Consider the following 57671-nt stretch of genomic DNA (forward strand, 5'->3'; position numbering starts at 1 on the left):
AATTCTATATTCTCATAGACATTAAGCTCGTCTATTAAATTAAAGTTCTGAAAAATGAAACCGATGTTTTCTTTCCGTACTTGGGCTCTGTCTTTTTCTTTTAGGCCATGCATTTCTTGTCCTAAAAATTGATAACTGCCGCTATCAAAAGAATCTAACAAGCCTATAACATTAAGTAAAGTAGATTTACCGCACCCAGACGGTCCCATAATGGCCATAAAATCGCCTTGGTTTACCTGTAAAGAAATTTGGTTCAAAGCAGTAGTTTCTACTTCTTCAGTACTATAGGTTTTTAAAAGTTGCTGTATAGTAATCATGCTAAAACGTTTAAAATTAGATTGATGATGAATTTTATTAACTGTATCATGGTTTTAATCTTCTAAGTATAGAATGTCTTTGTCTTTGTAATCGTTGTAAGAAGATGTTATTACCCTGTCTCCTGCTTGTAGGCCGTCTAAAACCTCATAAAAGTGTGCATTGACTTTACCAATGGTAATACTGCGTTTTACGGCTTTACTATCACTGGTAAGTACAAAAACAAATTGGCCGCCGCTCGAGGTATAAAAAGTGCCTTTAGGTAATAATAAAGCCGATTTTTCCTCTTTTGAAAGGTATAGTTTAACAGGAACTGTCATTCCTTGGTTTATACTCTTGGGCGCTTTTTCTTTAAAATTCAATTCTACTTGAAATTTGCCATTGACCACCTCTGCCACTACATTTTTTATGAATAAAGGGTATAGACTGTCGTTCAATTCCAAATGTGCCTCTTGCCCTTTGGCTACGTCATTAAAATAATACTCATCTGCTGCTAAAACTAACTTATAGCCATCTTGCATGTCTAATTTGCCAATAAGCTCACTTTTGTTATACGATTTTCCAAGGATGGGATTAAAAGAAGAAAGCAGCCCAGATGCCGGTGCCTTAACAATGAAATTTTCTTTGTTCTGTCTTAATTGTTCTAGACTTTCTTCCATTTTGGTAATGGATGCGTTTATCAAATGCAACTGATTGGCCCGGTCCTGTTGCTCCTTTTTAACATGGACCTTAATATTTTGCTGTTGTTTGGATTGAAAGCTATAGGTTTCTTGCGATTTTAAGTAGTCATTTTTACTAATAACACCTTTTCTATATAATGTGGTATCCATGCTATATTGGCGTTCTGCATTGTTGTAATTGTAGGTCATTTCTATTAAATCCCGATCCAATAGCATTTGCTGATTTTTTATGGCGATTCTGGTATTTCTTAGGTTGTTTATTTGTTCTATTATGGCTGTTTCTTGGGTAAGGTAGCCCAATTCTGCATTAGGGTTGTATAGCTCTAAAAGTAATTGCCCTTCTGTAACTATATCGCCATTTTGTGCATAGATTTTTTTTACAGAACCGCTTTCTATGGTATTTATTTGTAAGGTATTTAGTGGATGCACTTGTGCGTTAAATAAAGCCATATCTTCAAATAGACCTTTGGTTACCGTTTTAATACGTAACCGCTCTTTTTTAATCCTAACTTTTTGGTTAGCATCAAAAGCAGACCATAATGCAAAACCCAATAGCAAAAGAGGTAAGGCTATTAGGGCAATCTTTTTAGTAGGATTCTTCTTTTTTTCTATTTTTTGGTCCATGCTATTCATTTTCAGTGGTATGTAAGCTTATATCGTGCCATTAAAATATATATATGTAAGTAGCTGATAATCAATGAAAAATAATATTGAATAAATTTTAAACTGTTCATTATCGAACACTTACTTGTTCATTATCGTACAACTTGCTAACATTGGGTATGGCAAAGCAAGAGGCAACCGTACTAATTCTAGATGATGATAAAGACATTCTTTTTTCCATGGAGGTGTTTTTAAAAAGACATTTTAGCAAAGTACTTACAACAACCAATCCTAAAGAATTGGTAACAATGCTTAACAAAACAGTCTTGCATTTGGTGGTAATGGATATGAATTTTAGGGCAGGAGACCAAAGTGGTAAAGAAGGTTTGTATTGGCTTAAGTTAATAAAAGAACGTTCTCAAGAAACCATGGTGGTGTTAATGACAGCATATGCCAATGTAGATTTAGCGGTGGAAAGTTTAAAAAAAGGCGCCTTCGATTTTGTTTTAAAACCTTGGGACAATGATAAGCTTTTGGCAACCTTGCAAAAGGGACTTTCTATGGTTAGGTCCAACACGCAGCAAAGCAAACTACAAAGCTTATCTAAAAACGGGTTACTACCACAAGAGCATGTTTTGGGTAAGTCCCAACCATTTAAAGAGGTGTTGCATTTGGTAGAAAAAGTGGCAGATACGCAAGCCAATGTACTCTTATTGGGAGAAAATGGTACTGGTAAATATGTAATAGCTAAAATGCTACATCAAAATTCTGCCAGAAAAGACAACATATTTGTACATGTAGATTTGGGTTCGTTAAATGAAAACTTGTTTGAGAGCGAATTGTTCGGCCATGCAAAAGGAGCGTTTACAGATGCTAAAGAAGATAGTTTAGGACGATTTGAGTTAGCAGATGAGGGAACTTTGTTTTTGGATGAAATAGGAAACTTGCCATTGCATTTGCAGAGCAAATTGTTAACGGTGCTGCAAACCAAAAAAGTTGTTCGTCTTGGCGAATCAAAAGAAAGAACGGTGAATGTTAGGATTATATGTGCTACCAATATGGATTTGCATCTGATGGTTGCAGAGCAACGATTTAGACAAGATCTACTGTATCGTATCAATACCATGGAAATTGTATTGCCTGCATTACGGGAGCGTACTGGCGATGTAGCGCTATTGGCACATCATTTTTTAGAAAAGAACAAACGCAAATATCAAAAAGGCCGCTTGCAATTTTCTATGGAAGCGTTAAACGCTATGAAAAAGTATCATTGGCCCGGAAATATTAGAGAATTAGAACACATTGTAGAGCGCGCGGTTATTTTAAGTGAAGAAAATGAAATTCAAGAATCCGATTTACGATTTGGTCCAGCGGTTACCCCAAAAGAAACGGTTAAAAATTTAAATTTAGAGGCTACCGAAAAACATTTGATACAATTGGCTTTAAAGAAGCATACGGGTAATGTAAGTAAGGCCGCAAAGGAATTGGGTATTACAAGAGCCGCTTTGTATAGGCGGATGGAAAAACATAATTTGTGAGTATAACATGCGCTACTTTAATACTTTCTTTTGGTTTTGTCTTGTGCTGATTGCCATAGGTATTTCTGCCGCCGTCTATTATGGTTTGCAGGGTTTTCTCTTTCTACCACTTTTTTTAATCGTGCTTTGCATTAGTATAGGGGGCTTGCTTTTGTGGCGTATTAAAAATGGCTATTTAAGAACCACGCAAGTAATACAAGCATTAGTACAAGAAGACTATGCGTTTAAAGTGCCAGAAAATCAATTACCAGCTGCATTAGCTTCGCCCTTGCAAATATTATATGGTAACTTAAAATCGGCCAAAAAGAATGCAGATGCCCAAAAAATAGTGTATGAAGGTATTATAGAAGCTATGGATACGGGTATCCTTATTTTAAGAAAAGGGGATGACAAGCTTTTTTTTGCTAACGGAGCGTTTTTTCAACTTTTACAAATGCCTAGGTATAACAAATGGCAAAATGCTTCACGCGAATTAAAAGCCTTTGATGCGTATTTTCAGGAAGAAAATTGGAAGAATATAAAGGATGTAATAACCCTGAATATTAATGGTAAAGAAAGTGATTTTTCTTTGCGAACCTTTATTTCTTACATCCATAATCAGGCTTATTTGGTAGTAAATTTAGATGCCATACAGAGTTTAATAGAAAAAAAAGAGAAAGAAGCTTGGTTCAATTTGATGAAGGTGATGAGTCATGAAATAATCAATACCATGGCGCCCATACAGCCATTAGCTAATAATTTAGAATTTCTATTAGCAGAACATAAATCTGGCTTAGGCGATAGTTACACCGATGTTAAACAAAGTGTAGAAACCATTCAAAAGCGCTCCAAACATTTATTGGATTTTATAGATACCTACCGCATGTTGGCAGAATTGCCTACGCCTAAGTTAGAGTGGGTTACGGTTACTAATTTATTAGAAGGTAGTCTGTCTTTGTTAAGGGGTTTGTTGCAAGAAAAAGGTATTGAGGTCAACGTAACTATACCTAATGATAAATTGCGGGTATACGTAGATGCTAAACAGATAGAACAGGTACTCATAAACCTGCTTACTAATTGTGTGTATGCATTAGATGGCATAAGCAACCCTAAAATTGACTTTACTGCGGAACAACAGGAGCAAAAAGTGGTTTTTACCATTGCGGACAATGGTAAAGGCATAGCCGCTAGTTTAAAGCGAGATGTATTTGTTCCCTTCTTTACAACCCGTAAAAACGGTTCGGGAATTGGATTAAGTTTAAGTAGAAATATAATGAATGCCCACAACGGTAGTATACATTTTACAAGTAAAGCTGGTACTACCCAATTTTACCTTGGTTTTAAGATGCCAAATCATTGATTTTCTCGTAAATAAGGTGGCTTTCCCAACCCCTATACAACAAATAATCTAACAGTTTTTTTTTACGTTTCTGAGGCGGTAAACCTTGGGTTTGTTCCCATTTTTTGTCTGCCAATTCATGAAAAACAGTGTGGTAATCTGCTTCTATTTCTTTTAAGGCCGTTTTTATATTGTAGTGCGATATTTGCCTTAGCTTAAGTTCTGTCGTGATACGATTTCTACCCCATTTTTTGTACTTGAATTTTCCTCTAGCATAGCTTTGGGCAAAACGTTCCTCATTTAGATAATTTTCTTGAATCAAGTGGGCAATTATATGGTCAATAGCCTGCGGAATCATGCGCATACCTTTTAATTTGACTACCACTTCTTTGTGGCAGCGATCTTGGTAAGCGCAATATGATTCTAATTTTCTTGTGGCTTCTTCTACCGTAAAACTTGGGGTGTTTTGCATGCTATAAATGTATAAAAACAAAAAAAGCGACTCCAAATAAATGAAGTCGCTTTTTTTAACTAAGAGTTTTCCCTTCCTTATCCTTAAAACGATATTCTAAGTATGTGTATGCATCCCTGGGCTGAATTTTTACCCATTTCTTATGTTCTAAAAACCATTTAGAACGTATAGATGGGAAACCTTTGGTTAGGTAAGCCGCAATAAAGGGATGTATATTAAGGGTAATACTTTTGTCCTTGGCCGCACCCTTTAAGATGCGTTCTAGGTGAGCGTTAATCTTATCTATCAAAACTATAGGGGCTTCTACCTCCTGGCCATTACCGCTAGGGTTAGCTTCACTAGTTTTGATATTCATTTCTGGACGCACACGTTGCCTAGTAATCTGTACTAGACCAAATTTACTCGGAGGTAAAATTTTATGTTTTGCCCTGTCGTCTTTCATTTCATCTCTTAGGTGATCAAAAAGTTTTCTTCTATGTTCACCTTTGGTCATGTCAATGAAGTCTACAACAATGATACCGCCCATATCTCTTAAACGTAATTGTCTTGCAATTTCTGTAGCAGCCAGTAAATTCACTTCTAATGCAGTGTCTTCTTGGTTTTTGGCTTTATTAGATCTATTGCCACTATTTACGTCTATTACGTGTAATGCTTCGGTATGCTCAATTACCAAATAAGCACCACGGCTCATGGATGCGGTACGTCCAAATGAAGTTTTAATCTGTCGTTCTATTCCAAATTTTTCAAAAATTGGAGCAGAACCGGAATATAATTTTACAATGGATTCCTTGTCAGGAGCTATTTCGTGCAGATAATCCTTGATGTTGTCATGAAGCTCTTCATCATCAACATGTATACCAGTAAAGGTATCGTTAAATACATCCCTAAGTATAGAAGAAGCTCTATTGAGTTCTATTAGTACCTTGGATGGATGATTGGCCTTATGCAAGGTTTTGCACATTGCTGTCCATTTATTCAGCAAATTTTGAAGGTCTTTATCTAATTCCGCGACTTTCTTGCCTTTGGCAACGGTGCGTATGATTACACCGAAACCTTTTGGTTTAATACTGGTTACCAATCTTTTTAAGCGCTCTTTTTCTTCCCTACTTTCAATTTTTTGGGATACAGATACGCGTTCTGAAAATGGGACCATAACTAAATAACGCCCAGCAATGGATAATTCCGAGCTTATTCTTGGTCCTTTGGTAGAAATTGGTTCTTTAACAATTTGTACCAGAATAGATTGGTTGGCCTTGACAACATCGTTGATGGTGCCATTTTTATCAATGTCTTTTTCAAACGGAAAATTCTTTAGAGAAAAATCTTTTAGCCTACCGCTTCTGGCTTGTTTCACAAACTTTAACATGGTAGAAAGTTGTGGGCCTAGATCGTGGTAGTGCAGAAATGCGTCTTTCTCGTACCCTACATTTACAAAGGCGGCGTTTAAACCGGTTACAGGTTTTCTGATTTTGGCTAGAAAAATATCGCCAACAGAAAAGCTGTTGTTGTCCTCTTCTTTATGTAGCTCGGTAAGTTTTCCATCTTTAAGTAAGGCAAAATCTACGGCGTCAGAACTAGATCTTACGATTAATTCTCTATTCACCTTTTTAAATTTGTACCTACGCCCTGTATAAGGGTATAGATGATTAAACAATTATGTTTGTCGATTAGCTAATCGAAATTCAAATTATTGTTGGACCCGTAATGTCAATGAACGTATTCTTTTAAAAAGAAAAAAGTAGTCTATCGACTACTTTTTCTTGTGTCGGTTGGCTCTTCTACGCTTTTTTCTTTTGTGCGTTGCCACCTTATGTCTTTTTCTTTTTTTACCACTCGGCATACAGCGTTGCTTTTATATTATTACTTAACTTGAACATTACTCTTAACTCCCTCTACAAACACTTTAGCAGGTTTAAATGCTGGTATGTTGTGTGCAGGAATTTTAATCGTCGTATTTTTTGAAATATTTCTTCCGGTTTTCTCGGCTCTAGTTTTGATAATGAAACTTCCAAAACCTCTAAGGTAAACATTATCACCATTCTCCAAGGATGTCTTAACCTCTTCCATAAAGGACTCTACAGTCGCTTGTACATCACCTTTCTCAATACCCAGCTTCTCTGAGATTTTAGAAACAATATCCGCTTTCGTCATTTTCCGTTATAATTATTAATAGGTTTTTTAAATTGGCTTGCAAATATATAAATGTTTTATATAACGCCCTAAAATTTAAGTATATAAACTGTTTCATCCTTTAGATAGTATTTTCCTACATGAATTTTTCTCAAAAAATATTGCGCTGGTACCAAGAAAACAAGCGGGATTTGCCGTGGCGAATCACCATAAATGCCTACAACATTTGGCTTTCAGAAATTATGCTGCAACAGACAAGAGTAGCTCAAGGAATACCTTATTATGAAAAATTTATAAGGCATTACCCTACTGTTTTTGACATGGCAAAAGCAGATGAAGAAGAAATTTTAAAACTTTGGCAGGGTTTAGGTTATTATTCCAGGGCCAGGAACATGCATGCTACAGCTAAATATATAGTGCAACATTATAATGGTAAGTTTCCAAGTACGTATAAAGAACTAATAGAACTAAAAGGCATTGGTGATTATACGGCTAGCGCAATTGCATCTATATCTTTTGGTCAAAAAGAAGCGGTCTTAGACGGTAATGTGTTTAGGGTGCTGGCACGCTATTTTGGTATAGCGTTGCCTATTAACGAAACGGAAGGAAAAAAATATTTTAAAGAACTTGCCATAAGTTTACTTCCCAAAACAGATTTAAGAGATTACAACCAAGGTATTATGGAGTTCGGGGCCATACAGTGTGCGCCCAGAAACCCAGATTGTTCTAAATGTCCATTAAAAGATAGTTGTAAGGCTTTACAAGATAACAATGTTTCTCAACTACCGGTAAAAATCAAAAAGGGAAAGATAAAAAACAGGTACTTTAATTATTTGGTTTTTTTGGACCAAAAGAATAATACATTAATGGAGCAAAGAACAGGTAAGGGTATCTGGCAAAACCTGTATCAATTTCCGTTATTGGAAAGCAATAATAAAATAACTTTAGACGAGGTTGAAACATATGTTTTGAATCGGTTTGGAGAAATGGAAAAGATTCATCTTTACAATTCTGAAGCCGTGGTTCATAAATTATCCCATCAGCATTTAATAACTCACTTTTGGATTGTAGAAAAGACCAATTTAGGAGATACTGCGGTGTCTATAGAAGATGCAAGACAATTTCCAGTGCCAGTTTTAATCGCACAATTCATGGAGCGCTTTAAATTTTAGTATTTTTGACCATTATGAGCGGAACATTAAACAAAGTAATGCTAATAGGGCATTTAGGAGACGAGGTTAAAGTACATTATTTTGAAGGTGGCGGATGTATTGGTAGGTTTCCGTTGGCAACAAATGAAACATATACAAATAGAACCACTGGAGAACGAGTAACCAATACGGATTGGCACAATATTGTTGTACGAAACAAAGCGGCAGAAGTTTGCGAAAAATACCTTAAAAAGGGCGATAAGGTCTATGTAGAAGGTCGTCTTAAGAATAGGCAATGGCAAGGTGAAGATGGTAATACAAGGTATGCAACAGAAGTGCACGTACAAGATTTTACTTTCTTGACCAATAAAAATGATAGTGGGTCACAAGGAGGTTCTAGCCAAAGTTCTGCAGCTACTTCTAGTGGGAGTAGTAACCAGGGTTATACAATGCCAGAGCAAAAAACTCCACTTCAAGAAACTGAAGAAGACGATTTACCGTTTTAATAGACCTAAATTTATATAATTGGACCCAGAACCCTGTTGTTTAATAGCTTTAGCTGCAACCTACAATGGTGTTTTCATTGTTCAGGTAATATTTCTTTTTGTATTGTTGTTATGTTCAGCAATGATTTCTGGCGCAGAGGTAGCATTGTTCGGTCTATCTGCAACAGAATTAAATGCAATAGAAGAACAGAACACTACAAAAGGTAAGTTAATTGTTAAACTACTTGGCAAGCCTAAAAAATTATTGGCAACCATACTTATTGCCAATAATGCCATTAATATTGGTATTGTATTGCTTTTTAGTGTAATTGGGGATACAATCTTTGCTTCTATGAACCAATTGCTGTTCGGTTTTGTATCGGTACGGTTTATTCTAGAAGTGGTTTTGGCTACTTTCTTAATATTAATGTTTGGAGAGATTCTTCCTAAAATTTATGCCAATCGAAACAAAGTGCAGTTTTCTCACTTTATGTCAAGACCGGTAAAGTTGTTAGATACCTTGTTTACACCATTTAGTATGCCCATGCGATCCGCTACTATTTTTTTACAAGATAAATTAGGTAAGCAAAAATCTAGTTTTAGTGTAGACCATTTGTCACAGGCTTTGGAATTAACACAGGAAGGAGACACCACAAAAGAGGAACAAAAAATATTAGAGGGCATAGTAAATTTTGGAAATACGGATACCAAGCAGGTTATGAGGCCTAGAATAGACATTTTTGCATTGAATGCAGAAATGAAGTTTCCAGAAGTTCTAGAAGAGATTATGAAGAACGGCTATTCTAGAATACCCGTTTTTGAGGAGCATATGGATAATGTATGTGGTGTGCTGTATGTAAAAGATCTCTTGCCTTATTTAGATAGAAAGAATTTTAATTGGATGTCTTTGATACGAGAACCATATTTTGTGCCTGAGAATAAAAAACTAGACGATTTGTTGTTAGAGTTTCAGGAACAAAAAAAGCATTTAGCGGTTGTGGTAGATGAATATGGAGGAACTTCTGGTATAGTTACTTTAGAGGATATTATAGAAGAAATTGTTGGCGATATCAGTGACGAGTTTGATGATGAAGATTTGATTTTTTCTAAACTGGACGATTATACCTTTGTCTTTGAGGGTAAAACCAATCTAAAGGATTTTTATCGTGTGGTAAAAACTACAGATGAACAAGAAGAGCAGTTTGAACAGAACAAAGGAGAATCTGAGACCATAGCTGGTTTTGTGTTGGAGATTTCGGGTGGTTTTCCAAGAAAAGGAGAAAGCATTCAATTTAATGGATATAAATTTACTGTTGAAAGTCTAGATATTAAAAGGTTAAAACAAATAAAGGTAAACTTGCCCAATGATAAGTAGAGTTCTAATCTTATTTTTTGCCATTGTAGTCTTGGTTTCTTGTAAAGAAGAAGTAATGCCAAAACCAAAAGCAATGTTGCGTTTGCAATACCCAGAGGGGAATTACAATACATTTAATACCCAAAAATTTGAATTTTTAAAAAATGAGATTGCAACGGTAAAACAAGAAAAACAAAGCGGACTAGTCTTGGACTATCCTATGATGAAAGGCTCTTTGTACCTAACATATAAACCTATAAACGGTAATTTAAACCAATTACTAACAGATGCACAACGTTTATCTTATGAACACGTGGTTAAAGCAGATAACATAGTTGAGCAGCCTTTTTTAAATCCAGAAGATGGTGTTTATGGTATGTTCTATGAAGTTACTGGAAACGCTGCTTCACAATCCCAATTTTACGTAACGGATAGTACCAATCATTTTTTAACAGGATCGCTATATTTTTATGCTAAACCCAATTATGATTCTATTTATCCGGCAGCTATCTATTTACAGAAAGATATTAGAAGGGTTATGGAGTCTTTAAAATGGAAATAAGTTATTCTTGCCCTAATAGTGTTTCTGCGCGTGCAATACTGCTATTTATTTGCTCTTTAAGCTCCTTAACTTTTACCTCCTCTTCGTTAAGCCATTCTTGTTTTTGTGGGCTTAGTTCTTTGCCGTTCAAAATTTCATCAGAATCAAATCGATCACCAAAACCTTTCATCCAATCCATCATAGCCATGTTTGCCTCTTGTAAATCTTTCATGGCTTCTTGGTAAACCATACTTTGGGCGGTAGTGTCCACTTTTTCTTTTAACTGCCCTACCAATCTACCAAGTTTGCCCATTTTAGGCATTACCTCATCGTGGATGGCCATTACCGTCTGCATTTGCGTAGGTTTTGTGTTCGTTTCTTCCTTTTTTTCATTACAGGCAAAAAAAACTAGGCTAATAAATAGAAATACTATTTTTTTCATGGAGATAATTTGAACGTAAAGGTAAGAAGTTTAAGTGGGTACTTTTTAAAAAAAAAGGCCGGTTTTCACCGGCCTTCTTTTTTTGTAGAAAACGGATTATTCAAAATCTGCTGGAGTAACTCCTTCGTTTACTTTAATTTCTTTTACGATAAAATCAAATTTCTGCGGGCCCATGGATTGGCTCATCTTAAACGGAAATTTAACTCCAGATACTTCTTTGTAATCATCCAAGATAAGTGTTTGGCTTATTTGCTGGCCTTGCATTTCTTGTACGTTCACTTCTTGAATCTTTAATCCGGTTTCCAGGTCATAGTAAACGGTCTTATTGTCCGTAACTTTAATTTTGTAGGCTTTTTTGCCATTAACTACTTCTACGCCCTCTAAAGTTAAGCCACCTGCTGCCAAATAATTTAATTCTGGAAATGGTGCAGATTCTTCTTTAATTTTATTAACCTCATCTTCGGTAAGGTCTTTGCGTTGACCTTGCATGGTCATATATCCTTTATTCCCGTCTAGCACCTGTTTGCTCATAGAGTTTCCCATAACTTTTACGTCTTGCATAAATTGGTTGTTAGCGGTTTTTTTCATTTCCAACTCCAACTTCATGCCTTGCATTTCTGCTTCTGCCACCAAAGCATAGGATGCTACATTTTCTAAAGCCTGTTTACCGCCAATAGCAGCTACGTATTTTTCTATAATGGCGTTAGCATCAACACCTTCTGGTATAGTAACCTCATAGTTTGGTTTTTCTACCTTATTGGCGTTTTTATCAAAGTACCTAACCGGTACGGTTTTTCCATTAAAACTAACTTTTTCCAAATTTTCTAGAACATCACTTCCTTTGCCTACCACAACTATACGGGCATTATCTATGGAGAAATATTTATTTGCTGCGGCTTGCACTTCTTCTATTGTTATGGCGTTTATGCGTTCCAAGTAAGTTTCATAAAAATCTTTTGGTAAGCCTTCTTTTTCTACGTTAAGAGCATAAGCTGCAACGGTTTCTGGATTTTCTAGCGCCATTACAAACCTACCCGCATATTTGGCCTTGGTATTATCTAGCTCTTCTTTTGTAATAGGTTCTTTTCGTATACGTTCTATTTCTTTAAGTATTTCTACTACAGAGCTATCTGTTACTTGATTTCTAACTTGTGCTTCTGCAATAAATCTAGATTTAGAGTTTTTATTGCTGCCTAAAGAAGAATAAGACCCATACGTGTATCCTTTGTCTTCACGTAAGTTCAAGAATAATCTGCCTTCTCCGCCTCCACCAAGAATTTGGTTGGCAATTAATGCGGCCAGATAGTCTTCATCTTTCTTCTTTAAGTCTACCAAATTCTCTACAACTACTTGAGATTGTACGGCATTGGGTACATCTACAAAGTTTATTTGCGTATACTGAACGTCTTTGGGTTCAGAATAACTAAAAGATGGTGGCACGGCTTTTGTCCAAGGTGTAAAGGCTTCCGTAATCAATTTTTTGGCCTCTTTAAATTCTATATCTCCAACCACAATCAAATATGCATTGGCTGGTACAAAATAGGAGCGGTAAAATTCTTCAACATCTGCAAGGGTAACGTTGTTCACGGTTTCCTCTGTAGTCATTTCACCATATGGATGTCCTTTTCCATAAGCTAGTGCGGCCTGTACATTGGCAGCAATGGTAGAGGCGTCTTTTTCAGCAGATTTTAACCCTGTAATTATTTTGGCCTTTTCCTTGTCAAACTCTTCTTGTGTAAAATTAGGATTAATGGCTGCATCTGCCATTAGCTCTATGATTCTTGGAAAATACTTAGACAAAGAACTGGCAAAGGCACTTTGGGACCCAAATGAGATACGAGCTCCCATAAAGTCTACTTCTTCGTTATAGGCGTCTTTAGAAATATTCTTGGTGCCATTGCCCAAAAGGCTAGACAGTAGGCTAGATACGCCTGCTTTATTACCTTCAGCTATAGGAGGATTGTCAATGTCTAATTGAATGCGAACACGGGGTAATTTATGGTTTTCTACCACCATTACCTTTAAACCGTTCTTTAATTGAAAGGTATTGGGTTCTGATAGGTTAATCTTGGGAGCGGGTCCTGCTTGGGGTTGTTTGCTCCTGTCTATTTGGGCGGTCATGGTAGCCGTAAAGAAAACCAAGGCCAATAGTGTTATAATATTTTTCATGTCTTTTTCTTAGAATTCTGTTTTTTCTCCAGGTAAATAGTTAATGAGTACACTTTGATTTGGCTTTAAATACTTGTTGGCCACTTCTTTAATTTCCTCTCTGGTTATAGAGCGATAAATGTCTATCTCTTTATTGATAAGACTGGTATCTCCATATAGTAAATAATTGGTAGCAAGCGAACTTGCTATACCTTCTACGCTAGAGTTGGAATTCACAAAGTTGTTTTCAAACTTGTTTTGAAGCTTCTGATAATCGTTCTCTGAAATTAATTCGTTTCTTACTTTGGCCACTTCTTCTTCAATTCCAGATTGTAGGCTTTCTAAGGATGTTTCGCCAACCGGTAACGCAAAAACCAAATACATGCCATAGTCTTCTTGCGGAATGTTAAAAGCGCCAACTTGTAGGGCTTTTTTTTCTTCGTCTACTAGTTTCTTGTATAGTTTAGAACTTTTACCATCACTTAGATAAGTAGAAATCATATCCAATACATAGGCATCTCTTTCTTTAAAACCAGGTATGCGGTAAGCGGTACCCGTAGCAGGTATCTGGATGTTGGCGTCGTATGCCGTAGCAACCTTTTGTTCTGTAATTGGGTCCTCTAGAGGGTAATTACGTACAACAGCTGCCCCTTTTGGAATAGGACCAAAATAATCTTTAATCATTTTTTTGGTCTCGTTTATTTCAATGTCGCCAGCAACTACAAGAACCGCGTTATTTGGCACGTAGTATTTTTCATTATAAGCAACTACGTCTTCTAAAGTTCCTGCATCCAAATCTTCCATATAGCCAATATTAGGGTCTTTGTATGGGTGCTTTTCAAACAAATTCTTTCCCAAAACCATCAAAAAGGAACCATAAGGTGAATTGTCATAGCGCAGGCGCTTTTCTTCCTTAACAACTTCTTTTTGGGTATCTATACCGGTTTGGTCTATAACTGGGTGTAGCATGCGCTCCGATTCTAACCATAGCCCTAACTCTAAATTGTTTGAAGGGAAAACCTCGTAATAGTAAGTTCTATCTTGAGAGGTATTTGCATTGTTCTTTCCTCCGTTAGAAGATACAATTTGAAACCACTTACCTCTTTCTATATTCTTGGTACCTTCAAACAATAAATGTTCAAAAAAATGGGCAAATCCGGTTCTGCCCTCTGTGCGGTCTTTACCACCTACATGGTACATTACAGATGTTGTTACCACAGGGGCACTGTTGTCTTGGTGCAAGATTACGTGTAGTCCGTTGTCTAGATCATACTCTTCAAACGTAACTTCTTGAGCTTGCACACTTAAAGCCATGGCTATAGATGCCAAAGCCGTTAGTGAGAATTTCTTCATTTTCTATAGTTTAATTGATTAACCAAAAGGTTTGTCTAATATACATGCTATTTGTTACAACTTATAGATTGTTTAGCTATTAGAATTTTTAAAAGCTTGAGTTGCATTATTTTATTCTGTATCTTAAGAAGAAAACTAAACATATGAGCATTAGAACGTTACCTATAAGATTTGGGTTGGTTACAGCTGCAGTTTTAATCGCCTATTTTTTAATATTGTCTTTAATGGGCAAGCACACGAACATATTTTACAGTCTATTTAATGGTGTAATTACTGGTTTTGGAATACATGAGACCATCAAATACACTAAAATTAGAGAAGGCAATAACTTTAGCTATGGAGATGGTTTTAAATCTGGATTGATCACGGGTTTTGTAGCCACCCTTTTGTTTACTGTGTTTTTTGCATTTTATGCAACCGAACTTAATACGGTTTTTCTAGAAAAGCTTTCAGATGTTTGGGCCAAGGATTATGGTAATTTTAAGGCAATCGTGTTTTTTACGGTGGCCATAATGGGTATGGCAACTACTGTAGTTTTAACCTTAGCTTTTATGCAGTTGTACAAAACCACGAACAACAACCGTAAATAATTGATTAAAAATCTATCGCAGGGGTTGTAGATTAAGGAATTAGCAGTATATTTGCACCCGCTATTTAAGAAAATAGCCAATTAATCTATTTATAAAATATTTGATTATGTACGCAATCGTAGAGATGGCAGGGCAGCAATTTAAAGTTGCGAAAGACCAAAAAGTGTACGTACACCGTTTACAAACAGAAGAAGGTGAAAAGGTTACTTTTGACCGTGTTCTTTTGTTAGATGACGCGGGTACGGTTACTGTTGGCGCCCCAGTCATAGATGGTGCAGCTGTAGAAGCTAAAGTTGTAAAACATCTAAAAGGCGATAAAGTAATTGTCTTTAAAAAGAAAAGAAGAAAAGGGTACCGCAAGAAAAATGGCCACAGACAATATCTTACAGAGATTGTTGTTGAGAACATTTTAACTAGTGGTGCTAAGAAAGCTGCCCCTGCTAAAAAGAAGGAAGCTGCTCCTAAAAAAGAAGAAGCGCCAAAAGCTGCTCCAGCAAAAGCAAAAGCTTCTAAAGGAGACGATTTGAAAAAAGTTGAAGGTATTGGACCAAAAATCGCTCAGACATTGAACGAGGCTGGTATTACTACTTTTGCTGAATTAGCAAAGACAGATGCAGCTAAGATTGCAGAAATCATTGCAGATGTACGTGGTAACCACGTTACAGATACTTGGCCAAAACAAGCAGAACTTGCTGCCGAAGGTAAGTGGGACGAGCTTAAGAAATGGCAAGATGAATTAGACGGTGGTAAAGCTTAAGCTTACTGCTACAAATAATAGTAAAGACAAAACCTAGAAAACATGGCACACAAAAAAGGTGTAGGTAGTTCTAAGAACGGTAGAGAATCAGAATCGAAACGATTAGGCGTAAAGATTTTTGGTGGCCAAGCTGCAGTAGCTGGTAACATCATTGTTCGCCAACGTGGAACAAAACACAATGCTGGTGATAATGTATATCTTGGTAAAGATCACACATTGCACGCAAAAGTAGATGGTTTAGTAAAGTTTGAGAAAAAAGCAGGAGGTAAATCTTTTGTTTCTATTGAGCCTTTTGAAGCTTAATTAATACTCAACTTACAGTATATAGAGCCCTTACGAAGTAATTCGTAAAGGGCTTTTTTAATTTATACCTAACTTTAAGCTAACCTTAGCTTTATTTCAAAAGTATAGTTTCACCAGTTTGTATTCATTTTCAAACTGCTTTAAAGTGAAATCATTCACTATCACTTTTTTTTTAATTCTTGTAATGGTGCAAGCCGTGGTTGGCCAAGAGCATGTAGCGCCTAGAAGTGAACTTCAATTTCCTGACTTTGAATCCAAAGAAGAAAAAACTTCTCATTCCTATTATCTTCAATTAGGAGACTATTTATATAAGGCTGGGGTTTATAACGAGGCTATTCTCAATTATCAAAAGGCTTTGCAATATAGCTTGGCACAGGTCAATAAAAATACAACTACTACCTTATTACGGTTTAAAATTGGAGAAGCGCACTTGGCTTTACGCAACTACAATTTTGCATTAAATTCTTTGAATCAGACCTTAAAAAGTGTAGAAGGTACCGAAGATGAAGTCAACGTTAGAATACTTATTGGTACTTGCCATGAAAAATTGGGCCAATTGCCTTTGGCTTTAAAAGAGCAAATGGCCGCATTAGAACTTGCTAAAACCTACAATAACAAGCTTGCAACAGCAAAGGCATTGGAAAGTATTGGTAGCGTTTATGAAGACATGAACTTGTTTAAAGAAGCTAAAAACTATTTTAACATGGCATTAATCTCCATGCCTAAAAATAATTTGGCTTTAGAAGCAAATATTTTAAATAATCTTGCAGACGCTTATAGAAAAAGTGGTGCAATCCAAGAGGCGTTGCCGTTTACCATTAAAGCTTTGCAACTTGCTAAACGTGTAAATGATAAACACCAAATAGAAAGCGCTCACAAAGATTTGGCTATAGCGTATAAGGAATTGGGTAATTATAAGTTGGCCTACCAACATTTAAATGCATCCGATTCTTTGAACGCCAAAATATTTTATGCCCAAAATACCGAACAAATAAATGCCTTACAATCCTTGCATGAGGCCAATAAAAAAGAAGCAGAGATTTCTAGTTTAAAACAAGAGAATAAACTAGTACGAGCTAAACAAGCAGTTTTTTTGGTGCTTTTAATTGCTATAGTTCTTTTGGCTGTTGGTTTTGTTTTTTATTGGAATAAGAAACGTAGGCAAAATGCGAAATTAGTTCAATACAAGCAACGCATGTTAAAGGCAGAATTGGATAAGAAAATTGCGGAAGAAGAAAACATGCAAAAAGAAATTAAACTTAAGGCCATGGCATTGTCTAGATATAGCTTGCACCTTTCTCAAAAAAATAAAATTTTAGCCACTGTTTCTACCAAATTGAGCCATATTTCGGAGCGTAAAAACATCAACGCTTCGGCTAAACTAAAAGAACTGGTAAGTGAAATTGATTTTAATCTAAAACAAGAAGAGGAATGGAACCAATTTCAGATTTATTTTAATGATATCCATCCTGGTTTTACTTCAGAATTAATTAAAAAAGCAGCTTCTAAACTAAGTGCTTCAGAATTACGGTTGGCTATGTTGGTACGCTTAAACCTATCTTCAAAAGAAATAGCTACTATTTTAAGAGTTACCCCAGATAGTATACGTGTAGCCAGATATCGGTTAAGAAAAAAACTGCCTATTGCACCAGAACAAGATTTAATCCATCATTTGTTGCAGTACTAGGACCGTTATGTTTTTGGTTTGTAAGGCTAATGTTAAAAAATAGTAATTGTTGCCTTGTTGTTTACGGTATTCTGGGCAGTGATTTACATATTGTTATTTTTCAATTAACATGCTTAGCCCTTTATCTATCTAGTTTTGCTAGAAATCAAATACTTTAAGTAAACTAGAATGACCACACTATTAAAAAACTATTATGTAACGCTTGTAATGCTCTTTTTTGTTGCCTGGGGTATGGCCCAAACGGGTAATATCAAAGGGGTAATTACAGATGAAAACGGAATCTATGTACCAGGGGCTTCCGTATTTTTAGAAGGCACCCAAAAAGGTGCAATTTCTGACTTTGATGGAAAATTTACCCTGGTAAACGTTACACCTGCTACTTATACCTTAAAAGTTTCCTTTTTGGGATATAATGACGCTTCTAAGGAAGTGGTAGTTACGGCAGAAGAAACAACTATAATAAATCTCTCGCTAAATCCTAAAAACATGGAATTAGATGAGGTGCAGGTAACGGCATATGGGCTAGGCGGAACTGCCAAAGCACTAAATGCCCAAAAGAACAATTTAAATATTACCAATGTGGTTTCTACAGACCAAATTGGTAAGTTTCCAGATGCCAATATTGGAGATGCCGTTAAACGTATTCCTGGTATAACCATGCAGGTAGACCAAGGGGAGGCAAGAAATATTATTGTACGTGGTTTATCACCACAATTAAACTCAGTTACTTTAAATGGTAGCCGTATACCTTCTGCTGAGGGTGATAACCGTAACGTACAGATGGATTTGATTCCTTCAGACATGATACAGACTATAGAGGTAAACAAGGCCGTTACACCAGATATGGATGCAGATGCCATGGGTGGTTCTGTTAACTTGATTACTAGAACAGCTCCTCAAGGTTTTAGGTTGTCTGCAACGGCTGGTTCTGGTGTAAACTTTATTACGGACAAACCCATATGGAATGGTTCTGTTTTGGTGGGTGATCGTAGCCAAGATGGTAAGTTTGGTTGGATGGTTTCTGCTACTATCAATGACAATGATTTTGGTTCTGATAATATAGAGGCAGAGTGGACAGATGAATTTGAGTACAACACCGGCGTACAAGATGTAGAAGGAGAAGATATTCTAGAAGAAGTAGCGGTAGATCCTTATCCTAATGTTTTTGAAAATAGAACTTATTTGGTGCAACGTGTACGTAGAAGTTTTGCCGCAAATTTGGATTATCAAATAAATGCGAACAATAACATCTATTTAAAGTCTATGTATAATTGGCGAGATGATAGAGAGAACCGTTTTCGTTTAGAACACGAGATTTTGGATGGCGAAGATATTGGTTCAGATGACTTTACTATTACTAATGGTTATCCTACACGTTTTCCGGTTGAGGTAAAAAGGCAATCTAAAGGTGGTGTAAACAATAGCCGAAATAAAAACAGAAGATTGGAAGACCAGCGTATGCAAAATTACAGCTTGGGTGGCGATCATTTATTTGGAAGTTTAAAAGTGGATTGGATGGCTTCTTACGCCAAAGCTTCAGAAGAGCGTTTAGACGAGCGTTATGCAGAATTTGAATCTGAGTATATTATTAGCAATGGTACAGATTCTGAGTTTCCAGTATTTACGCCTATAGATGCTGCTGATACTGCCCCTGCTAATTTTGACTATGGAGAAATTAGCAACGAAAATCAATATACGGAAGAAGAGGATGTTAACTTCTTTGTGAATTTTGAACTACCGGCAGATTTCTTTGGTAAGGGTGATGGTAATGTAAAATTTGGGGCTAGAGGAAGATTTAAATCAAAAAATAGAGATAATAACTATTTTGAATACGATTTTGAAGATGATTTTCCTACCCTAGATGTGGTACCAACCAGAGATATTACCGACCCAGATTTCTTAGCTGGTAGCCAATACGCGGCTGGGATGTTTGCAACAGAAGAATGGTTGGGGAATTTAAATTTAGATCCCACACAAGGTGAAGATAAGCCTGAAGAATATGCACCGGGTAATTTTGATGTTAACGAAGATGTATTTGCTGCCTATGTCATGGTTAATCAAAAATTAGCGGACAATTTTAGTATTCTGGCAGGTTTGCGTTTAGAAAATACGAAGTTAGAATCTAAGGGTAATCGTGTAAATTATATTGAGGAAGATGAAGATGCCGGAATAGAAGAAGCTATAGAAATAGAGGCAGTAGCAGAAAATAATACGTACACCAACATTTTACCGGGTATCCATCTTAAATATGACGTTTCTCGTAGTACTGTATTACGTTTTGCATGGACCAATACCTTGGCAAGGCCAAACTATGTAGATTTAATACCCCGTGCAGAATACGTAAACGAGGATGATGAAATATATTTAGGCAACCCAGATTTAAATCCTACTAAGTCAATGAATTTTGATTTAATGGCAGAGCATTACTTTCAAAGTGTAGGTATTTTGTCTGGCGGTTTGTTCTATAAGAAGATAAATGATTTTATCTACACCTACCAAACAGAAACCACTACAGATATTTATGGACCGGGAACTGAGGGGTATGAAGTATACCAACCATTAAATGGTGATGATGCGTCCATTTTTGGGGCAGAAGTTTCCTTACAACGTCAATTGGATTTCTTGCCAGGTTTTTTAAGAAATATGAGCATCTATTTAAACTATACCTATTTAACTTCTAGCGCGGATGGTATAAGAAATGAGGACGGGGATGAAAGAGATGATTTGGATTTGCCAAATACCGCACCAAACATGTTCAATGGCTCTTTGGGTTATTCAGATAAAAAATTTAGCGCACGTTTATCGGCAAACTTTTCAGATGCCTATATAGATGAAATTGGCGGTAATGCTTTTGAAGATAGGTATTATGACAAACAGTTTTTCCTAGATTTAAACGCTAGTTATGCTATAAACCAAAATCTTAGGGTTTATGCAGATTTAAATAACATTACAAATCAACCCTTACGCTATTATCAAGGTGTTAGTAACCGTACCATGCAAGCAGAATACTACAGCTTAAGATGCACTTTTGGTATTAAGTATGATTTGTTCAAGAAATAAAAGAAGCACATAGGTAGTGTATATTTTTAAAACTGCCGTGCCATAAACGGGCGGCAGTTTTATCACAATTAAAAGAAAAAAATGAAAAAAAGCATATTGGGCATGGTCATGATTATGACCGTATTGAGCTGCCAAAGAAAAAGTTCATTACCAGCTATTGCTCCAGATATTATTACCGAAAAAACAATTAACGATACAGACGATCCTGCAATTTGGGTTAACCCAGAAAACCCGGCCAACAGTATTGTATTTGGTACGGACAAGAAAACAAACGGTGGGGTTTATGCGTTCGATTTAGCGGGCAAAATCATCAAAGAAAAATCAATAACGGGTATAAAAAGACCTAATAACGTAGACTTAGAATATGGTTTTAAGTTAACAGATTCTACCCAGACAGATATTATCATGTTCACGGAAAGAGAAAGGCAGCAAGTACGCTTGTTCAGCGTTCCAGATATGCGACCTTTGGATAATGGTGGTTTTAAGGTCTTTGAAGATGCTACCGGGGTAGAGCATAATTTACCAATGGGTATTGCAATTTATAAATCGCCAAAAGATAGTACGGTTTATGCTATTGTAGGGCGTAAATCGGGACCAAAAACTGATTATTTATATCAATATAAATTAGTCTCCTCAGGTGGTGAGGTAACTATGGAGTTGGTACGTAAGTTTGGGGCATTTAGTGGTCAAAAAGAAATAGAAGCCATTGCGGTAGATGATGAAAATGGATTGGTTTATTTTTCAGACGAAGGCGTGTGTATACGTAAATACTATGCTGAGCCAACTATGGGGAACAAAGAAATTTCTTGTTTTGGAGGTGAACGTTTTCTAGAAGATATTGAAGGTATTGCTATTGCGACATACCCTAACGGAGAGGGATATATCATAGTTTCTAACCAACAACAAGGGGAATTTAATATATTCTCTAGAACGGATAATACTTTTGTTAAAGCCGTGAATTTAACAACCACGGAGACAGATGGTTGTGATGTGGTTACCGTACCCTTGAACAATACTTTTAAAAGTGGTCTGTTTGTGGCAATGAACGATGCTAAGGACTTTTATTTTTATGATTTGGACAGACTTTTAAAATAGATGTTTGTTCAACGCTGATAAAAGCCCCAAACAGTGCAAGTTTGGGGCTTTTATTTTAAAATAAAAATAAGAGCTTAAAGAAAATTTATATTCTGATGGTAGTGCCATCAAATTTGCAAAGTGTCATAGAAAAATTTTCCGTGTAAGTTAGTTTTTGTTCTTCAAGGATACCAATGGCAATTTGTTCGCCCATCAAAATAGATTCATAATAATCTGTAAAGTAGTGCACGCCTGCCCAATCTCTGCCTATTGCAATATTAGAAGCTAATTTGTTAAGTTCTCCTTCTACCGTTAGATGGGTAAGGTTACATTCATTATCTAAAACGGGAACTATGTCCAGTTTTTGTCCATTTTTAGTAGAAACATATGCTAGATTAGAAGCGCAATAATCTCCGTCTGGTTTTAACTTTTTAAGTAAGTCCTTGGTTTCTTGTTGTAAGTCTTCTAAATCTTCGGGTACAATACTTAAATGATGTTTATGATCAAAGAAGGCCTTTAAAATGGTGACACATGCCCCTGCAACTGTGGCATGACCTGCACCATATGCAGGATGCATGGGAGAGCCTTCACAAAAAGCCATTGGTAAAAGATAATTATTTGCACCATTCTTAGCTTCAACTTTATTTAATATACATTCAATGTTGTTAAACATTTTTTCTAGCTCAGGTGCGGTATGTTTTAAATTGTCCAATTTGTGAAGCCTTGCTGCTAAAACCTCTGGTCTACACCTTCTATGTACGTTATATTTTTGAAAGCGAACCGCTTTTAAAGCTCTCGTGGCAACTTCTGTTACTAAAGATAAAATATGTGGGCCTCCAAAATGAGCAAAACCCTGTTGGTGGTCTCTATTATCCGCTTCTTGAAAAGGAATACCAGGGTCAAATGGCACACCCTTTGCTAATAGCATTAAGCAGGCATTTAAATATGCTTCATAAAGAGCATCATGGTGTACGTAGGTTGCTAAATCTCTTGGAGTATGTATAAATCTTTTTAGAGGACTGCTTAGATAATCTTCAAAACCTCTAAAATCAGCTCCATTTTGAGCATCGAGCCATTCATCCCAATCCGTTAAGAAATCTTTTCCCGGTTCTGCAATGGCAACGCGTTGATCTATTTCAATAGAACCATATTGAATAAAGCCTGCAGCTGGCGAATTTTGACCATGTAATCCTTTATTTCCTGCCAAAAGAAATTGAGAAATATATGGGCCAACATCGTCACCACAAGTTATACCTCTAAAAGCAGTTGCAGGGGTCTGTAAAAAATCTCTCCTACGCTGTGCTTGCTGTTGGTTTAGCTTAAGGTTCACGGTAGGATCAAACCAAGCTAATGTATTAAGGCAATCTGTATATTCCTTAATTTGTTCTACATGGTTTTTTTGGGCATCTAAGGCATCTAAGGTAGTGTTGGTAGATATGTCTTCCTTAGATTTACCACTGCCTATGCCCATTACCCCAACTGTAAAGGCATTAAAAGGAACGTCTCTTAAAAGTGCTTGTGCATATACTTCGGCCATTTCGGCATCCAATTCTGCTGAACCCAATTCTGGATGGGGAGGCATGGTTACGGCTTGTGCATCCGGGCCCTCTAAATCATAGGATAAACCAGCACTTTGACTTTCCCAAGCTCTTACGGATACCGCTTTACCGTTTTTTCCATTATTCGCCTTGTCCGATTTCCATTTGAATTCATGATTGCAGTAATGTTCTCCCAAACTGTTTTTTACATGGCCCAGCGGCGTATCTCTAAAATCTCTAAAGTCCCCACTATCAATTCCCCGTATCAACAATTGAAAATGGTCTGGATTATCTACTAGCCCCGTGTCTTCGCAGTGCGGCAACCCTTTGGTAAAATTCATTAAATAAGAGGCTTTGTTTTCGTGTGGGTCCTTACTTTTAACCTTTTTTCTCCTAAACTTATGTTCGTCCCCATTGCTGTAATGGTATGGGTGAATTCTGTTTTTAGCTGTGCTTGAGGCTAAATTTCTTGCATTTGCAGCTCCTTCTCTACGTTTGCTCATAGTACTATAATTTTTAAAGTTAATAGGCGGCTTTATTAGCGGGGAACTATGAGCGGAGGATTTTTAGGCAAAGTAAATTATAGATTGAAATCCAATACTTTTAAATTGTGTAGAGAGCTAATTATAATGTGTAACTAGTATATAATCAGTGTGTTAATTCGTTTTTATTGTGGTCTTGTATGCGAAAAGTGCATGAAATTGTATAACCTATAGCTTACCACCGTTGGTTTCGAAACTTTTGGTCAATGGCGTATTCTATATTCGCTTTTAAATATTCTTCTGGATTATAGTTAGGTAGTGGTAAAATAGATTCAAGTAGTTGTGTGTCCCATTTTTGAGGTTTTCCAGTCAAATACGGGGTAAGGTGAACGCCAATGGTTTCATAATAGAATTTTTCCAAAGTAGTTTCGAAACCTCCAACGCTATCTACAATTTCTTGTGTAAGTTGGTAATTTTTAAAATTAACCGCCTCTAGAATTTTTGATATTCCAGTAAGTATATGGGTGCCTATAGGATTTACTATATTGAGTTGTTCTACAGGTTGGTCTAGTACCTTACAAATTACTTTGGCGGCATAATCTGTTGGTATAATATTTAAGTTGCTATCATTACCAGCTTGTATACGTACGCTACCCTGTTCTGTTTTATGCTGAAAAAATTTAGCGAACAAATAAAACACCATGTATTTGGAGATAAAAAAACGGGGTTTCTCCAAAGCGTTACCACCTAGAACACTAGGTCTCAAAATTTGAATTTCAATGCCGCTTTCGCCACATTGTTGTGCCACATATTTTTCTGCGGCATGTTTAGAGGCTTCGTAGTAATTTCTATATTCCGCATTAGTATTATTCAGGTAATCATTGCCAATAACCCCATCTTGTTTGCCAGCGGCAAAAGCAGTACTTATGTAGACAAACTTTTTTAAGTATGGTTTAAAGGCATTGAATAGCTGTTTGGTAAAGCTAAGATTCTCTTCAAAAATCTGCGTTTCGTCTTTTGGGTTAACAGATAGATTAACAAAGCCCGCAGAATGCACCATGTAATAACGTTGGTTCAAGTCTAGGTAGTATTCTGGCTGTAATGCCTCACTTGCTTCTATTATCCTTAATTTGTCTTGAATTGCTTGTAAATTCTGCGCTACAAATTTGGGAGCCATAGCGCTAGTAAGCATATTTTGTATTCTTTCAGCGGCATTAACAGACTTTTTATTCCGTACCAAAAGCCAAATACAATTAAGTTCGTTAAACCGCTCTTCTAACAACCTAAATAATAGTTGCGAGCCTAAAGTTCCTGTTGCTCCAGTTAAAATAATATGCATACCAAGCTATTGTTCACTTAAAAAACAAACCCCTGCTTTTGCAAGGGTTTATAAAAGATTAACAAAGGTAAAAATTAATACCTGTAATATTCTGGCTTAAAAGGACCTTCTACCGTTACGCCAATGTAGGCCGCTTGGTCTTCTTTTAAAGTAGTTAACTCTGCGCCCAATCTCGATAAGTGTAGTTCTGCAACTTTCTCATCTAAATGTTTTGGTAACATATAAACCTCATTATTGTAGTTTTCGCTATTTTTCCAAAGCTCTATTTGAGCTAAAGTTTGGTTAGTAAAACTATTACTCATTACAAAACTTGGGTGTCCTGTAGCACATCCAAGGTTTACCAATCTACCTTCTGCTAAAACAATAATGTCTTTACCGTTAACGGTGTATTTATCTACTTGTGGTTTAATTTCGTCCTTGGTACTGCCAAAGTTTTCATTTAACCATGCCATGTCTATTTCATTGTCAAAGTGGCCAATGTTACATACAATAGCCTTGTCTTTCATGGCCTCAAAATGTTCCCCACGTACAATGTCCTTGTTACCTGTAGTGGTAATAACAATATCAGAATTACCAACAACGGTTTCTAATTTTTTTACTTCATAACCATCCATGCATGCTTGTAGTGCACAAATAGGATCTATCTCTGTTACGGTAACAATAGCTCCTGCACCACGAAAAGAAGCAGCGGTACCTTTACCTACATCACCATAACCACAAACGGTTACGCGTTTACCGGCCAACATGGTATCTGTTGCTCTACGGATAGCATCCACTGCACTTTCTTTACATCCGTATTTATTATCAAACTTAGACTTGGTAACAGAATCGTTTACGTTTATAGCGGGCATAGGTAAAGTTCCGTTTTTTACACGCTCGTACAAACGGTGTACTCCTGTAGTGGTTTCTTCTGATAAACCCTTTACACCTGCAGCTAGTTCTGGGTATTTATCCAAGACCATGTTGGTAAGATCACCACCATCATCTAAAATCATATTTAAGGGCTGTCTATCCTCTCCAAAGAATAAGGTTTGTTCAATACACCAATCAAACTCCTCTTCGTTCATACCCTTCCAGGCATAAACCGGAATACCTGCAGCGGCTATGGCAGCAGCGGCGTGGTCTTGGGTAGAGAATATATTACAAGAACTCCAAGTAACATCTGCTCCAAGCGCTACTAAAGTTTCTATAAGTACAGCTGTTTGTATGGTCATGTGCAAACAACCAGCAATACGTGCGCCTTTCAAGGGTTGTTCTTCTTTATATTCTTCCCTTAAAGCCATTAAACCGGGCATCTCTGCTTCTGCTAATTCTATCTCTTTTCTACCCCAATCGGCAAGGGCAATATCCTTCACCTTAAAAGGAACGTAAGCAATTGTTTTTGTGCTCATACTATTTTTAATTTATTTTGATAGCAATTTTAGCCGCAAAGGTACAAATTACTTATCTTTTACAAGTGCCCGTTTATAAAACCATAACAGTATCGCCTACCACTAAAGTGTTGCTTTGGAAGGTAGAAGAACCCGAAGCAGTATTAGCCAAAGATGTATTGCTAACCCCACATTGCCAAAACCGCATGGATGGGATGAAATCTGAAAGCCACCGAAGGGCCTTTCTAAGTATTAGACATTTAATGGCTTTAGAGGGGTATGCAGATAGTGATTTATATTACGATGAAAATGGAAAACCCCATTTAAAGGATGGAAAGCATATTAGCATAACCCACTCTTATAATTTTACCGCAATAATATTAAGTGCTGCACATGAGGTGGGTATAGACATAGAAAAGCAACGCGATAAGATTATGAAAATAGCGTATAAATTTACGCCTATTGAAGAGTACCATACCTTGGCCAATGCCGAAGCCATTATTCGTAAACTAACCATTGTCTGGGGTGCCAAAGAATCGCTCTACAAAATCTACGCCCAACCGGGTCTTAGTTTTTTAAAACATATAGATGTACAAGACTTTGCCATGGATACTGGAAAAACAACTGCACAAATAGTTTATGGCGATAAAAAATCGGTTTACGAAATAGATTTTTTTGAATTTGAAGGTTTTACCTGTGTTTATGCCCAAGCCAACCTTGGTTGTTGAAGCATTTAACTGTAGATTTATAGCCCTAAACCCAATAGATGAAAATTTCTGTAGAACTAACCCTAACCCCACTGCATGATGATTTTGAACCCGTTATCATCAATTTTATAAAACAATTAAGGGCTTCTGGTTTAAAAACCATTGAAACTCCCTTAAGTACCCAAATTTATGGGGATTATGACAAGGTAATGGCTTTGTTAACAGTGGAAATTAAGGAAGCTATGGAACTTATGGAACACGGTTTACTTTGGATGAAAATTGTTAAGTCAGATTTGAGCGATTATGAGCCAAATTTTTGATTTTTTCTTCTATGCCTATGAGGGTAGGTCGCTTTCTCTTATAATTTTAGAAGCAACGGCTTTCTTTTTTGGAATTGCATCTGTGATTTACGCCAAAAGAGAAAATATTTTGGTATACCCTACCGGTTTAGTTGCCACCGCAATAACGGTTTACCTTTTTTTTATAGACAGTTTGTATGGCGATATGATGATGAATTTCTACTACTCCGTAATGAGTATTTATGGCTGGTGGAACTGGTCTAGGACTAAAGAAAAACAGCAAGTTGTAGTTATCTCTAGAACCAACACTAGAGAAAAAGGTATTGGTTTTATCTTCTTTTTAATAACCATGTTTATTACTTATGGTGTATATAGGTGGTTTGGTAAAGAATTAGAATGGACCAATTATGTAGATATCTTCACCTCTGGTATTTTCTTTACCGCCATGTGGTATATGGCAACAAAAAAAATAGAGAATTGGACCCTATGGATAATTGGTGATTTTATAACCGTTCCTTTATATGCTTACAGGGGATGGGGTATGTTTGCACTACAATATTTAATTTTTACCATTTTGGCCATTCAAGGATATAGACAATGGAAAAAAAGCTTGAGCAGCAACCAACAGACCTCCTAAAGATAGTTCTGTTTGGACCAGAATCTACAGGAAAAACAACTTTGGCCAAAGATTTGGCGAAGCATTACAACACCAATTGGGTGCCAGAATATGCTAGGGAATATTTACAAGCAAAGTGGGAAACAACGCATAAAACTTGCGAGCCAGAAGACTTAATACCTATAGCTATTGGCCAAATGGCCTTGGAAAATAAAATTGCCGAACAAACCAAAGAAATCTTAATCTGTGATACGGATTTGTTAGAGACCAAAGTATATTCTGAGGCTTATTATATTGGTAGTTGTGATCCTGTTCTTGAGGCCTATGCCCTTAAAAACACGTACCACCTTTATTTACTTACCTACATAGATATTCCTTGGGAAAAAGACGATTTAAGAGACAAACCTGACCAAAGAGATAAAATGTTTGCCTATTTCCGTAATACCCTAATTAAATATGATAGGAATTTTGTTACTTTAAAGGGTACACGAGAAAATCGTTTAAAATCAGCCATTAACGCTATAGAAAATTTAAAAAAAAACATGATTCAATTTACAGACCAAGACCTAGAACAATTAAGACAAAAAGGCATATCCAAAGAAAAAGTATTGAATCAGGTAGAAACGTTTAAAGCCGGGATTCCTTTTGTTAATTTGATTGCTGCAGCCGTTCTTGATAAGGGTATCAATAAATATTCAACAGAAGAAGAAAAGGATTTAATTGCCTTGTTTCAATCTAAAAAGGAAAGCCTACAATTGTTAAAATTTGTACCAGCTTCAGGTGCTGCGTCTAGGATGTTCAAGGCTATGTTTAATTTTATAGAAGCATATGACCCAAAACAAAAAACCTTAGCGGCCTATATAGAAGAAAAAGGAGACAAAGCGGTGCAAAAATTTGTTTCTGGCATCAAGAATTTTCCATTTTATGAGAAGATAATAGCCAAAATTGGCGAAAAAGATTCCGATGGCGCTATGGCACACGCATTTGTAACTTACATGTTATCTAATGAGGGGCTTAACTATGGTTTTTATCCAAAAGGATTATTGCCATTTCACCAATACGAAGATGGAAGTGCCACTCCATTTGAGGAACATTTAAAAGAAGCTGCGCTTTACGCTGCTTCTGGTAAAAAGGCCAATTTGCATTTTACCATTTCGCCACAGCATCAAGAGATGTTTGCAGAAGAAGAAGCTGCTGCAAGCCCTAAAATCAACAAAAAAACTGGGGTAGTATTCAATATAGGATACTCGAATCAAAAACCCGCAACAGACACCTTAGCGGTTAATTTGGACAACACACCTTTTAGAAACCAAGATGGGTCTATTTTGTTTAGACCGGGTGGCCACGGAGCACTAATAGAAAATTTAAATGATGTAACCGCAGACATTATTTTTATAAAAAACATAGACAACGTGGTCATTGCCAAAAACCTTGAAGCGGTTGCCAATAGTAAAAAAATGCTAGCAGGCGTATTGCTACAAGTACAAGAAAAAGCGTTTGATTTTGCGGCTAAATTGGAAGCCACAGAAATAAGTAGTGCTTTATTGGACGAAATTGCCAACTTTTTACAACAAAAATTAAACGTTCGTTTTGATACGAATTTTGAGCAGCTTACGAATCTGGAGAAAACTGCGGTGTTAAAAGCTAAAATAAACAGGCCAATACGTGTATGTGGTATGGTTAAAAATGAAGGTGAGCCGGGCGGAGGTCCGTTTTTTATTCAAGATGGGGATGGCAACATGTCATTACAAATTATAGAATCTGCCCAGATAAATACAGATGATAATGCTCAGATGGACATTCTTAATAACAGCACACATTTTAATCCAGTTGATTTAGTGTGTGGGGTTAAAAATTATAAGGGAGAAAAATACAATTTATTGGATTTTGTAGACTCTAAACAAGGTTTTATAACAGGAAAAACTAAAGAAGGGAAAGAATTAAAAGCACTTGAGTTACCTGGACTGTGGAATGGTGCCATGGCTTATTGGAACACTATTTTTGTAGAGGTACCTTTGGTAACTTTTAATCCGGTTAAAACAGTGAACGATTTGCTAAAACCTACACATCAGGTATAAACCAAGGTAATTTTTTAATAAAAAGGGCAACTTATAAAGTTGCCCTTTTTATTTAATCCAAATTGCTTTGTATTCCTATAGTAATAGGGCTTTTAATGGAATTACCTATTGTTTTATAAATACCATTATGTGTAGTATAGATTGTATAAAAATTACACATTATGTGTAAAGGTAAACAGCTGTTTATACAACTTTATTTTATGGCTTATTTTTTAATATTCTGAAAATAAGATAGTTGCGTTTTTTTAGGTTGGAGGTTAGATTTTGGAATCATTTTTTCTCTATACCTAGAACAAAGTTTAACATTAAAACACAGACAACATGAAAAAGTTATTATTTGCCACAGCATTAGCAATTGGAAGTTTATCAGCAGTAAGTGCAGCTACAGCAACACTACATGATGGTATCATGAGCGAAGTTATCGCAGAAGATTTTAAAGAAATTGCGGTTGCAGATTTACCAGCAGCAGTTACAGATGCTCTAGAAGCAGATTTTGCAGGGGCAACCATAAATAAAGCTTACGTAAACGAAAAAGAAGAGTATAAGCTTGAAATAACCGCAGCAGACGGTAGCATGGAAACCCTTTATGCCGATGCAGAAGGGAATTGGTTAGACATGTAATAAGTTTAAGTTTGCGCTAGTTGAGTCTAGATAGAAAGGGCCACCCTTAATTGGGTGGTCCTTTTTTGTTATTGTATATAATTTAAGATTTCTTTAGAAACTAAAGCATAGAATGCAAACGTATCTTTGTTAGGTAACCCTAACAGATTATGCCCAAAATTCTTGTTGTAGATGATGATGTAGCTTTTTGTAATATGCTAAAAGGCTACTTAGAGCGTCAAAAGTATACCGTTTTCAATGCTTTTGGGGTACAACAGGCGTTACAAATTATGGATGAAAACATTTTAGATGTTTTGTTGACCGATTTAAGACTACCAAATGGTACGGGCATAGAGTTGTTGGATAAGATTAGGGTAAAAGGTCTAAAAACCCAAGTTGTAGTAATGACGGGTTATGCAGAGGTAAGTAGTGCGGTGGCCGCTATGAAAAAAGGAGCGGCAGATTATATAGCCAAACCCTTTTCGCCAAATGCATTATTAGAAACGTTACAAAAAATACAATCGGTAGCGCCAAATACAGGGCCCGCCACAGAAACTAAACCGAAACAGGATTTATCCAATAGAGTTATGGGTATAAGTGATGCGGCAGTTCAATTAAACAATCATATAGCCCTTGTGGCGCCAACCAATATGTCCGTTTTTATAAATGGGGCTAGTGGCACGGGCAAGGAGGTTACGGCAAAAGCAATTCATGACCTTAGCAAGCGCTGTACTAGTAGTTTTATTGCCGTAGACTGTGGGGCCATACCTAAGGAGTTAGCGGCAAGTGAATTTTTTGGTCATGTTAAAGGGAGTTTTACAGGTGCGGTAGAAGATAAGGTGGGTTGTTTTGAGGCTAGTTCTGGTGGCACCCTATTTTTGGATGAGGTTGGTAATTTATCGTATGAAAATCAAGTGCAGTTATTAAGGGCTTTACAGGAACGCAGCATTAAAAAAGTGGGTAGTACCAAAGAAACTCCGGTAGACATACGTTTGGTCTCTGCAACAAATGAGAACCTGGAACAAGCAGTAGCCGATGGCAGATTTAGGGAGGATCTTTTTCATCGTTTAAATGAATTTACGATTAACGTACCTTCCTTAAAAGAACGAAATTTAGATTTGCCATTGTTCATTGATTATTTTTTGAACAAAGCCAATGCAGAATTACATAAAGATGTTAAGGGGTTTACTAATGACGCTTTAAGTATTCTGAAAAAGTATCCTTGGCCAGGAAATTTTAGGGAACTTCAAAATTTAATTAAGCGCTTGGTATTATTATGTCAAGAAAAAGAAATAGATGTAGCTCTAATACCGGAACACATGAAAAATAAGGCTAATTCAAACGTTGAATCTAGTGTAGAAAACGCCGCGGTAAACTGGGTAGATAAAGAAATCTTAGAAAAAAGGCGAATTGAAGAGGCCTTGGTACAAACAAAATATAATAAGTCTAAAGCAGCAAAACTCCTGCAAATAACTCGTAAAACACTTTACAACAGAATGGCTTATTACAAATTAGACCTGTAAATAGTCTTTTATTTCGTTTAGTGTTTGTTGCAATTTATGGTTAAGTTCGTTCTGGTAAATGGTGTTGCCATTACTCTCAAGTTCTTCCAAAAAAGATATAACATCTTTTATTTCTAAAAGCCTAAACATAGGAAGCATTCTATGGGCTGTCTCTCTAATGGTAACAGAATCCCTTTTTAGTAAGGCTTTGTTTATTATACTACTATTTTTTAAGGTCTCTTCATAAAAAGTAAGTAGATTTTCTTTCAGTTTAATGTTAACCTCTTTTGGGTCTAAAAATCCAACTAGCTTTTCCGGATTAAATGTTTCAAACTCCGGTACCGTTTCTTGGTTAGTATTTTCTATAACTGTTTCATAACCTAGATAGGTTTTTAACATTTGCACTAGCATGTCTTTTGAAAAAGGTTTATGTATCAAATCGGTAAATCCCGCTTGGGTGCAATCCCCTTTTGTTAACCCCATATCACCTGTCATAGCAATTATGGGTTGCCCTTTATAGTGTTTAAAGGTGTTCTTGAATCTATCTAAAACCTCAAATCCCGTATAATTGGGCATTTGCATATCGGTTATTACTAAATCATATTCCATATTTGCTATATCAGGAACCTTTTCAAAGTCATTGTATGCTAGAAAATCTATTTGTAGTTGTTTAAAAAAGGTGGTGGTCAATTCCAATAGATATGGGTCATCGTCTATAATTATAACTTTTGCCTTTCTAGTTGTTGGTAAAGTTGTTGGGAGGTTAAGAGTGTTGACAGTTTCCACAGGAATTTTAACTACAAATGTGGTTCCTATGTTTTCTACACTGGTAAAATTAATGGAACCATTAAGTAGCTCGGTTATTTTTTTAGCTATAGTTAAACCAAGGCCGTAACCTTGACTTTTTGCTGTGCTTTCTGCTTGGGTAAACTCGTTAAATATTGTATTCTGTAAGGTGTTTGGTATGCCAGTGCCCGTATCGGCTATGTTCACCACAATAAAATTATCTTCTAATCGTCCAGATACCTTTACATGGCCTTCTTTCGTAAATTTAAATGCATTTGAAATTAAGTTGTTCAATACCTGTCTAAACCTAAAAGGATCGGTCTTAAAAGTATTGTTTAATTCTGGGGCAAGGTCAATTATTAATGCGATAGAGCTGTTGGTGGGCCTTAAACTTTGGGCGGCAGATGTTATGAGTTGTGCTGGTACAAATTGGGTTGGGGTTAGCTGTAACTTACCTGCTTCAAGTTTAGAAAAATCCAGCAAATCATTAGCCAGTTGGTTTACTTGGCTGGCCGCCAATTGTATGTTATTAATGTATTTTTGGCTTTCGGTAGCGTTGTTGGCTTCCGGTAGTAACTCTGCATACCCTTTAATCAATCCTAAAGGGCTTCGCATATCATGGCTCACTGTTTTAATAAGCTGCTCCCTTGCTTGTAAAAGTTGCTTGGTATAGGTGTTGGCTTGATCTAATTGCCAACTTAAGCGTTGTACTTTTCTAAAATCTCGACTTATAAAGTAGATAGATAATAAAATAATGACAATAGCTATAAGCCCCAGCCATTTTATATTATTTGTGCTTTTTTTAAGGGCAAGGGATTGATTTACATTGGCCTGCGTAGCTTGTAAAAGTACTTCTTGTTCTAACGTTGAGGTTAAATTGGTAAGTTTTTGAGAAATTTCTAGATCCATTCTCAATATCTGTAACTCTTTAGATGCAATTTGTCTATTTTGGTTTTGTTGCTTAATCTTTGTTTGTAGTAGTAAATTCTGTGTGGCTATAAGTACACTGTCAATCAACCTTCGTTCTTGTTCTACGGTTTGCTCCCTCTTGGCGTTTTTATTTAATATTTCTGCATAATCAATTACAGATTGTTGGGTTTTCTTTGGCAATTGGTCAAAATTGGGAACAAGTGCCCTTGGTGTAATTGTACCCACATTAGCCTCTACGGTTTTTATTTTTTGTAAAAGACTATCTATTGATTGTGTTGCGATGTTTTCTTTATCTAGTTTCCTTAACTGGTTATTGTTTAAAACTTTTTGTTTTAGCAACCCACTTAAGCTATCTAATATGGTGGTACGCTTTGCGTTTTCCATTTGGTTTTTTAGCTCCCCGATTTCTAAAAGAATACTATCAACTTTAACAGCGTATTTTACAAATTGCGAGGAATTGTTGTTTTGTAAGGCCAGTTTGGATAAACTTTCTGCCTCGTAAATAGAGTTGGTTAGCTTATTGATTAACAATAGCTGGCTTTCCTTTGGGCTTAATTCTTCTTTTTTAGGTAGTATATTATCTAGTTCTAGATAAAAAAACCAACCTGCCCAAAGCGTTAGTGCGGCTAACAACAAGTAGCTAAATACAATTTTAAAAATAAAATTTTTCTTCTTTTTCAAAATAGATGTAAAAGCCCAAATTTACTGAGGTAAAGGCGCCTTTAGCACCAATAAAAAGTTAATTGTTAACGCAAAAAATTATTTTTTTTTGATGAAAAAGTGACCCATTTAAAAATGTGGTGTCTTAATAATAGAAAGCAAAAGAAATGAAAGATTTATTACGATCACTATTTTTTGGATTAGCCTTTTTGGTATCGGTTTCAGTTGCCGCCTTTGCGGTTAATGAAGATACCACCAAAGAGAAGCAAATCGTGATAAAATCTAACAGTAATGAAATTCATATTCCGTCTTAGTCGAAAGACCGGCGGATCATTGGTTGGTTGATTTGGTTGAAGGGCCGTAAGGTCTTACTTACGGCCCTTTCTTTTAAATTGAGCAACACATAAAAATTTTTAAGATGATGCTATATTACACTAACCATGCGTTATCTACGGTCAATGACAAACAGAGATAATTTTTCCATGTATCCCCCAAATCAATGGTTTGTTAGATTGATCATAAAAAGACTGCTTTAAGCAGTCTTTTTTGTTTTTTGTTTTTTTCGGTTTTACATTTGCGGCTTATCTCTAAGGGGTGCTTCTTTTTTTAGAGGCTGAGATTATACCCATTGAACCTGGGCGGGTAATGCCGCTAAGGGAAGGCACTCAGGTGCTTCATGGAATTGCTATGTTTCCTTTGGAAACAAAAAATCAAGTGTAACAAGAATAATAGCCCCTTTTATTCGTAATATTTTTTACGGATGAAACCGCTCTATTCAAGAATTTTTAAATCTCTAAATCGGAAAAATGTTGGAGGTTCGTTGTCAAAACAATTAAACAAAACTACTGTTTTGACCAGTTTTTCCATTTTAGCCTTTGCTGGGATACAAGTAACCACCGCACAAGCCCAAAATCAAAAACAAGACACCCTTCAAGGTAAGGAAGTGGTTTTGGACGAAGTTCTGGTCAAGGCGGTAAGGGTAACAAAAGAATCACCAGTTACTTTTTCTAACTTGGATAAGGAAGAAATTGCACCGCGTAATTTAGGGCAAGATATTCCCGTTCTTATGAATTATTTGCCGTCTGTGGTAACAACAACAGATGCTGGTGCCGGTGTAGGTTATACAGGTATACGTGTTAGAGGTAGCGATGCTACCCGGGTTAACGTAACCATCAATGGTATTCCTTACAATGATTCAGAATCTCAAGGTACTTTTTGGGTAAACATGCCAGACTTTGCTTCATCTACCCAAAGTTTACAATTACAAAGAGGGGTAGGTACCTCTACTAACGGAGCTGCTGCATTTGGGGCCAGTTTAAACTTGTTAACAGATGCTATTTCAGAAGAAGCCTATGCTCAAGTAGGAGCAAGTGTTGGTAGTTTTAATACTTTACGTAATAACATTAAGTTTAGTACGGGCTTGTTAAGTGATCATTTTGAAATTTCTGGGCGTTTATCTAAGATTACATCAGACGGATATATTGACAGGGCATCTTCAAAACTAGAATCTTACTTTTTACAAGGCGCCTATAAAGATGATAATACTTTAATTAAAGCGCTTTTGTTTGGTGGGCACGAGGTAACCTACCAATCTTGGTACGGTTTTGAACCTGAGTATGTAGAAGCTTTGGGGGCAAACCCTGATTTAAAGGAGAATCCAACTTTTAATGTTGCGGGTGTTTATTTTGATGAAGCGGGAAACATCCAGTTTTATGACAAGGAGGAAGATAATTACAAACAAGATCATTTTCAATTGCACTGGAACGAAGCATGGAATTCAAATTGGAGTACCAATTTAGCTTTTCATTTTACACACGGCCGGGGCTATTTTGAGCAATTTAGAGAAGACGATGATTTTTCAACTTATGGTTTTGATCCCATAACCGTTAAAGGCGAAGAGGTTAATACAACAGACCTTATTAGAAGAAGATGGCTAAACAATGATTTTTATGGTGCCATTTTTTCTGCCAATTACGTAGATGATGCTATCGATTTTATTGTTGGAGGAGGTTGGAACGCTTATGATGGCGACCATTATGGTGAAATAATTTGGGCCAGATATGCAACGGATAGCCAGATAAGAGATCGCTATTACTTTGATCAATCTAGAAAAACAGATTTTAACATCTACACCAAAGCAAACTATAAGCTTAACCAAAATTGGAGCTTGTTTGGTGATCTACAATACCGTTCTGTAGGGTATACGGCTAATGGAGAAGAAACAGGTTTGGTAGATGATACATTTCATTTTTTTAACCCTAAAGCCGGTATTACTTTCGATTTAAATAGAAACAATAATTTTTATCTTTCTTACGCCAGAGCCAACAGGGAGCCAAACAGGAACGATTACGAAAATGGAAATCCAAAGCCAGAAAAGCTTAACGATTTTGAGTTGGGATGGCGATATGTTTCCAATACATTTCAACTAAACACCAACGTCTACTACATGCGTTACAAAGATCAATTGGTCTTAACCGGTGAAATAAACGATGTTGGTGCGCCAATTAGAGCAAATGTTGGGGATAGTTATAGGTTGGGATTAGAAGTAGATGCCAATATTGCACTGGGAAATAAATGGTCTTTGCAACCAAATATTGCACTAAGTACCAATAGAAACATAGACTTTCGTTTTCAGAGAGATGGTGTGTTGGAAAATCTTGGAGATACAAAAATTGCATTTTCTCCTGGTGTAGTTGCCGGTAACAGATTGGCCTTTACACCTAATGAAAGGATTATGGTAGCGGTTTTATCTAAATACGTTGGGGAACAATATATGGGTAATATAGATGCACCAAAAAGTAAGTTGGATGCCTATTCCCAAACCGACTTTAATATTCAATATGCCATACCAACCAAAGGTTTTGTAAAAAGTATTGTTTTGTCTGGCTTAGTGAACAACATATTTGATCAGCACATAGTTTCTAACGGGTATTTTTATACGTATGATGATACGTGGAGTAGTGATACTACAATTACTACTATAGAGGGAGCTGGCTTTTATCCGCAAGCAGGTATAAATTTCTTGTTGGGCGCATTGGTTAATTTTTAACTTTGCACCCCAACACCCCGAGCAGAAGAAACAGTTATACTATTTGGTGTAGTCCCCCAATTGTTTTTACGTGCAACGGGTGTTTCTTTTTATACCTTAGTACCTTCTAAAAGCTATAAAAATGGGGCGCACTACTTTTTTTACACATACTCCGGTAAGATGGGGTATAATTGGTTGTGGTAATGTAACCGAGGTGAAAAGTGGTCCGCCCTATTCTATAACACCTGGTTTTGAACTAAGTATGGTAATGCGTAGAGACAAGGCCAAGCTGGTAGACTATGCCACAAGGCACGCAATACCCAATTACACCACAGATGCATCAGAATTGATCTATTCTAATTTGGTAGATGCGGTTTACATTGCTACGCCTCCAGATACACATAAAAAGTATGCATTAATGGTTGCAGAGGCGGGCAAACCCTGTTGCATAGAAAAACCAATGGCTCCCAGTTATGCGGAAAGCTTATCTATATACCAAGCCTTTAAAGAAAAACAGCTGCCGCTATATGTTGCATATTACCGCCGTTCTTTACCAAGATTTTTAAAAATTAAAGAATGGCTAGATGCCGGCTTAATTGGTACCATTAGACAAATAACTTGGCACAAATCTAGAACGCCTAGCCCAACCGATACTTCAAAGATTCCCAATTGGAGAACAGAGGCTAGAGTAGCACCAGGAGGATATTTTGATGACTTGGCTAGTCATGGTTTAGATTTATTTGCGTTTTTGTTGGGAGAAATAGTTACCGCCAACGGTTTAGCCAACAACCAGCAAGGCTTGTATACTTCAAAGGACGCTATTGTAGGTAATTGGATGCATAAAAATGGGGTTATGGGTTCTGGTGTTTGGAATTTTGGACTTAATACCGCTCAAGATGAGGTTGTTATTTACGGTTCAGATGGTGAAATACGATTTGCCGTTTTAGACGAAGCCCCAATAACTATACGTACCAATAAAATAGAAGAAAGCTTGGAGATACCCCACCCCAAACATGTTCAAGAATTTCATGTTTTGAATATGAAAAACGACCTTTTTGGAATTCAAGATCATCCGTCAACTGGCCAGACAGCCTTGCGCACCAGTTGGGTAATGGATGCAATTCTTGGTAATCTCTAATTAAAAATAAAAACAGAACTTCCACTTTGGGAGGTTCTATAGTTTAATAAGCCATAGTACCTATTCCCATCATCAGGGGTATTGGTTAAAAAACCATTAAAGAGGCTATACTCTAGGTCATCGCAGGGGCAAACAACATTTTGTCCATTAGCAACCATGGTAGAACACTCGTTTGGTGTATGGTTAGGACAACTGGCTTCAAACGCCAAATAACTATCTGGGGATACCTTCATTACATACGCCCCTCTAATACCAACACCATTGTTGCCAACATAAACAGGGTTGCCAATAGTATTTAAATTGGTATAAAGGGGTAGGTTCAAGTTCAATTCAAACCTAAAATTAGTTTCTAATAAGTACGGATTTCTGTTGGTAGCATCTTTAGAACAGGCTAGAAGTAAAATCAAGAAAATCAGGCAACAATAACGTTTCATCCCACAAATTTGCCGTAAAAGTGGTTAAAAAATCCGTATATTTGCGTTAATCCTCTCTAAAAAACCAAAGTTGTTTTGGTTCTGGTAGAGGATTTTTCAATTATAGGAACTACATATACGCTGGGAAAATATTGATTTTCTTCAGCGTGGTATTGTTTTAATTAAAATATTTATGTCTAAAATATCATATTATACTCCAGAAGGTTTAAAGAAACTGAAGGAAGAATTAGACCATTTAAGGGATGTGGAACGCCCAAAGGCATCACAGGCTATTGCAGAAGCAAGAGATAAGGGAGATTTATCTGAAAATGCAGAGTATGATGCGGCAAAAGAAGCACAAGGACTTTTAGAAATGAAGATAGCTAAGCTAGAGGAAACCGTGTCCAACGCTAGAATTATAGATGAAAGTCAACTAGATACCTCTAAGGTTTTGGTATTGTCTACCGTTAAGTTAAAAAATCAAGCCAACGGTATGGAAATGAAATATACCTTGGTTGCAGAAAGCGAGGCTAATTTAAAGACGGGTAAAATATCTGTTACCTCTCCAATTGGAAAAGGACTTCTTGGTAAGTCTGTTGGGGATGTGGCGGAGATTAAGGTGCCAAATGGAACGTTAAAATTCGAAATTCTCGAAATCACCCGAGCCTAAATAAAATTGGAATAGTATATTTAAACCCGTCTAAACGACGGGTTTTTTATTTTCTAGATATGGCAAGTATATTCACTAAAATAGTAAATGGCGAAATACCAAGTTATAAGGTTGCGGAAACCGAAGAATTCTACGCTTTTTTGGATATTAATCCAAATGCCGAGGGGCATACCCTTTGTATTCCCAAAAAAGAAGTAGATAAAATTTGGGATTTGGATGAAGCCTTGTATAACCGTTTAATGACCTTTTCTAGGAAAGTGGCTTTAGCAATTGAATCCGTGGTGCCTTGCAAAAGGGTGGGGATGTCTGTTATAGGCCTAGAGGTACCACACGTACATGTACATTTAATACCCTTGAATAAAATGGCAGACGCTACTTTTCAATCAAAAGTAACCTTAGAAAAAGAGGCTTTTGAAGCCTTATCACAAAAAATTACCAGAGCTTATTTGGCAAGCAATAAATAAATACCCCCGGCAACTAATACCACTAAGACTAGAATTAAAACCAATGTCAAAGAGGTTAGCCGTATAGCTGGCTTGTCTGGTTCTACCAATTTGTTATAGTAGTCAAAAACACGCTCAATATCTTCCGTCCAGTTTACCGGATAAATAATGTTATAGCAAGTCTTGCATTTAATCTCATGGGTTACCGTTGGGGTGGTTCTATGAAAAAAAGCATTGTAGGTATGTTTTTGATAAAAAGAAAGCTTTAATTCTTGGTTAAAACACTCTGGACAATTGTTTACCAGTTCTGCTTCTTTAATGGTAATGTTTTTTTCCGTGGCCATAATTAAATAATCTTCAAAAGTATTTGCATTACTGTGCCGCCTTTATTAGAAGTAAGTACCCTAATTTTACCTTTATGGTACTCTTCTATTATTCTTTTTACCAAAGATAGCCCTAGCCCCCAACCTCTTTTTTTAGTAGTTACACCAGGATTAAAAATATTGGTATGTTCGCTTTTAGGTATGCCATGGCCCGTATCAGAAATTAAAATAGAAACATAGTTTCCTTTAAGTTCTATTTGCAAGGCAATGCTGCCTTTGCCTTTCATGGCATCTATACCATTTTTAACCAGGTTTTCTATACTCCAGTTGTATAGTGGCACATTTAAAGGTACCAATAAATGATCTAAATCGGTCTTAAAACTAAAATCGATGAGTTTAGAGCTCCTCTTTTTAAGGTAGTCATATGCTTTTTGGGTCTCCGCTACAATATCTTGCGGTTTTAATTCTGGTGTGGACCCAATTTTGGAAAAACGTTCGGTTATGGTTTGTAGGCGGTCTATGTCTTTTTCTATTTCTATAGTAATATCCGGATTAATAGCCTCGGTCTTTAAAAGTTCGTTCCAGCCCAATAATGAGGTTAATGGCGTACCAATTTGGTGCGCTGTTTCTTTGGCCATGCCCGCCCATAACTTGTTCTGTTCAGATGCCTTATTTGTTCTAAAAAAGAAGAAGATGACGGCCCCAAATAGGAAAATAATCAATAACAAGGCTAGCGGATAGTACTTTAGCTTGTTCAGTACTTCAGAATTTCCATAGTACAGTGTTTCCAGTAGTTCCCCACCCTGAATAATTTCTATGGGTTGGTTTTCGTTTTTAAATTCTTGTATTTTTTCTTGTAGGTAAGTGGTGTCGGTTTGCTTTTCTTGTGGAATATTCAATGATTTTATAGAACCTTCTTCATTAACCAATATCATGGGTGTAGAGGTGTTGTTGCCCAATACTTTTAAGGTTAGATTGCCCAATTCTTGGTCTACTGGAGATTGTATGAGTTCAAGTTGGGCTGTGGCCCAAATTTCCATTTTAAGTCGTTCTTCTTCTTTAAACTTTTTAAAAAAACTGTTGGTGTTCCAAAGAATTAAACTAACCAAAACAAAAGCTGCTGTAAGCAAAATTATATTGGGTGCTTTTTGTCTGGTAGAAAAATACATACTGGAGTTTAAAATATTTTCTAAGATAAATTAATTAAACGGAATTGTTGAAAACATACCATGGCGTACTTTAATTATACTTTACAATTTACCTATTTTTGAAGCCATTAAAATTCAAGTTCATGGAAGTTCAGGGTAGAATAAAAATGATAGACGAGACTAAAACCTACGGAAACAATGGTTTTAGAAAAAGAGAATTGGTAGTTACAACAGAAGAACAATATCCACAACATATTTTAGTTGAGTTTGTGCAAGATAAATGCGATTTGTTAAACAGTTACAAGGTTGGGCAAATGGTTAAGGTAAGCATAAATTTAAGAGGTAGAGAATGGGTAAATCCGCAAGGAGAAACCAAGTATTTTAATTCTATACAGGGATGGCGCATAGAAAACTTGGAACAGGCGCAGCCAGAGGGTGGCATGCCGCCAGTACCTCCAATGGAAGCTTTTGAACCAGCAGATGATATAAGTGATGAAGATCATGACGACCTTCCGTTCTAAATAGAAAAGAACATGTTTAAAAGCCACTACATTGTAGTGGCTTTTTGTTTTTAAACAAATTGGATTATTAATGCTGAAAAATATAATTTAAGGTATGCAAACCAATGAAGAACAGCAGCCTATTTATTATTTAGACGACCAATTGTGGTTTCCGCCTGTAGACCATGCCAATGACGAGGGGTTATTGGCAGTAGGTGGCGATTTGTCTCCAGAACGTTTGCTGTTGGCCTATAAGAGCGGAATTTTTCCATGGTTTAATGAAGATGCATTGATTCTTTGGTGGTCTCCAGATCCAAGAATGGTTTTGTTTCCTAAAGAGATCAAAGTGTCTAAAAGTATGCGTAAGGTTTTGCGGAACTCCTCATTTGAATTAACCAAGAACAAGGCATTTGAGCAAGTTATAGACAATTGTGCCCAACTAGAAAGAAAAGGGCAAGAGGGCACTTGGATAACCCCAAAAATGAAAGCAGCCTATTTAGACCTACACCAAAAGGGTTTTGCCGTATCTTATGAAGTTTGGCAAGCCAAAGACTTAGTGGGCGGATTATATGGTATTGACTTGGGCCGTGTTTTTTGTGGAGAAAGTATGTTTAGCTTGGTCTCCAACGCATCTAAGTATGCATTTATACATTTGGCCAAAGAACTAGAAACTAAGGATTATAAGCTTATAGATTGCCAGGTTTACACGGAACATCTGGCTAGTTTGGGGGCAATAGAAATAGACAGAACGGTCTTTATGAGCTATTTAAAGGGATAAATTTAGCGTAGAAATGAATATAAGTATGTGCGCTTTACCATCTGTAAAATCTTCTAGTCTATATTCTGTGCCAACCTGAAATTTAATGGAATTGCTTAGAAGCCAACCCAATTGTAGGGTTGCTCGTTGATCATATTCTGGATTTATGTGTTTGCCAATACTTAGTAAACTCTCTAGATTGCCAACTAAATAACCTTCACCAATATCAATGCGTTCTCCATTTAATGGAAAATCTACGGAAAATCGATATCTAAAACGATGCACGGTATTGGATTTTGTAATACGTTGTTCCGTTCTAAACCGCTGGCCAAAACGTACTATAAATGGTTTTTGGGTATAATTATATTGTTGGGTTAATCGAAGTTCATTTTCCCCTGAATCTATAAAAGACCTAAAACGATATTGAACACCAAAAGTAACACTTTGATTGTCCATTATTTTTAAATTGGAAAAATGTACCAAATCTAGCTGTTTGGCTTTAAGGGTAGATTCTTCATCTTTAAACCAAAAATTTCTACTATTAATGGCAAAGTTGTGAGAATAAAAAGGGGTAACCTTGTAGTTTAGTGCAACGGTGGGTTGTATATAACCTGTAAAGTCTTGACCGTACCCTAAATCTACTAGTAGGCAAAGAACAATTAAAAGAAAAAACCTAATACCGGACATGATCATACTTCTGCGGCTCACTCGCTCTTTTTGAAAGTAATTTACCCGAGGTGTTAAACAATAATTCCATTTCTTTAAAACCCTTTGGTGTTCTATAGGCAATGATGATTTCAAAGTTGTTGGTATCCAAAATCAGATTTTGAAACGCTTGTTTTAAAGTGGTTTTGGCAGTACCGTTTAAAATATACTGTTGTTGTATTTTTTTAATTCGGTACCGATCATAATTTGTTTCTAGATAATTAGAAATAGTTTCCCACGTTTCATTGGTCATATCGTAGGGAGCAATAATAAACTCTACATCTTCCAAAACACCCTTTTGATCAAACTCTACGCTGTAAAAAATTCGTTTCAATTTAAATTTACTTTCAAAAGAAACCTTTTGGCCATCTTTTTCTTGATAAAACCGAATGCGTTTGGCGTTTTTTAAATAAGGCTTAAGAAGTTCTAGAGCGGTTGGGGGGAATGCTTCTTTAGGTATACGATGCTCCCATTCTTGTTTTTGCTGCCCATGGGTGCTGCAAACTATGCCAAATAACAGCATTATTAGATACTTACACTTGTTCATGTCTAAAACAACTAGTTAGATGATCGTTAACTAACCCGGTGGCTTGCATAAAAGCATAAACCACAGTGCTGCCCACAAATTTAAACCCACGCTTTTTTAAATCTTTGCTTATTTTGTCAGAAAGTGGTGTCGTAGCAGGAACCTGAGAGTTATCTTCAAAATTATTTTTTAGTGGTTTGTGGTCCAAGAAAGACCAAATATAATTGCTAAAACTTCCAAATTCTTCTTGTACTAGCATAAAAGCAATAGCATTACTTTTTGCGGCATTAACTTTTAGTTTATTCCTTATTATGCCGGGGTTGGTTAATAGTTGGTTTATTTTATCCGTATTGTAACGGGCAATTTTTTTGTAGTCAAAAGCATCAAAAGCGGCCCTAAAATTTTCTCGCTTTCTTAAAATGGTAATCCAGCTTAATCCCGCTTGGAAAGTCTCTAGAATCAGAAATTCAAAAAAAATGGAATCGTCTTTTACTGGTTTGCCCCATTCTTTGTCATGATAAGCTACGTACAATTCATCATTTTTACACCAATCACATCTGGTTTTTTCCATTCTTGGTTTTTAGGGGTAAGTTAGGTATAAATAAAAATAAAAAAGGCTTCTTATTGTTTGCAATAAGGAGCCTTTCCACTACGTAACTAACCAAAATTACTTGCTCATTTCAGACTTTCCGCCTTTTAAAAGTTTAAGTTCACCACTGTTTATGGCTCCGTTAAGGTCGGCTTTAAGTATTCTATAAGCATTGAAGAATTTCTTTCCGTCCATTTTTTTAAGACTTACCAAGGTTGTACCATTTTTAGTCTTTAAGTCGGTTACCTCTACTTTGTTTTGGGCAATGCTAGAAATATTGGCGATACCCCCTTTTTTGATAATGAAATTCTTTCTAGGAATTTCTACATGCTCATAGGAATTTCCAGAGGGTGAACCAATAATCATTACATCACCTACCGAAACTACATCTGTATACGATTCTTGTGCTACTGTAATAGTAGTTACTAAAAATGCGAATAAGGCTAAAAATGAAATTTTTGTTTTCATCGCTGTTAAAATTTTTGTTGTTGTTAATTATTTATGAACTGAAAGTAAAGATATTTAGAAAGAATCGTAATTCAAAGCTATGCTTTTGTTAAAATGTGTTAAGCTATTAGAATATAATAGTAATGCTATTATATTTGTGATTTCATTTTTGTGCTATGGATAGATTATTGCAGAACATTAAAATTGCCATAAATGATAATATTTACTTAAAAGATCCAGAATCCTCTGAGTTAGGAAGAAGAATCATTGAGTATAGTATTATTTTAATCGACGAAATGGGTTTTGAAGCTTTTACCTTTAGAAAATTAGGGGAGCGTATAAAAAGTAACGAGAGTTCCATTTACAGATATTTTGAAAATAAACACAAGTTATTGGTCTACTTAACTTCTTGGTATTGGGGTTGGTTAGAATATCAATTGGTATTTGCCACCTATAGTGTGCCCAATGCACAAGAAAAGTTGGAGAAAGCCATAGAGATTATATCAAGGACTAAGGTTGAAGATCATAATTTTGGTCATATCAATGAAGTGCTATTAAATAGAATTGTAATAAATGAATCGTCTAAATCTTATTTAACTAAAGAGGTAAAGCAAGAAAACAAAGACGGTTATTTTGTTATTTATAAGCGAATGGTAAATCGCTTGGAAGAAATGATAAAAAGTATTGCGCCCGCGTATGAGTTTCCTGCAAGTTTGGCTAGCACCATAATGGAAACCGCGCTGCACCAGCACTTTTTAAAAGAACATTTACCGTCTTTAACAAACTGCAGCCAAGAATTAACAACAACTAATTTTATTAAACAAGTTGTTTTTAACACTTTAAAAAAGTAAGTACATGTCCAAAAACATTCTCTCGTCCTGGCAGCGTCTATTAGGTTTGCTAAAATTGGATAAGCGAGACATTCTTCAAGTTTTTTACTACGCTATTTTTGCAGGCTTGGTAAACCTATCGCTTCCTTTGGGAATACAGGCAATCATCAACTTAATACAAGGTGCGCAGGTTAGTACCTCTTGGATTGTGTTGGTTATTTTGGTAACCATTGGTGTGGCATTTGTGGGGTTGTTGCAGTTAATGCAGATACGCATTATTGAAAATGTTCAGCAAAAAATCTTTACTAGAAGCTCATTTGAATTTGCATATCGATTTCCAAAAATAAAAATGAGCGAGCTGCACAATTATTACCCGCCCGAATTGGCCAACCGTTTTTTTGATACCCTAACGGTACAAAAATCCTTGTCCAAGGTTTTAATAGATTTTCCGGCGGCATTGCTCCAAATTATGTTTGGGTTGTTGTTGCTTTCTTTTTACCATCCCTTTTTTATTGCCTACGGTATACTTCTTTTACTGCTTATTTACGTGGTGTTTAAGTTTACGGCACAACGTGGTTTAGAGACTAGTTTGCAAGAATCTAAGCATAAATACCGTGTTGCCCATTGGTTGCAAGAGGTGGCCAGATGCATAGTAAGTTTTAAGCTATCTGGTAAAACAAGCCATGCGGTAGATAAGAACGATACTTTGGTTGTAGATTATTTGGAGGCAAGGGAGAGCCATTTTAAAATTTTGATTCTACAATTTATGCAGATGATTGGTTTTAAAGTATTGGTAACGGCCGGTCTGTTGTTAATTGGTGGTTTGTTGGTACTTAACCAAGAAATGAACATTGGCCAATTTGTGGCTGCAGAAATTATTATTCTACTGGTAATTGGTTCTGTAGAGAAACTCATAATGGGTCTAGAAAACTTTTATGATTTGCTTACCTCTTTAGAAAAGATAGGGCAAGTAGTAGATAAAAAGTTAGAGCCACAAGATGGTGAAATGCCCTTTAAAGAAAACCAAAATTTTGATGTGGAGTTAAGCGAGGTTTCTTTTGCCGTGCCGGATAAAGAAAAGAATATCGTGGATAACGTTTCCTTAAAAATATCACCAAGTTGTTCTATTTTGATCCACGGACCAATTGGTAGTGGTAAGAGTAGCTTATTAAAAATGATAGCCGGAATCTTAGAGCCAACCCAGGGTAACATCTTTATTAATGATGTAAAACTAAAAGGAATTAACCTTAATTACTACCGTTCTCATCTAGGGCAATCATTGAGCGAAGAAACACCTTTTGAAGGTACTATATGGGATAACCTAACTTTTGGTGACCCAGATATAACCTCAGACGACGTGTATTGGGCTTTGGAAAAAACCAAACTTACCCAATTTGTAAAAAGTCAAGAGAAAGGATTAAAGACCATACTTTATCCAGAAGGGCAGCAAATTCCATTTACGGTTGCTAAAAAAATAGTGCTGGCCCGTAGTATTGTTAAAAAACCTAAGCTATTGGTGCTTAAAGACCCGTTAGAGCAAATGGAACTAAAAGAGGCTGAAGAAATCATGAGTTTTCTTTCAGATTCATCTAACGGATGGGCTTTGGTAATTGTGAGTGAGAACCTTAAATGGGAAAAATTCTGCAATAGAATCATTACCATGGAAAATGGTGCAATTGTTAACCAAATAAACAACGGCCATGCTTAACATATCTCATAATAAATTAAATAAAACGGTAGATTTAGGAAGGTTTAAATCTGCCCAAAAAGTTTTTTATAAAGAGCATTTTAAGCACTTTAATAGGTTTCTACTGGTATTCTCAATTTTCTTGGTCATCATCTTGTTCTTGCCATGGACACAGAACGTTACTGGTAAAGGGTATTTAACTACGTTAACACCAGATCAAAGACCGCAGACCATTCAATCCCCAATACCGGGTAGAATAGAAAAATGGTATGTAAGAGAAGGAGATTTTGTAGAGAAGGGAGATACTATACTGCATATTTCAGAAGTAAAGAACGAGTACTTTGACCCTAATTTGGTAGAGCGTACGGGTAAACAGTTAAAGGCCAAAGAAATGTCGGTAACCTCGTATCAAGGCAAAGTAAAAGCGTTGAACGTACAAATTGGAGCATTGGCGCAAGAACGGGTTTTAAAGCTAGAGCAAGCAAAGAACAAGTTGCAACAATCTAAACTTAAGGTAGTAAGTGATAGTATAGATTTGGAAGCCGCCAAAACCAACTTGGCCATTGCAGAAAGACAATTTGAGCGTAACCAACAATTACAAGAAGAAGGTTTAAAGTCTTTAACAGAGTTAGAACAAAAACGGTTAAAATTGCAAGAAACGCAAGCTAAGTTAGTTTCGCAAGAAAATAAGTTGTTGGCCAGTAAGAATGATGTGATCAATGCGCAGGTTGAGATAAATCGAGTACAGGCAGAGTATACAGATAAGATTTCTAAAGCACAGAGCGATTTGTATACCGCGCAAAGTAGTCAGTTTGATTCGGAGGCTCAAGTAACCAAATTGGAAAATGCGGTTACCAACTATAGCATCCGTAACGATTTGTATTACATACGTGCGCCCCAGAGTGGTTACATAAACAAGGCCATAATAGGTGGTATAGGAGAAACCTTTAAAGAAGGTCAGAAGTTGTTGGGTATAATGCCTGCAAGTTTTGATATGGCCGTAGAAACCTATGTTTCTCCAATAGACTTGCCATTATTGCAAATTGGGGATGAGGTAAGAATTCAGTTTGATGGGTGGCCTTCTATAGTGTTTAGTGGCTGGCCAAATGTTTCCGTGGGTACCTACGGTGGTAAAATTGTTGCAATAGAAAACTTTATAAGTGACAACGGTAAGTATAGGGTTTTGTTGGCCCCAGATCCAGAGGCAGAGGCTTGGCCAGAACAACTTCGTGTAGGTTCTGGTGCCAATACAATTGCCTTATTGCAAGATGTGCCTATTTGGTTTGAGTTGTGGAGGCAATTAAATGGCTTTCCTCCCAATTATTACCAAAACGTAAAGCAAACCGAAACCGCAAAAACAAAGTAATATGAGAAAATTTCTCTTTTTCTTATCTGTTATTTTGTCTTTACAATCCTGGGCGCAGCAAGATTCATTGGTATTAGGGTTTAAAGAGTATTTAGGGTATGTAAAAAAACACCACCCTATTGCCAAACAGGCACAGCTTACCTTGTCTATTGGGCAGGCCCAATTGTTAAAAGCACGTGGTGGCTTTGATCCAAAGGTAGAGGTAGACTATACCCGTAAAGAGTTTAAAGATACCCAGTATTGGGAGCGTTTAAACGCTACTTTTAAAATCCCCACTTATTTTGGAATTGAGTTTAAGGGTGGTTATGAACAATACGAAGGAACCTATATAAACCCGTCAGAAACCGTACCAGATAATGGTCTTTACAGTGCGGGGGTGTCAATGTCTATTCTTGATGGTTTTTGGGCCAATGAACGGATGGCCACCCTGCGCAAAGCTAAATTTTTTAGGGAACGTTCTAAGGCAGAACAAGACTTATTGGTGAACCAAGTGTTGTACAACGCTGCAGTAGCGTATTTTGATTGGGTGCAAGCATACGGGGAAGCACAGGTTTATGTAGATTTTTTAGAAAATGCGGAAATACGCTTTAGGGGGGTAAAGCAAGCTGCATTGGTAGGGGATAAAGCTATGATAGATACCGTAGAAGCAAAAATTGTGGTGGAAAACAGGCAATTAAGTTTAGAACAGGCGCAAGTAAGTTTAATGAAAAAGCGCTTAGAGTTGTCTAATTATTTGTGGATAAACGATATTCCTGTTGAATTGAAAGAAGGGATTGCCCCAGACAATGAATTAGCATTGGAATTAGATGAAACCTTGGAAATAAATGGGTTGCCGTTAGATAGTTTTACCATAGATAACCATCCTAAGTTACGCTCGTTAGAATTTAAGATTAAAGAACTATTGGTAGATAAGCGTCTAAAGACCAATAAACTCTTACCTAAGTTAGACGTAGAGTATAATTTTTTAACTACAGAACCCGATCAGATCAACAGTTTTGTGCCAGAAAATTACAAAGGGGGGGTTAGCTTTAATTTTCCACTTTTTTTACGAAAAGAGCGTGGCGATTTACGTTTGGCCAAATTCAAATTAAGAGACGCTGAGTTTGAGCGTGATAATGCTCAAGTTGAAATTAGGAACAAAGTGCTCGCTATTTATGGAGAATTGGATTCTTTTGACCGTCAAAATGTGTACATAAATCAAATTGTTAGGGACTATAATACGCTTTTAGCTGGTGAAGAACGTAAGTTTGGGGTAGGAGAAAGTTCTCTTTTTATATTAAATTCTAGAGAAAACAAGTTAATAGATGCAGAATTAAAAAGGCTATCTGTTAGAAACAAATTCTATAAAGCCAAAGCCAATCTGTTTAAGAGTTTAGCCATAAACCCGGAAAATTTATAATTCAGTGGAAGTTGCTGAAATACTTATTGGTGAACTGATATTTGTTAGGTTTTAAATGCTTCGCCGACAGTACTTTTGTAGAAAAGGAAACTATGGAAACGACTACCTTACAAGATAAAATTGCAATTATATTAGCGAAAAGCCTTGATAAAGCAATAGACTACGCAACCTACAAGAAAATGCTACAAGGCTTGGTAGATAACAATTCAAATTCAGGTTTAGAAAAAACGGAAGCTTTGGCCAATTATACCCAACTGAACAACAAGCGCATGAAACGTTGGGATAAAACATTAAAATTTCCAGATGGGTATCTACAATCTTTACCTAAAGTTGAAAAACAACTGATTTGGTTGGTGATTACAGAAAGTTGGTGTGGTGACGCAGCTCCTAGCATTCCAGTAATTTCAAAAGTGGCAGAAGCTGTGGACAATTTGGAGCTACAATTGGTTTTTAGGGATGAAAACCCAGAACTAATGGACCAGTTTTTAACCAATGGTTCTAAATCTATACCCAAGCTAATTATGTTAGATAAAGCCACCAATAAGGTGCTGGGAACATGGGGGCCTAGGTCTACTAAACCTACCGCAATGGTAAAAAGCCAAAAAGAGAATTACGGCTTGCTAACAGCAGAATTTAAACAAGACCTACAAGTGTTCTACAATAAAGATAAAGGAGAGGATGTTTTTAAGGATTTAAGAAACTTGTTACTTACTTTGGAATAAATAGGTGATAGTACCAATTTGGGAATCTGCGGAGCCAGTGCTAAATTCTGCTTGCAACGCATATGCGATGGCATTTTCTATTAAGCAATAATTGTTCGTGGTAGAGCTTTTTTCATTAAAATTGGCATCGGTAACGTATCCGTTTTTGTCCACATTTATATTAATCACAACTTTACCACCTTCAATGCAGGTATATATTGGAGGAGGTAAATGATAAGCGTTACGATCCACTAAGGAGTAAGAAATAGAAGTTCTCTTTTCCTTTAAATTATTGGTAAATGTTTTTTTATCAGCCTCTCGTTCGCCTAGTAACTGTTTTTGTTCTTCTCGTTTTTTTGCTAATTCTTTTACTCGTTCTGCAAAACCATCAGAATCTGTTGTTCCATTGGTTTGGCTGGTAAGAGCACGCTCTTCCATTAACTCTTCTAAAGTTTTAAGTGGTTCTGGATTTCCATAGCTAGGTTTGGCCGTTTCATTAAAAGCCCTATGGCTCTTTACAGACTCTGCTTGTGCTATCTCTTTTAATTCAGGTTTTTCTTCTAAAAGTTCTTCCAGTTCTTCATCATCCAAAACAGCCATCTCAACCACGTATTCCTCTTCTTGCCGCTGTCCCAATCTAATGTTGTAAAAAAGCAATAGAATAATAGCCATTGTAAAAATGGTAATTAAAAGAGACAATTGCTTTCTATTTAGATCCATGGTGTATTTATAACCCCAAATTGATTAAAATATTATGTTATAGGGTTGGTTGTTAGGGCTATTTTTCACCCAATTGTAGTTTAAAGGCTTCCGGGGTCTGTGCATTATCTACGTTAAAAGTACCTATTTTGGTTCTTCTTAACGCTGTTAAATGTCCGCCTGTTTGTAAAGCTTGCCCAAAATCGTGCGCTAAAGAACGGATATAGGTGCCTTTACTGCAGCTAACCCTAAAGTGAACGTTTAATTGGTCTATTTGGGTTATTTCAAAGGCAGAAATGGTAATTTTTCTTGTTGGTATAGCTACGGTTTCGCCTTTGCGTGCATGCTCATACAATCGTTTTCCATCTTTTTTTAAGGCCGAAAAAATAGGCGGTCTTTGGTCTATTTCGCCCAAAAACTTAGCTGTTTTTGCTTTAATTAGAGTTTCGGTAATATGGTCCGTAGAAAAGGTCTGGTCAATTTCGGTCTCCAAGTCATAAGAAGGTGTGGTAGCTCCAAGGGTAATTATGCCAGTGTATTCTTTTTCTTGTCCTTGTAGAGAAGGTATGGTCTTGGTATGTTTTCCAGTGCATATCAATAAGAGTCCAGTAGCTAATGGATCTAGAGTGCCGGCATGGCCGATTTTAAATTTTTTATTGAGATCAAATTTTTTCCTTATGGCCCATTTAAGTGCGTTAACCGCTTGAAAAGAACTCCAATTTAGGGGCTTATCTATTAGTAGGGTCTGTCCGTTTAAAAAATCTTCTTTGGTCCAGTTAGTCATAATTTACCCCCAAATGCTCCAGCCAATAGCAATTAGACCAACAACCAAACAGTAGATGGCAAAATAGGTAAGCTTGCTTTGTTTTACCAGTTTAATCATCCAAGTACAAGCTGCCAAACCAGCTACAAAAGCTGCTATAAATCCTGCTCCCATGGCTCCCATTTGAGAACTTTCAAAAGCAATATCACCACTTAAAAAGTCTTTGGCTACTTTACCTAGTATTAAAGGTACTACCATTAAAAAAGAGAAACGTGCAGATTTGGTCTTATCTATACCTAAAATAACCGATGTGGAAATGGTGGCTCCACTCCTAGAAATACCGGGTAGCATAGCTACCATTTGCGCCAATCCTATTACAAATGCACTGCGGTAAGAAACGTCTTTATTAGTGGTTTTAGACATATCTGCCAAGTATAACAATATGGCAGTTACCAAGAGCATAACTCCTACAATTAATATGGCACCATCAAAAAAGACCTCCATATAATCTTCTAAAAAGAAACCAACAAAAGCTGCAGGTATCATGGAAATAATAATCTTAAGGCTAAATTCCGTCTGTTCGTTCCACTTAAATTGAAACAAGCCCTTTAAAATCTCAAGAACATCTTTTCTAAATATGACCAAGGTACTTAAAGCTGTGGCAAAATGTAAGACCACGGTAAATAGTAAACTTTCTTCTGGTATGGCCTGTGCCCCCAAAATTGCTTTACCAAGTTCTAAATGACCACTAGAAGAAACAGGTAAAAATTCAGTTAATCCTTGGATAATACCAAGAATAATAGCGTCTATTATTTCCAAATTAATCTTTCTTTTTGTCTGGATTCAACAATATGGCATAAACCTGAATTCCCAACCCAATAAGAACTAGAGTGGGTGCCAATCTAATTCTACGGAAATTGTAGATTTCCGGATTAAAAACATTGGGGTCATCACTGCCACCACCACTCATTAAGATAAAGCCTACGGTAATAAAAGCCAATCCAATAAATAAAAAGGTATAGTTCTTCTTTTTAAAAATAAATTGCTTTTTCTCTTCTTGTGGTGTGTTTTTATTCTTACCCATGTGGCAAATTTAATAATAAAGATCGTCTGTCCTTAGATTTAAAAAACGTTGTGTGGCAAAATAGGTGCTTAAAAAGGAAATTAGCAAACCCATCAACAATACACTAGAAAATAAGATTGCCAACATTGGAACATCATTAAACAAATTAAGTTCAGGAAAATTCTTGTCAACATAAAACAGGCTTATGGCTAAAGCACCTATGGCTATAAGTGCCCCAATAAAGCCAAGTTTTAAATTTGTAAGAATAAATGGCTGCCTAATAAATTTTTTTGTTGCCCCAACCATTTGCATGGTCTTAATAATAAATCTTTTGGCGTAGATAGATAGTCTAATAGAACTATTGATAAGCAATACGGCAATTACTGTAAAAATAGCACTGGCTATCAAAATCCAAAGGCTCAAACGTTTAACATTATCCGTTAAAAGGGTAACCAAAGGCTTGTCATAGCTTACTTCATCCACATAAGAACGTTCTTCTAATTCTGTTGCAATTTGGGCTACTTGTTCTGGGGTAACAAAGGCAGCGTTTAAATTTACGTCTACTGAATTTTTAAGGGGATTATATCCTAAAAAGTCTTGAAAATTTTCGCCAATATCCTCGCTGTACTGTTCAGCGGCATCTTCTTTGGATACATAAATAGCAGATTTGGTGTATTCTGCCATTGCCAAACTCTTCTGCAGTTGGTCAATCTCTACCGTTTTGGCATTATCTTTTAAAAAGACCGAAATAGTAATCTGTTCTTTAAAATGGTCTGCCATTTTTTTGGTGTTCAATACCAAAAGGCCCAAAACCCCTAAAAGAAAAAGTACTAGTGCTATACTTAACACTACAGAAAAGTAAGAAGAGACCAATCGTCTCCGCTGATATCTTTCAATATATTCGCTCATGTATCAAATTGATAACGTAAAAATAGAAAAGTAAATCGGTTTTAAAGGGATTACCCCTATTTTTGCGCATCAGAAAAGAAGACTTTAACCATGAATTACGATTTTCAGAAGATTGAGAAGAAATGGCAAGAATACTGGGCCAAAAACGAAACCTTTAAAGCCCAGAACAATTCTGAAAAACCAAAATATTATACCCTTTCTATGTTTCCTTACCCTTCTGGGGCCGGATTGCATGTTGGGCATCCGCTAGGCTATATTGCTGGCGATATTTATGCGCGTTACAAAAGACACAAAGGATTTAACGTTTTGCACCCTATGGGTTATGATTCTTTTGGATTGCCTGCAGAACAGTATGCCATACAAACGGGGCAACACCCTGCAATTACCACGGAAACAAATATTAATAGGTACCGTGAGCAGTTAGACCGTATTGGTTTTTCTTTTGATTGGAGCCGAGAGGTACGTACTTCTAATCCTGAATATTACAAATGGACACAGTGGATATTTATTCAATTGTTCAATTCTTGGTATGATGTTGGGGCGGACAAAGCAAAACCTATTTCTGAGCTGGTTGCTGTTTTTGAGAAGGAAGGCAATGAAACCGTTAATGCGGTTTGTGATGAAGACGTATCTAGCTTTACTGCTGCAGAATGGAAGGCATTAGATAAGGCTGCCCAAGAACGTATCCTTTTAAAATATAGATTAACCTATTTGGCAGATGCCGAAGTGAACTGGTGCCCAGCCTTAGGCACGGTATTGGCCAATGACGAAATAGTAAATGGAGTTTCTGAGCGCGGGGGACACGAAGTAGTGCGTAAGAAGATGACCCAGTGGATGATGCGAATCACCGCTTATGCACAGCGATTATTAGATGGTTTGGATAAGATAGATTGGCCGCAGCCGTTAAAAGACTCGCAAACCAATTGGATAGGTAGGTCAGAAGGGGCATCCGTAACTTTTAAAGTAAAGGATTACGAAGCCAATATAGAAGTATTTACTACTAGGCCAGATACTATTTTTGGAGTGTCTTTTATGACCTTGGCCCCAGAACACCCTTTGGTGGCAGAAATTACCACCCCTGATCAAAAGGCAGAAATTGAAGCGTATGTAGAAGCAACCGCTAAACGCTCTGAACGCGACCGTATGGCAGATGTAAAAACCATATCCGGAGCTTTTACGGGGGCGTATGCAGAACATCCATTTACCAAAGAACCAATCCCTATTTGGATAGGCGACTATGTTTTAGCAAGTTATGGTACAGGGGCTGTTATGGCGGTGCCTTGTGGTGACCAGAGAGATTATGATTTTGCCAAGCATTTTAACATTGCCATACCAAACATTTTTGATGGTGTAGATATTTCTGAAGAAGCGTTTGCGGATAAAGCCAATACGGTAATTGCAAATTCAGATTTTTTAAATGGGTTGTCTTACAAAGAAGCTACCCAAAAAGCTATTGCAGAGTTAGAGGCTATAGGGCAAGGTAAAGGTAAAATAAATTACCGCTTGCGCGATGCTGTATTTAGTCGTCAACGCTACTGGGGAGAGCCGTTCCCAGTGTATTATGATGCTAATGGGTTGCCTCAAATGATAGCTGAGGAATATTTGCCAATAGCTTTGCCAGAGGTAGAAAAGTATTTGCCAACAGAAACCGGGGAGCCACCGTTGGGCAATGCCACTACTTGGGCGTGGGATACTGCCAATGCAAGGGTGGTAGCCAATGATGCTATAGATGGCAAAACTATTTTTGCTTTGGAACTAAATACCATGCCGGGTTGGGCAGGGAGTAGCCAATACTTTAACAGGTATATGGACCCAAGAAATACGGAAACTATTTACGGCAAAGAGGCGGTAGATTATTGGAAAGAGGTAGACCTTTATATTGGGGGTAGTGAGCATGCTACGGGTCATTTATTGTATGCTAGATTTTGGCAAAAGTTTTTGTTTGATAGAGGTTTTGTGCCTGTAGATGAGTTTGCCAAGAAGCTAATTAACCAAGGAATGATAACCGGGACTAGTGCTTTTGTGTATAAAGACGAAGAAAGCAATACCATCTATTCTAAGAACTTGGTAGGGGATAAAAAAGTAAATCCTATCCACGCAGATGTTTCTTTAGTTAATGCTAGTGATGAGTTAGATGTGGAAGGCTTTAAATCTTGGAGACCCGAATTTAAAGATGCTGAATTTATATTGGAAGAGGGGGCTTACATAGTAGGTAGGGAAGTAGAAAAGATGTCCAAATCTAAATATAACGTAGTGAATCCAGACGCTATTTGCGAGGAATACGGAGCAGATTCTTTACGATTGTACGAGATGTTCTTAGGACCTTTAGAGCAATCCAAACCATGGAACACCGCAGGTATTACGGGCGTGCACGGTTTCCTTAAGAAATTATGGAAATTATACACACCTTTTATGGAAGGCGAAGTTGCAGAAGTTGCTCCGAGTAAAGAAAACCTAAAAACCTTGCACAAAACCATAAAGAAGGTAGAAGAAGATATAGAGAACTTTAGCTTCAATACGTCGGTATCTACTTTTATGATCTGCGTTAATGAGTTAACTGCTCAAAAATGCCAGAGTAAAGAAATATTATCACCTTTAGCGGTGCTAGTTTCGCCTTACGCCCCTCATATTGCAGAGGAGTTATGGCAAGTCTTAGGGA

55 protein-coding genes (2 of these 55 running past the window's edge) are annotated in these 57671 nt (G+C 36.6%); 31 read left to right on the plus strand and 24 right to left on the minus strand.

What is annotated here, in order from left to right:
• Both BUL40_RS02575 and BUL40_RS02580 read right to left on the minus strand, forming a co-directional pair.
• Positions 1 to 317, minus strand: the 5' portion of a protein-coding gene (locus tag BUL40_RS02575) for an ABC transporter ATP-binding protein (protein WP_080317953.1). 379 nt of this gene lie to the left of the window's left edge; the window shows 317 of its 696 coding nt (coding positions 1-317); the start codon lies at positions 315 to 317; its stop codon lies beyond the left edge, outside the window.
• A 54-nt stretch (positions 318 to 371) separates the two neighbouring features.
• Positions 372 to 1619 (minus strand): efflux RND transporter periplasmic adaptor subunit, encoded by a 1248-nt coding sequence (locus BUL40_RS02580; protein ID WP_141239633.1) that lies wholly within the window; start codon positions 1617 to 1619, stop codon positions 372 to 374.
• A 158-nt stretch (positions 1620 to 1777) separates the two neighbouring features.
• On the opposite strand from BUL40_RS02580, the gene BUL40_RS02585 reads away from it, so the two are divergent.
• Both BUL40_RS02585 and BUL40_RS02590 read left to right on the plus strand, forming a co-directional pair.
• Complete coding sequence (locus BUL40_RS02585; RefSeq protein ID WP_080317955.1) at positions 1778 to 3136, plus strand: sigma-54-dependent transcriptional regulator; 1359 nt, start codon at positions 1778 to 1780, stop codon at positions 3134 to 3136.
• Between the two features lie 121 nt (positions 3137 to 3257).
• Positions 3258 to 4475 (plus strand): sensor histidine kinase, encoded by a 1218-nt coding sequence (locus BUL40_RS02590; protein ID WP_176465431.1) that lies wholly within the window; start codon positions 3258 to 3260, stop codon positions 4473 to 4475.
• Here BUL40_RS02590 and BUL40_RS02595 read toward each other — a convergent pair.
• The 3 genes from BUL40_RS02595 to BUL40_RS02605 form a co-directional block, all read right to left on the minus strand.
• Entirely contained in the window at positions 4456 to 4926 is a 471-nt protein-coding gene (locus BUL40_RS02595) for a regulatory protein RecX (RefSeq protein WP_080317957.1), read from the minus strand. The two genes, BUL40_RS02590 and BUL40_RS02595, sit on opposite strands and share 20 nt — an antisense overlap.
• A 55-nt stretch (positions 4927 to 4981) precedes the next feature.
• Positions 4982 to 6529, minus strand: coding sequence for an Rne/Rng family ribonuclease (locus BUL40_RS02600; RefSeq protein ID WP_010516438.1), 1548 nt, complete (start codon positions 6527 to 6529; stop codon positions 4982 to 4984).
• A gap of 257 nt (positions 6530 to 6786) precedes the next feature.
• Positions 6787 to 7077: an HU family DNA-binding protein gene (locus BUL40_RS02605; RefSeq protein WP_010516435.1), complete on the minus strand. Its 291-nt coding sequence runs from the start codon at positions 7075 to 7077 to the stop codon at positions 6787 to 6789.
• Between the two features lie 119 nt (positions 7078 to 7196).
• Between BUL40_RS02605 and mutY the strand changes: the two genes are divergently transcribed.
• Genes mutY through gldD form a run of 4 tightly spaced genes read left to right on the plus strand, consistent with a single transcriptional unit; the run spans position 7197 to position 10608 of the window.
• Positions 7197 to 8228 carry an A/G-specific adenine glycosylase gene (gene mutY, locus BUL40_RS02610; protein ID WP_080317958.1) on the plus strand — a complete coding sequence of 344 codons (1032 nt, stop codon included), beginning with the start codon at positions 7197 to 7199 and terminating at the stop codon, positions 8226 to 8228.
• 14 nt (positions 8229 to 8242) lie between these two features.
• On the plus strand, positions 8243 to 8713 hold the full coding sequence (locus BUL40_RS02615; RefSeq protein ID WP_080317959.1) for a single-stranded DNA-binding protein: 471 nt from the start codon (positions 8243 to 8245) through the stop codon (positions 8711 to 8713).
• Positions 8714 to 8732: 19 nt separating this feature from the next.
• Positions 8733 to 10067, plus strand: a complete 1335-nt coding sequence (locus BUL40_RS02620) for a gliding motility-associated protein GldE (protein ID WP_080317960.1) — start codon at positions 8733 to 8735, stop codon at positions 10065 to 10067.
• On the plus strand, positions 10057 to 10608 hold the full coding sequence (gldD, locus tag BUL40_RS02625; protein ID WP_080317961.1) for a gliding motility lipoprotein GldD: 552 nt from the start codon (positions 10057 to 10059) through the stop codon (positions 10606 to 10608). Before BUL40_RS02620 ends, gldD begins: the two co-directional genes overlap by 11 nt.
• A gap of 1 nt (position 10609) precedes the next feature.
• Here gldD and BUL40_RS02630 read toward each other — a convergent pair whose 3' ends face one another.
• From BUL40_RS02630 to BUL40_RS02640, 3 genes are all read right to left on the minus strand, one after another.
• Positions 10610 to 11029 (minus strand): hypothetical protein, encoded by a 420-nt coding sequence (locus tag BUL40_RS02630; RefSeq protein ID WP_080317962.1) that lies wholly within the window; start codon positions 11027 to 11029, stop codon positions 10610 to 10612.
• A 96-nt stretch (positions 11030 to 11125) separates the two neighbouring features.
• Positions 11126 to 13198 carry a M16 family metallopeptidase gene (locus tag BUL40_RS02635; RefSeq protein WP_080317963.1) on the minus strand — a complete coding sequence of 691 codons (2073 nt, stop codon included), beginning with the start codon at positions 13196 to 13198 and terminating at the stop codon, positions 11126 to 11128.
• 9 nt (positions 13199 to 13207) lie between these two features.
• Positions 13208 to 14530 (minus strand): M16 family metallopeptidase, encoded by a 1323-nt coding sequence (locus BUL40_RS02640; RefSeq protein WP_010516426.1) that lies wholly within the window; start codon positions 14528 to 14530, stop codon positions 13208 to 13210.
• A 143-nt stretch (positions 14531 to 14673) separates the two neighbouring features.
• Here BUL40_RS02640 and BUL40_RS02645 point away from each other — a divergent pair, with 143 nt between their 5' ends.
• From BUL40_RS02645 to BUL40_RS02670, 6 genes are all read left to right on the plus strand, one after another.
• Complete coding sequence (locus BUL40_RS02645; RefSeq protein WP_080317964.1) at positions 14674 to 15120, plus strand: DUF4199 domain-containing protein; 447 nt, start codon at positions 14674 to 14676, stop codon at positions 15118 to 15120.
• Between the two features lie 106 nt (positions 15121 to 15226).
• On the plus strand, positions 15227 to 15877 hold the full coding sequence (gene rplU / locus BUL40_RS02650) for a 50S ribosomal protein L21 (protein WP_010516422.1): 651 nt from the start codon (positions 15227 to 15229) through the stop codon (positions 15875 to 15877).
• 42 nt (positions 15878 to 15919) lie between these two features.
• Positions 15920 to 16180: a 50S ribosomal protein L27 gene (rpmA, locus tag BUL40_RS02655; RefSeq protein ID WP_010516420.1), complete on the plus strand. Its 261-nt coding sequence runs from the start codon at positions 15920 to 15922 to the stop codon at positions 16178 to 16180.
• A 145-nt stretch (positions 16181 to 16325) separates the two neighbouring features.
• Positions 16326 to 17867, plus strand: a complete 1542-nt coding sequence (locus BUL40_RS02660; RefSeq protein WP_141239634.1) for a tetratricopeptide repeat protein — start codon at positions 16326 to 16328, stop codon at positions 17865 to 17867.
• A 168-nt stretch (positions 17868 to 18035) separates the two neighbouring features.
• On the plus strand, positions 18036 to 20927 hold the full coding sequence (locus BUL40_RS02665) for a TonB-dependent receptor (RefSeq protein WP_176465432.1): 2892 nt from the start codon (positions 18036 to 18038) through the stop codon (positions 20925 to 20927).
• A gap of 81 nt (positions 20928 to 21008) precedes the next feature.
• Positions 21009 to 22022 (plus strand): phytase, encoded by a 1014-nt coding sequence (locus tag BUL40_RS02670; RefSeq protein ID WP_080317966.1) that lies wholly within the window; start codon positions 21009 to 21011, stop codon positions 22020 to 22022.
• A gap of 85 nt (positions 22023 to 22107) precedes the next feature.
• Here BUL40_RS02670 and BUL40_RS02675 read toward each other — a convergent pair whose 3' ends face one another.
• The 3 genes from BUL40_RS02675 to ahcY all read right to left on the minus strand — a co-directional run bounded on the left by BUL40_RS02675 (position 22108) and on the right by ahcY (position 26751).
• Entirely contained in the window at positions 22108 to 24042 is a 1935-nt protein-coding gene (locus BUL40_RS02675; RefSeq protein WP_080317967.1) for a vanadium-dependent haloperoxidase, read from the minus strand.
• A 214-nt stretch (positions 24043 to 24256) separates the two neighbouring features.
• On the minus strand, positions 24257 to 25360 hold the full coding sequence (locus BUL40_RS02680; RefSeq protein ID WP_080317968.1) for an SDR family oxidoreductase: 1104 nt from the start codon (positions 25358 to 25360) through the stop codon (positions 24257 to 24259).
• Positions 25361 to 25434: 74 nt separating this feature from the next.
• Positions 25435 to 26751, minus strand: a complete 1317-nt coding sequence (gene ahcY / locus BUL40_RS02685; protein WP_010516405.1) for an adenosylhomocysteinase — start codon at positions 26749 to 26751, stop codon at positions 25435 to 25437.
• Positions 26752 to 26816: 65 nt separating this feature from the next.
• On the opposite strand from ahcY, the gene BUL40_RS02690 reads away from it, so the two are divergent.
• From BUL40_RS02690 to BUL40_RS02715, 6 genes are all read left to right on the plus strand, one after another.
• Entirely contained in the window at positions 26817 to 27458 is a 642-nt protein-coding gene (locus tag BUL40_RS02690) for a 4'-phosphopantetheinyl transferase family protein (protein ID WP_029511353.1), read from the plus strand.
• Positions 27459 to 27496: 38 nt separating this feature from the next.
• Positions 27497 to 27757, plus strand: a complete 261-nt coding sequence (locus BUL40_RS02695; protein ID WP_080317969.1) for a YkoF family thiamine/hydroxymethylpyrimidine-binding protein — start codon at positions 27497 to 27499, stop codon at positions 27755 to 27757.
• Positions 27741 to 28373: a nicotinamide riboside transporter PnuC gene (pnuC, locus tag BUL40_RS02700; protein WP_176465433.1), complete on the plus strand. Its 633-nt coding sequence runs from the start codon at positions 27741 to 27743 to the stop codon at positions 28371 to 28373. The genes BUL40_RS02695 and pnuC overlap by 17 nt, the downstream gene beginning before the upstream one ends.
• On the plus strand, positions 28334 to 30430 hold the full coding sequence (locus tag BUL40_RS02705; protein WP_080317970.1) for a DUF4301 family protein: 2097 nt from the start codon (positions 28334 to 28336) through the stop codon (positions 30428 to 30430). Before pnuC ends, BUL40_RS02705 begins: the two co-directional genes overlap by 40 nt.
• Before the next feature lie 321 nt (positions 30431 to 30751).
• A complete protein-coding gene (locus tag BUL40_RS02710) occupies positions 30752 to 31051 on the plus strand; it encodes a hypothetical protein (protein ID WP_010516395.1) in 300 nt (99 codons plus the stop codon).
• A 149-nt stretch (positions 31052 to 31200) separates the two neighbouring features.
• Entirely contained in the window at positions 31201 to 32553 is a 1353-nt protein-coding gene (locus tag BUL40_RS02715) for a sigma-54-dependent transcriptional regulator (RefSeq protein WP_080317971.1), read from the plus strand.
• Here the strand turns inward: BUL40_RS02715 and BUL40_RS02720 are convergent.
• A complete protein-coding gene (locus BUL40_RS02720; RefSeq protein WP_080317972.1) occupies positions 32542 to 34929 on the minus strand; it encodes a hybrid sensor histidine kinase/response regulator in 2388 nt (795 codons plus the stop codon). The two genes, BUL40_RS02715 and BUL40_RS02720, sit on opposite strands and share 12 nt — an antisense overlap.
• Positions 34930 to 35075: 146 nt before the next feature.
• Between BUL40_RS02720 and BUL40_RS15710 the strand changes: the two genes are divergently transcribed.
• The 3 genes from BUL40_RS15710 to BUL40_RS02730 all read left to right on the plus strand — a co-directional run bounded on the left by BUL40_RS15710 (position 35076) and on the right by BUL40_RS02730 (position 39074).
• Positions 35076 to 35222 carry a hypothetical protein gene (locus tag BUL40_RS15710; protein ID WP_157832760.1) on the plus strand — a complete coding sequence of 49 codons (147 nt, stop codon included), beginning with the start codon at positions 35076 to 35078 and terminating at the stop codon, positions 35220 to 35222.
• Positions 35223 to 35668: 446 nt separating this feature from the next.
• Positions 35669 to 37957: a TonB-dependent receptor gene (locus tag BUL40_RS02725; RefSeq protein WP_080317973.1), complete on the plus strand. Its 2289-nt coding sequence runs from the start codon at positions 35669 to 35671 to the stop codon at positions 37955 to 37957.
• A gap of 121 nt (positions 37958 to 38078) precedes the next feature.
• On the plus strand, positions 38079 to 39074 hold the full coding sequence (locus BUL40_RS02730; RefSeq protein ID WP_080317974.1) for a Gfo/Idh/MocA family protein: 996 nt from the start codon (positions 38079 to 38081) through the stop codon (positions 39072 to 39074).
• On the opposite strand, the gene BUL40_RS02735 is transcribed toward BUL40_RS02730, so the two are convergent.
• A complete protein-coding gene (locus BUL40_RS02735; protein ID WP_176465434.1) occupies positions 39071 to 39508 on the minus strand; it encodes a hypothetical protein in 438 nt (145 codons plus the stop codon). The two genes, BUL40_RS02730 and BUL40_RS02735, sit on opposite strands and share 4 nt — an antisense overlap.
• Positions 39509 to 39680: 172 nt before the next feature.
• Between BUL40_RS02735 and greA the strand changes: the two genes are divergently transcribed.
• Positions 39681 to 40157, plus strand: coding sequence for a transcription elongation factor GreA (greA, locus tag BUL40_RS02740; protein WP_080317976.1), 477 nt, complete (start codon positions 39681 to 39683; stop codon positions 40155 to 40157).
• A 59-nt stretch (positions 40158 to 40216) separates the two neighbouring features.
• Positions 40217 to 40621 carry an HIT family protein gene (locus BUL40_RS02745; RefSeq protein WP_080317977.1) on the plus strand — a complete coding sequence of 135 codons (405 nt, stop codon included), beginning with the start codon at positions 40217 to 40219 and terminating at the stop codon, positions 40619 to 40621.
• Here BUL40_RS02745 and BUL40_RS02750 read toward each other — a convergent pair.
• The gene (locus BUL40_RS02750) at positions 40600 to 40944 is read right to left on the minus strand and encodes a hypothetical protein (protein ID WP_080317978.1); all 345 of its coding nucleotides are present in this window, start codon (positions 40942 to 40944) and stop codon (positions 40600 to 40602) included. The two genes, BUL40_RS02745 and BUL40_RS02750, sit on opposite strands and share 22 nt — an antisense overlap.
• A 2-nt stretch (positions 40945 to 40946) precedes the next feature.
• Complete coding sequence (locus tag BUL40_RS02755; protein WP_080317979.1) at positions 40947 to 42092, minus strand: sensor histidine kinase; 1146 nt, start codon at positions 42090 to 42092, stop codon at positions 40947 to 40949.
• Positions 42093 to 42214: 122 nt separating this feature from the next.
• Between BUL40_RS02755 and BUL40_RS02760 the strand changes: the two genes are divergently transcribed.
• Positions 42215 to 42592, plus strand: a complete 378-nt coding sequence (locus BUL40_RS02760) for a DUF3127 domain-containing protein (RefSeq protein WP_080317980.1) — start codon at positions 42215 to 42217, stop codon at positions 42590 to 42592.
• A 94-nt stretch (positions 42593 to 42686) separates the two neighbouring features.
• Positions 42687 to 43349: a leucyl/phenylalanyl-tRNA--protein transferase gene (gene aat, locus BUL40_RS02765; protein ID WP_080317981.1), complete on the plus strand. Its 663-nt coding sequence runs from the start codon at positions 42687 to 42689 to the stop codon at positions 43347 to 43349.
• On the opposite strand, the gene BUL40_RS02770 is transcribed toward aat, so the two are convergent.
• From BUL40_RS02770 to BUL40_RS02785, 4 genes are all read right to left on the minus strand, one after another.
• Positions 43338 to 44036, minus strand: coding sequence for a DUF2490 domain-containing protein (locus BUL40_RS02770; RefSeq protein ID WP_244901809.1), 699 nt, complete (start codon positions 44034 to 44036; stop codon positions 43338 to 43340). The two genes, aat and BUL40_RS02770, sit on opposite strands and share 12 nt — an antisense overlap.
• Complete coding sequence (locus tag BUL40_RS02775) at positions 44002 to 44580, minus strand: hypothetical protein (protein ID WP_141239635.1); 579 nt, start codon at positions 44578 to 44580, stop codon at positions 44002 to 44004. The genes BUL40_RS02770 and BUL40_RS02775 overlap by 35 nt, the downstream gene beginning before the upstream one ends.
• Positions 44567 to 45130 (minus strand): DNA-3-methyladenine glycosylase I, encoded by a 564-nt coding sequence (locus tag BUL40_RS02780; protein WP_010518071.1) that lies wholly within the window; start codon positions 45128 to 45130, stop codon positions 44567 to 44569. Before BUL40_RS02780 ends, BUL40_RS02775 begins: the two co-directional genes overlap by 14 nt.
• Before the next feature lie 96 nt (positions 45131 to 45226).
• Positions 45227 to 45616 carry a hypothetical protein gene (locus BUL40_RS02785; protein ID WP_010518073.1) on the minus strand — a complete coding sequence of 130 codons (390 nt, stop codon included), beginning with the start codon at positions 45614 to 45616 and terminating at the stop codon, positions 45227 to 45229.
• A gap of 155 nt (positions 45617 to 45771) precedes the next feature.
• On the opposite strand from BUL40_RS02785, the gene BUL40_RS02790 reads away from it, so the two are divergent.
• The 5 genes from BUL40_RS02790 (at position 45772) to BUL40_RS02810 (ending at position 51599) form a co-directional block, all read left to right on the plus strand.
• The gene (locus BUL40_RS02790) at positions 45772 to 46446 is read left to right on the plus strand and encodes a TetR/AcrR family transcriptional regulator (RefSeq protein WP_029511445.1); all 675 of its coding nucleotides are present in this window, start codon (positions 45772 to 45774) and stop codon (positions 46444 to 46446) included.
• A 4-nt stretch (positions 46447 to 46450) separates the two neighbouring features.
• Positions 46451 to 48133 carry a peptidase domain-containing ABC transporter gene (locus BUL40_RS02795; protein ID WP_010518075.1) on the plus strand — a complete coding sequence of 561 codons (1683 nt, stop codon included), beginning with the start codon at positions 46451 to 46453 and terminating at the stop codon, positions 48131 to 48133.
• Entirely contained in the window at positions 48126 to 49478 is a 1353-nt protein-coding gene (locus BUL40_RS02800) for an HlyD family secretion protein (RefSeq protein ID WP_080317984.1), read from the plus strand. The genes BUL40_RS02795 and BUL40_RS02800 overlap by 8 nt, the downstream gene beginning before the upstream one ends.
• Position 49479: 1 nt before the next feature.
• Complete coding sequence (locus BUL40_RS02805) at positions 49480 to 50877, plus strand: TolC family protein (protein WP_080317985.1); 1398 nt, start codon at positions 49480 to 49482, stop codon at positions 50875 to 50877.
• A gap of 92 nt (positions 50878 to 50969) precedes the next feature.
• Positions 50970 to 51599, plus strand: a complete 630-nt coding sequence (locus BUL40_RS02810; RefSeq protein ID WP_244901810.1) for a thioredoxin family protein — start codon at positions 50970 to 50972, stop codon at positions 51597 to 51599.
• Here the strand turns inward: BUL40_RS02810 and BUL40_RS02815 are convergent.
• Genes BUL40_RS02815 through BUL40_RS02835 form a run of 5 tightly spaced genes read right to left on the minus strand, consistent with a single transcriptional unit; the run spans position 51582 to position 55012 of the window.
• Positions 51582 to 52298 (minus strand): hypothetical protein, encoded by a 717-nt coding sequence (locus BUL40_RS02815; protein ID WP_080317987.1) that lies wholly within the window; start codon positions 52296 to 52298, stop codon positions 51582 to 51584. The two genes, BUL40_RS02810 and BUL40_RS02815, sit on opposite strands and share 18 nt — an antisense overlap.
• A 58-nt stretch (positions 52299 to 52356) precedes the next feature.
• A complete protein-coding gene (gene truB, locus BUL40_RS02820) occupies positions 52357 to 53061 on the minus strand; it encodes a tRNA pseudouridine(55) synthase TruB (RefSeq protein ID WP_080317988.1) in 705 nt (234 codons plus the stop codon).
• A 3-nt stretch (positions 53062 to 53064) separates the two neighbouring features.
• A complete protein-coding gene (locus tag BUL40_RS02825) occupies positions 53065 to 53859 on the minus strand; it encodes an undecaprenyl-diphosphate phosphatase (RefSeq protein WP_010518082.1) in 795 nt (264 codons plus the stop codon).
• A gap of 1 nt (position 53860) precedes the next feature.
• Complete coding sequence (locus BUL40_RS02830) at positions 53861 to 54124, minus strand: DUF3098 domain-containing protein (RefSeq protein ID WP_010518084.1); 264 nt, start codon at positions 54122 to 54124, stop codon at positions 53861 to 53863.
• 9 nt (positions 54125 to 54133) lie between these two features.
• Complete coding sequence (locus BUL40_RS02835) at positions 54134 to 55012, minus strand: cell division protein FtsX (RefSeq protein ID WP_080317989.1); 879 nt, start codon at positions 55010 to 55012, stop codon at positions 54134 to 54136.
• Between the two features lie 90 nt (positions 55013 to 55102).
• On the opposite strand from BUL40_RS02835, the gene leuS reads away from it, so the two are divergent.
• A protein-coding gene (leuS, locus tag BUL40_RS02840) for a leucine--tRNA ligase (RefSeq protein WP_080317990.1) crosses the window boundary here: on the plus strand, positions 55103 to 57671 show its 5' portion. 248 nt of this gene lie beyond the right edge of the window; only the first 2569 of its 2817 coding nucleotides appear in the window; the start codon lies at positions 55103 to 55105; the stop codon falls past the right edge of the window.

This window comes from Croceivirga radicis, assembly GCF_002072105.2.
GTDB classification, from domain to species: Bacteria; Bacteroidota; Bacteroidia; order Flavobacteriales; family Flavobacteriaceae; genus Croceivirga; species Croceivirga radicis.

Excerpts from the sequence above, each read along its gene's own strand:
- BUL40_RS02810 (WP_244901810.1), top strand. The coding sequence starts at position 50,970 with ATGGAAACGACTACCTTACAAGATAAAATTGCAATTATATTAGCGAAA.
- BUL40_RS02640 (WP_010516426.1), bottom strand. The coding sequence starts at position 14,530 with ATGAAGAAATTCTCACTAACGGCTTTGGCATCTATAGCCATGGCTTTA.
- BUL40_RS02675 (WP_080317967.1), bottom strand. The coding sequence starts at position 24,042 with ATGAGCAAACGTAGAGAAGGAGCTGCAAATGCAAGAAATTTAGCCTCA.
- pnuC (WP_176465433.1), top strand. The coding sequence starts at position 27,741 with ATGAGCCAAATTTTTGATTTTTTCTTCTATGCCTATGAGGGTAGGTCG.
- aat (WP_080317981.1), top strand. The coding sequence starts at position 42,687 with ATGCAAACCAATGAAGAACAGCAGCCTATTTATTATTTAGACGACCAA.
- BUL40_RS02635 (WP_080317963.1), bottom strand. The coding sequence starts at position 13,198 with ATGAAAAATATTATAACACTATTGGCCTTGGTTTTCTTTACGGCTACC.
- BUL40_RS02705 (WP_080317970.1), top strand. The coding sequence starts at position 28,334 with ATGGAAAAAAAGCTTGAGCAGCAACCAACAGACCTCCTAAAGATAGTT.
- BUL40_RS02760 (WP_080317980.1), top strand. The coding sequence starts at position 42,215 with ATGGAAGTTCAGGGTAGAATAAAAATGATAGACGAGACTAAAACCTAC.
- BUL40_RS02710 (WP_010516395.1), top strand. The coding sequence starts at position 30,752 with ATGAAAAAGTTATTATTTGCCACAGCATTAGCAATTGGAAGTTTATCA.
- gldD (WP_080317961.1), top strand. The coding sequence starts at position 10,057 with ATGATAAGTAGAGTTCTAATCTTATTTTTTGCCATTGTAGTCTTGGTT.
- BUL40_RS02645 (WP_080317964.1), top strand. The coding sequence starts at position 14,674 with ATGAGCATTAGAACGTTACCTATAAGATTTGGGTTGGTTACAGCTGCA.
- BUL40_RS02680 (WP_080317968.1), bottom strand. The coding sequence starts at position 25,360 with ATGCATATTATTTTAACTGGAGCAACAGGAACTTTAGGCTCGCAACTA.
- BUL40_RS02795 (WP_010518075.1), top strand. The coding sequence starts at position 46,451 with ATGTCCAAAAACATTCTCTCGTCCTGGCAGCGTCTATTAGGTTTGCTA.
- BUL40_RS02830 (WP_010518084.1), bottom strand. The coding sequence starts at position 54,124 with ATGGGTAAGAATAAAAACACACCACAAGAAGAGAAAAAGCAATTTATT.
- greA (WP_080317976.1), top strand. The coding sequence starts at position 39,681 with ATGTCTAAAATATCATATTATACTCCAGAAGGTTTAAAGAAACTGAAG.
- mutY (WP_080317958.1), top strand. The coding sequence starts at position 7,197 with ATGAATTTTTCTCAAAAAATATTGCGCTGGTACCAAGAAAACAAGCGG.
- BUL40_RS02735 (WP_176465434.1), bottom strand. The coding sequence starts at position 39,508 with ATGAAACGTTATTGTTGCCTGATTTTCTTGATTTTACTTCTAGCCTGT.
- BUL40_RS02730 (WP_080317974.1), top strand. The coding sequence starts at position 38,079 with ATGGGGCGCACTACTTTTTTTACACATACTCCGGTAAGATGGGGTATA.
- rplU (WP_010516422.1), top strand. The coding sequence starts at position 15,227 with ATGTACGCAATCGTAGAGATGGCAGGGCAGCAATTTAAAGTTGCGAAA.
- BUL40_RS02780 (WP_010518071.1), bottom strand. The coding sequence starts at position 45,130 with ATGGAAAAAACCAGATGTGATTGGTGTAAAAATGATGAATTGTACGTA.
- BUL40_RS02670 (WP_080317966.1), top strand. The coding sequence starts at position 21,009 with ATGAAAAAAAGCATATTGGGCATGGTCATGATTATGACCGTATTGAGC.
- BUL40_RS02725 (WP_080317973.1), top strand. The coding sequence starts at position 35,669 with ATGAAACCGCTCTATTCAAGAATTTTTAAATCTCTAAATCGGAAAAAT.
- BUL40_RS02815 (WP_080317987.1), bottom strand. The coding sequence starts at position 52,298 with ATGGATCTAAATAGAAAGCAATTGTCTCTTTTAATTACCATTTTTACA.
- BUL40_RS02695 (WP_080317969.1), top strand. The coding sequence starts at position 27,497 with ATGAAAATTTCTGTAGAACTAACCCTAACCCCACTGCATGATGATTTT.
- rpmA (WP_010516420.1), top strand. The coding sequence starts at position 15,920 with ATGGCACACAAAAAAGGTGTAGGTAGTTCTAAGAACGGTAGAGAATCA.
- BUL40_RS15710 (WP_157832760.1), top strand. The coding sequence starts at position 35,076 with ATGAAAGATTTATTACGATCACTATTTTTTGGATTAGCCTTTTTGGTA.
- BUL40_RS02715 (WP_080317971.1), top strand. The coding sequence starts at position 31,201 with ATGCCCAAAATTCTTGTTGTAGATGATGATGTAGCTTTTTGTAATATG.
- BUL40_RS02835 (WP_080317989.1), bottom strand. The coding sequence starts at position 55,012 with ATGAGCGAATATATTGAAAGATATCAGCGGAGACGATTGGTCTCTTCT.
- BUL40_RS02580 (WP_141239633.1), bottom strand. The coding sequence starts at position 1,619 with ATGGACCAAAAAATAGAAAAAAAGAAGAATCCTACTAAAAAGATTGCC.
- BUL40_RS02630 (WP_080317962.1), bottom strand. The coding sequence starts at position 11,029 with ATGAAAAAAATAGTATTTCTATTTATTAGCCTAGTTTTTTTTGCCTGT.
- BUL40_RS02665 (WP_176465432.1), top strand. The coding sequence starts at position 18,036 with ATGACCACACTATTAAAAAACTATTATGTAACGCTTGTAATGCTCTTT.
- BUL40_RS02805 (WP_080317985.1), top strand. The coding sequence starts at position 49,480 with ATGAGAAAATTTCTCTTTTTCTTATCTGTTATTTTGTCTTTACAATCC.
- ahcY (WP_010516405.1), bottom strand. The coding sequence starts at position 26,751 with ATGAGCACAAAAACAATTGCTTACGTTCCTTTTAAGGTGAAGGATATT.
- BUL40_RS02585 (WP_080317955.1), top strand. The coding sequence starts at position 1,778 with ATGGCAAAGCAAGAGGCAACCGTACTAATTCTAGATGATGATAAAGAC.
- BUL40_RS02755 (WP_080317979.1), bottom strand. The coding sequence starts at position 42,092 with ATGTATTTTTCTACCAGACAAAAAGCACCCAATATAATTTTGCTTACA.
- BUL40_RS02790 (WP_029511445.1), top strand. The coding sequence starts at position 45,772 with ATGGATAGATTATTGCAGAACATTAAAATTGCCATAAATGATAATATT.
- BUL40_RS02595 (WP_080317957.1), bottom strand. The coding sequence starts at position 4,926 with ATGCAAAACACCCCAAGTTTTACGGTAGAAGAAGCCACAAGAAAATTA.
- BUL40_RS02785 (WP_010518073.1), bottom strand. The coding sequence starts at position 45,616 with ATGAAAACAAAAATTTCATTTTTAGCCTTATTCGCATTTTTAGTAACT.
- BUL40_RS02775 (WP_141239635.1), bottom strand. The coding sequence starts at position 44,580 with ATGAACAAGTGTAAGTATCTAATAATGCTGTTATTTGGCATAGTTTGC.
- BUL40_RS02605 (WP_010516435.1), bottom strand. The coding sequence starts at position 7,077 with ATGACGAAAGCGGATATTGTTTCTAAAATCTCAGAGAAGCTGGGTATT.
- BUL40_RS02615 (WP_080317959.1), top strand. The coding sequence starts at position 8,243 with ATGAGCGGAACATTAAACAAAGTAATGCTAATAGGGCATTTAGGAGAC.
- truB (WP_080317988.1), bottom strand. The coding sequence starts at position 53,061 with ATGACTAACTGGACCAAAGAAGATTTTTTAAACGGACAGACCCTACTA.
- BUL40_RS02800 (WP_080317984.1), top strand. The coding sequence starts at position 48,126 with ATGCTTAACATATCTCATAATAAATTAAATAAAACGGTAGATTTAGGA.
- BUL40_RS02750 (WP_080317978.1), bottom strand. The coding sequence starts at position 40,944 with ATGGCCACGGAAAAAAACATTACCATTAAAGAAGCAGAACTGGTAAAC.
- BUL40_RS02745 (WP_080317977.1), top strand. The coding sequence starts at position 40,217 with ATGGCAAGTATATTCACTAAAATAGTAAATGGCGAAATACCAAGTTAT.